The sequence below is a fragment of the Plantibacter flavus genome, from assembly GCF_051487245.1.
Taxonomy (GTDB): Bacteria; Actinomycetota; Actinomycetes; order Actinomycetales; family Microbacteriaceae; genus Plantibacter; species Plantibacter flavus_B.
The window spans coordinates 285,094-340,428 of the sequence record NZ_JAHVDH010000004.1; the positions used below are offsets into that span (position 1 = coordinate 285,094).

Consider the following 55,335-nt stretch of genomic DNA (forward strand, 5'->3'; position numbering starts at 1 on the left):
TCAGCCGAACGACCGACCGTGCGCTCGGCCGTGCTCTCCGCAGACGACCACGAACCCAGGCCGATGAGGTAGTTCGGGCCGCCGGCCTTCGTGCCGGCACCGACGGCCGACTTCTTCCAACCGCCGAAGGGCTGACGCTGCACGATCGCACCGGTGATGCCACGGTTCACGTACAGGTTGCCGGCCTGGATGGTGTCGAGCCACACGTCGAGCTCAGCCGGGTTCAGCGAGTGGAGGCCGGCGGTGAGGCCGTAGTCGATCTCGTTCTGGATCGCGATCGCCTCCTCGAGGGTCTCGGCGGTCATGATGCCGAGGATCGGACCGAAGTACTCCGTGAGGTGGTACTCGGAGCCGCGGGCGACTCCGGCGCGCACGCCGGGACTCCACAGCTTGCCGGTCTCATCGAGCTGCTTCGGCTCCACGAGCCACGACTCACCAGCGGCGAGCGTCGTGAGCCCACCGAGGAGCTTGCCCTTCGCGGGCTCGATGATCGGCCCCATCTGCGTGGTCGGGTCGACGGGGTAGCCGACCTTCAGCGAGGTCACCGCGTCGACGAGCTGGTGCCGGAAGCGGCGTGAGGACGCGACCGAGCCGACGAGGATCACGAGCGACGCCGCGGAGCACTTCTGCCCGGCGTGACCGAACGCTGAGGCGACGACGTCCTTGACGGCGAGGTCGAGGTCGGCGCTCGGAGTCACGATGATGGCGTTCTTGCCCGAGGTCTCGGCCAGCAGCGACAGTTCGGGGCGGAAGGAGCGGAACAGCTCGGCCGTCTCGTAGCCACCGGTGAGGATGACGCGCTCCACCGCCGGGTGCGAGATGAGGCGCTCACCGAGCGAGTTGTCCGCCAACTGCACGAAGCGGAGGGCGTCGCGGGGCACCCCGGCCTCCCACAGAGCCTCGATCATGACGGCGCCGCTGCGGCGAGCCTGTCGGGCGGGTTTGATGATGACCGGTGAACCTGCGGCGAGCGCCGCGAGGGTGGAACCGGCGGGGATGGCGACCGGGAAGTTCCAGGGCGGGGTGACGACGGTCAGCTTCACGGGGCTGAAGGTGGCGCCGTCCATGGTGTCGAGTTCGCGGGCGCGCTCGGCGTAGAAGTGGGCGAAGTCGATCGCTTCGGACACTTCGGGGTCGGACTGGTCGAGCGTCTTGCCGGTCTCGGAGGCCATGACCTCCATGAGCTTCGCGCGGTGCTCCTCGAGCACGTCGCCGGCGCGGTGCAGGATGACCGCACGCTCGGCGCCGCTGAGCGAGCCCCAGGAGGATCCGGCTGCCGTCGCACCGTCGATGACCGCGTCGAGCGCTTCGGTGCTGTCGACGACGGAGGCGGCGACCGTGTCGTCGCCGAGCGTGGAGGCCTCGACGCGAGTGAGGATGTCGCGACCCCAGACCCGGTTGGCCGGCAGCGACGGGTCGGTGTCCGGGGTGTTCGCGAAGGCGTCGATCGGGGACGCGGCAGCGGGCTTCGTGCGGTCCTGCTGGCGGTTGGCCGGCGGGACGTGGTCGTCGAGCTCGGCGAGGGAGGCGAGGAAGCGCTGCTGCTCGCGGGCGAACAGGGTCTCGTTCTCACTCAGCTCGAACACGGCGGACATGAAGTTGTCCTGGCTCGCGCCCTCCTCCAGGCGGCGGATGAGGTAGGCGATGGCGACGTCGAACTCCTGCGGGTGCACCACCGGCGTGTAGAGGAGCAGCTCGCCGACGTCGCGCTTCACGGCTTCGGCCTGACCCTGCGCCATGCCGAGCAGCATCTCGAACTCGACCCCGCGCTCGACGCCGCGCTGCTTCGCGAGCAGCCAGGCGAAGGCGATGTCGAAGAGGTTGTGACCGGCGACACCGATGCGCACGTTGTCGATGCGGTCGGGGTGCAGGGCGTACTCCACGACGCGCTTGTAGTTGGTGTCGGATTCCTGCTTGGTGGACCAGGTGGCGAGCGGCCAGTCGTGGAGCGACGCTTCGACCTGCTCCATCGGCAGGTTCGCGCCCTTGACGATGCGGACCTTGATGCCCGCGCCGCCCCTGGCACGGCGCCCGGCCGACCACTCCTGCAGGCGGATCATCGCGGAGAGCGCGTCGGGCAGGTACGCCTGGAGGACGATGCCGGCCTCGAGGTTCGTGAACTGCGGGAGGTCGAGGAGCTTCGTGAAGACCGCGATCGTGAGGTCGAGGTCCTTGTACTCCTCCATGTCGAGGTTGATGAACTTCGCCGGGCTGGCCTTCGCCGCACGTTCGAAGAGTGGCGTGAGGCTCGTGACGACGTGTTCGACGGCCTCGTCGAACGCCCAGACGGAGTGGGGGCTCACGGTGGAGGAGACCTTGATCGACACGTAGTCGACATCGGGGCGGGCCAGGAGCTTGTGCGTGCCCTCGAGGCGACGTGCGGCCTCGGAGGTGCCCAGCACGGCCTCGCCGAGGAGGTTGACGTTCAGCCGTGTGCCCGGCGTCTTGATCTTCGCGATGGCCGGGCCGAGCTTCTGGTCGGTCGCGTCGACGACGAGGTGCCCGACCATGTTGCGCAGGACCTTGCGGGAGATGGGGATGACGACGCCCGGGAGGATCGGGGCGAAGAACCCGCCGCAGCGGACGGCGGCCTTGAGGTACCACGGCAGGAAGGTGGGCACCTTGGGGGCGATGGTCTGGAGCGTGCGTGCGGCGACACGGAGGTCTTCCGGGCGCACGACACCGTCGACGAAGCCGACCGTGAACTCCAGCCCTGTCGGGTCCTTCAGCACACCGGCGAGCTGCTGGGCCGAGGCGTCGGCGGGGATGGTCGAGGCCGTGGTGAGCCAGCGGCGGACGAGGGCGATGGCCTCGGTGGCGAGGGCGTCGCGGTCGAGCTCCTGCGCCTGGTGGGTGGTGTCGGTCATGGTGACAGTATCCGTGGCGCAACGCATAAGATACAGCGAAGGTTTTCGATGAATATTCATCGGCTGGGCCGAATGATTGGAGCGCACCATGCTGGACGTTCGCCGCTTGCGTCTGCTGCGCGAACTGCGCATCCGCGGGACGATCGCCGAGGTCGCCGCCGCCCTCAACTTCAGTCCCTCTTCGGTGTCCCAACAGCTGTCGGTCTTGGAGCAGGAGACGGGCGTCGAACTGCTGCGGAAGGTGGGGCGCCGCGTCCAGCTCACCCCGCAGGCCGAGATCCTCGTCGGCCACACCGACGCGATCCTCGACACGCTGGAACGGGCAGAGGCGGACCTCGGCGCCTCACTCACGACCGTGTCCGGCACGATCCGTGTCGCGGTGTTCCAGTCCGCTGCGCTGGCCCTCATGCCCGCGGCCCTCAGCTCGATGCGCCGCGACCACCCCGACGTCCGCGTGGAGATGGTGCAGCACGAACCCGAGACGGCTCTCGCCGAGACCTGGGCGCGCGACTTCGACGTGGTCGTCGCCGAGCAGTACCCCGCCCATGCCGCTCCTCGGCACCCGGGCCTCGACCGCCGGCAGCTCGCGACGGACCCGATCAGGCTCGCCTGCCCACCCGTCGGGAACGAGATCCACCCCGTGCTGCGCATCGAGGACGCAGCCGACCTGCCCTGGGTGATGGAGCCGCACGGTGCCGCGTCACGGCACTTCGCGGAACAACTCTGTCGCCGCGCCGGCTTCGAGCCCGACGTCCGTTATCAGACCGCCGACCTGCAGGCGCAGATCCGCCTCATCGAGTCCGGTAACGCGGTCGCCCTCATCCCCGACCTCCAGTGGGCCGGGAAGGAGGCCAGCTGTCGCCTCGTCGAGTTGCCGGACTCCCCTCGCCGCACCATCTTCACCTCAGCCCGCGAAGCCGGCGTCGCCCGTCCCGCGATCGTCGCCTTCCGCGCCGCTCTCGAGGCTGCGGCCGCCTGACGCCTCACCCGAATTCGACCTGGTCGACACCGTGTCGCCGATTCGAGGCAGGTCGACGCGTGCGTGCTCCACAATGGACGCATGCCCCAGCCGCTGCGCGTCGTCGTCGCCTCGCTCCTGCTCGTGATCGCGGCGCTCGGACTCGCCGCGGTGTCCGGCCAGATCGCCCTGACGTACCTGCTGCCTCCCGGCGACTCGGGCATGGCCACGAAGCACGTCGCCGTGTTCGTTCCTGCCGTTGTCGGGACGATCGTCGCCGCTCTCGCCGCCGGCGCCCTCCTGGCGCACCTGGTCGCCGTGATCCGCCGGCGGACGGCTCCCTGGTCGTGGATCGCCGCAGCGATCTGCACGGTCGTCGCGGTGGGAACGCCCGTCGTCGTCGCGATGCTGGACCGGCCGACCTTCTAGACCCCGGAACACGCACCGGGAGGGAAGCGCTCGATCGTGTGATCCGAACGGATTCGTGTCAGTCCAGGTCGAGCATCGGCTCCGGACGCATGAGGGGCACCACGAGCGGTGTGCCGGAGACCGGGTCGGTGATGATGTGGCAGGGCAGGTCGAAGACCGCCTCGATGACCTCCGTGGTCACCACCTCGGCCGGTGAGCCCTGGGCGACGATGTTGCCGTCACGCATCGCGACGATCCGGTCGGCATACCTGGCCGCCTGGTTGAGGTCGTGCAGGACGGCGACGATCGTGCGACCCTGTCGCCGGTTGATGGCGCGAAACAGGTCGAGGATCTCCAGCTGATGCGAGATGTCGAGGTAGGTCGTCGGTTCGTCGAGCAGCAGGGTACGCGTGTCCTGCGCGAGCGCGAGGGCGACCCACACGCGTTGACGCTGGCCTCCGGACAACTCGTCGACGATGCGGTCGGCGAGGTCGGTGACATCGGTCGCCGCCATGGCGCGCCGCACAACGGCCTCGTCGGTTGTGGACCAGGCGGTGAACGGGCGGCGATGCGGATACCGCCCACGCGCCACCAGCTCACCGACTCGCATGCCCTCCGGCACCACGGCCGTCTGCGCGAGCAGGCCGATCTCGCGCGCCAGTTCCTTCGAGCCGCGACTCGCGATGTCGCGTCCGTCGAGGAGCACCTGACCGTCGCGCGGTTCGATGAGGCGGGCGATGGCGCGGAGGAGTGTCGACTTGCCGCACGCGTTCGGCCCGACGATCGCGACGAACGATCCCGCCTCGATGTCGAGGTCCAGGTCGGCGCTGATCGCGGAGCGCGCGTCGTATCCGAGGGTGAGCGATCGCGCCTGGATCCCCAGCTCGCCGACCGCGCCGGTGTGGTTTGCGATGGTCACAGTCCGTTCCTCTCGAGCAGTTCTTCAGCGCGGTCGCGCTGCACCTCCGGATCGTCCGCGCTGGCGTAGATGCCCTCGAACCGCTCTCGGAAGGCCGCGCCACGGCTGTCGAATCGTTCGCGCCAGCTCGCCGAGTCACGGCGCCAGTACGCCATCGTCGTCCATTGGGTGGGAGGGCGGCCCAGCTCGCGCCGCACGTGACGACGCACGGCCCTCATGTCTGCGGCTTCACCCGAGAACCACAGGTACCCGGGCTCGTCACGCGCCGCGACCGTCCGGGCTGCCGCGACCAGATCGTCTCCGGGTCGGAGCCATTCGACGGTGTCTCCCGGCTGGAGGGGAAGCCGCAGACGGTCGCTGTCGCTCTCCACGAGCAGCACCACGTGCGCAGGTGGAGCGCCCGCTTCCCGCTCCTCGAGGACACGGGCGACGGCTGGCAACGCGGTCGCGTCACCGACGAGTCCGATCCACTGGGCGTCGGAGCGCGGTGCGAAATGCCCGCGCGGGAGATCGAAGCAGACGATCGCTCCTGGCTGCGCGGTGGCCGCCCAGTTCGACGCAGGGCCGTGTCCGTGGAGGACGAAGTCGATGTCGAGCTCGCCCGCCTCGTCGCGCCAGGCTCGGATCGAGTAGTAGCGCACGACAGGCGACTCATCCGTCGTCGGAGCGGGGATGTGCAACGAGACGAACTCGTCAGCATGGCCCGTGCTCGTGAAGGCCGGACTGACTGATCCGAAGGTGAGACGGATCAGGTGCGGCGAGAGCTCGGTCCGCGAACGCAGCGTCGCGGTGTGGCGCGGCGCGTCGGCGTCCGCGTCGGCGTCGGTCGTGTCCTCGACGGTCATGTCGATCGTCCTCTCCGGGCGAGCGCCCAGACCAGGTAGAGGCCACCGAGACAGATGGTGACGATGCCGGTCGGCAGGATGGTGGGGGCGATGATGCGTTGGGCGATGAGGTCGCTGGCCATGAGCAGAACCGAACCGGTGGCCGCGGACGCCGCCAGCGGGACCGGTCCCGTGGCCCAGAGCCGCCGGGCGATCTGCGGCGCAGCGAGCGCGACGAAGGCGATCGGTCCGGCGACGGCGGTGGCGAGCGCGATGAGGACGACACCGATGACGATGGCGGTCATGCGGAGCCGAACGGAACGCACTCCCAGAGCGGCACTGACGTCGTCACCCAGTTGGTAGAGCGTGAGGGCGGGTCGGATCCACGCGACGACCAGCGCGCAGAGCAACACGACCAGGATCGAGGGCACGATCCACAACGACTCCACACCGTTGAGTGATCCGGCACCCCAGATGGCGGCGCTCAACGCCTGTCGCTCGTCGGCGCCCGTGATCATGACCGTGTTCACGGCGTTGATCAGCGCGGTCACGCCGATGCCCGCGACGATGAGCCGGAAGCCCGCGGAGCTGCGTCTGATGACCAGGAACCAGATGACCGCCGCGGTCGCCAGCCCCCCGAGCAGTGCTCCCACGGACGTCGCGAAGTAGCCGGGGATGCCACCGAGCATCACGATGAGGACCCCGGTGAACGCCCCGGTGGAGAAACCGAGGACGTCCGGGCTGCCGAGCGGGTTGCGGGTGATGATCTGGAAGAGCGCTCCGCTCAGGCCGAGGGCGGCGCCGAGGAGGGCGCCCATCAGCAAGCGCGGCAGTCGCCACTCGAGAACGACGACGGCGGTGCCGCGGTCTCCCCCACCGAACAGGGTCGACAGGACCTGCATGGGACTGACGGCCAGCTCGCCGACGCTGAGACCGACGATGAGGAGGGCGGCGACGGCGCAGGCGGCGCCGAGCCACAACGCCGCTCGACGTCGGGCGACGTCGCGGGGTGGTGCCAGAAGCGAGGCGCCGCCGTCCGAGCGGGCCGAGGGCAGGCGTACGCGGGTCACGACACCCTCCGGCTGAAGACGACGAGAGCGATGAGCAGCGGCGCGCCGAGGAACGCCGTGACGACGCCGATCGGCACCTCGTGTGGGCGGATGACCGATCGGGCGATGAGGTCAGCGGTCAGGAGCAGGATCGGCCCGGCAAGGACGCTGGCGGCGGTCGCCTTGAGCTGGTCGACACCGACGAGCACCCGCACAGCGTGCGGCACCATGAGCCCGACGAACGCGACCGGGCCGACGGCCGCCGTTGCCGCACCGCAGAGCAGGATGATGACGGCGAGACTCCAGCCGCGGATGGTGCGGACCCGGGAGCCGAGTGAACGTGCTGCGTCCTCACCGAGCACGAGGACGTTGAGGCCGGGGGTGAGGCACAGGGCGGCGACCACTCCGACCGCCACGAGTGCGAGTGTCACCCCCGCGATGCCGAGGTCTCGCCCTGCGAGCGAGCCGGCCTCCCAGAGGCGCATCGAGGCGTATGCCTTCGGGTTGGCCATGCTGAGCGCTGCGGTCCCTCCCGCGAGCACGGCGCCGATGGCGACCCCACCGAGGACCAGACGTGCCGACGATTGCGGCCCTCGCGCCGACGCTCCGAGGGCGGCCACCGCGATACTCGCCGCAGTCGCACCGGCGAACGCGAGCCAGAGCGTGGCCGCGTATGTGCCGATCCCGAACACGGTGAGTCCGAGGGCCACGGCGAACGACGCTCCCGCGTTGACGCCCAGGATTCCCGGGTCCGCGAGCGGGTTGCGGGTGACGGCCTGCATGAGGACACCGGCGACTGCCAAGGCCGCACCCGCCGCGACGGCGAGGAGCATCCGCGGCAGGCGGACACCGGTGATGACGAGGTCGACCTCGCTGTCCGTCGGTGACACGAACGCCGAGACGATCTGTGTCGGGGAGAAGACCGTCGAGCCGAACGACAGGCTGCACCAGGCGAGCACGAGGACCAGACCGACCCCGCCAGGGACCAGCACCAGGCCGGGGATCGCTCGACCGCGTGACACACGCGTCGCCGAGACGCCGACCTCAGAGGACAGAGAGCACCTGCTGCTCGAGTTCGTCCACCCATGCCTCTGCAGTCTGGTAGTCGGTCACGCTCGTCACCAGGCGGAACACCCGGTCGTTCTGAGCGACCGCGAGCCGTGTGAACAGCTCGTTCTCCTCGATCGCCTGAATCGTCTCGTTGGGACTGCCGTCGGCGTTCGCGAAGGTGAGCGCGACGGTCACGCCGTCGAAGATCGGTCCGAGCTGCTCGAGGGGGTACGAACCGTAGCCGTTGTCGGCATAGTCGGTGGGCACGCCGGGGCCGTACTGCAGTCCGAGTTCGTTGACGACGAGGTTGCCGGTCGCGCCGGTCGGCTGCTGCACGGAGAACTGACTCGCGTCGTCACCGAGAGAGAAGTGAATCCAGCGATTGTCGGCGATCACGTCTGCGTATTCGGTCTTGATCCGGTCACGGGTGGCTTCGAACGACGCCTTCTGCTCGGCCCACAGCTCGGTTCTGCCCACTGCCGCCGCCGTGTCCTCGGTGATGTCGGCCCAGTCTCCGCGCGTCTCACCACCGACGACGACGGTCGGCGCGATGTCCGACAAGCGTTTGAACGCGGCCTCGTCGACCTCGCCCGCCTCGCCGATGATCAGGTCGGGGTCGGTCGCTGCGATCGCCTCGTAGTTGATCTCGCCGTAGGTGCCGATGGTGGGGACGCCGTCGACGAAGTCCTGCTGCGCTTGGCTGAAGCTCTCGATCCAGCGACCGTAGTCCTGTGCGGCGACGGGCGTCACGTCCAACGACATGAGCTGCCACGGGGTGTCGTACGACACGGCGGCGACCCGCTCAGGCTTGTCGGGGACGGTGACCTCGCCGTACACGGAGTCGACGCTCCGCGTGGCGCCGTCCTCCGTACCGGCAGCAGGACTGCACGCGGAGAGGGCCAGGATCGACACCGTTCCGAGAACGGCGGCCGAGAGACGGACGGCCAAACGTGGCCGGACCGGATTGAGCACGGGAACTCCTCGGGGTAAGTAAGGCAGACCTAATTTATACACAGCCGGACCGCCCCTCGGAGAGGGATCTCCATCCGGTATCGGCCAACTCGTCTGCAGAACCGGCCACTCCCAGCGACCGGCGCACCCGTGGTCGTCTCGACGGCCGACGCACCGGTGTTCTGACCGTCTGCCGACGCACGCCGGCACCGGCGGCAGCCCCTTTCGGAGGCCGTCGGCGCGGCGTACAGTCAGCGCCATGAGCGACGTCATCAGCACCAGCGGACTCGTGAAACGGTACGGGCGCGTCCACGCCCTCGACGGCCTCGACCTGCGCGTCGACGCCGGCGAGGTACACGGCTTCCTCGGTCCGAACGGGGCGGGCAAGTCCACGACGATCCGCGTGCTGCTCGGCCTCGCGCGAGCGACGGCCGGCGAGGTCTCGGTGTTCGGCCAGGATCCCTGGCGCGACGCCGTCCCCCTGCACCGGCGTATCGCGGCCGTTCCCGGCGATGTCAGCATCTGGCCGAACCTCACCGGCGGCGAGGCGATCGACGTGCTGAGCAGGCTCCGAGGCGTGAGCAAGCACGACCCCGATTACCGGGACCGCCGTCAGCGACTCATCGAGGCGTTCCAGTTCGACCCGCGCACCCGGGGACGGGCGTACTCGAAGGGCAACCGGCAGAAGGTCGCCCTGATCGCGGCGTTCGCGGTGCCCGCCGAGCTGTACATCCTGGACGAGCCGACGAGCGGCCTCGATCCGCTCATGGAGGTCGTGTTCCGCCAGGAGGTCGCGCGGGTGCGTGAAGCCGGGGCGACCGTGCTGCTCTCCAGCCACATCCTCTCCGAGGTCGAACTGCTGTGCGACCGGGTGAGCATCGTCCGATCCGGCCGGATCGCCGACAGCGGCACGCTCGCCGAGCTCAGACACCTGACCCGCACGGCAGTGTCCTTCCAAGCGACCGGGGCGGCAGCCGCCGAGGGCATCCCCGGTGCACACGAGGTGGCGTTCGCCGAGGGCCGCGCACGGTTCACGATCGACAGCGATCGCGTCGCCGAGGTCCTGCCAGAGCTCGCCCGGCGGGCCGTCACCGGCTTGCGCATCGAGCCACCCTCTCTCGAAGAGCTGTTCCTCCGGCACTACGGCGACGACATCGGCCGGCCGTCGCCCGCGACCCCTGGCGTCTCCGAGTCGGCGTCGAGCCCGGCGTCATCGTGAGTGGGTTCGGAGTCCTGCTGCGTCAACGTGCGCGTCGGGACCGCTGGCAGGTGCCGCTCTGGGTGGTCGGCACCGCGCTGCTCGCGAGCTCGACCATCGTCGGCGTCAGCGACTCCTACGGCACCGAGCAGGACCGGGTCGCCCTGTTGGCCACGGCCAGCGCGAACCCCGTCATCATGCTGTTCCGCGGACTGCCCTCGGGTGCCGGCGAGGGCGCGTTCGCCCTGTTCCTGATCTTCCCGTTCCTCGCGATGCTCGCCGCCTTCATGAGCACCTTCCTCGCCGTGCGCCACACGCGTGCTGAGGAGGAGTCCGGGCGAGCGGAGCTCGTCGGTGCGACCACCGCAGGCCGCGTCGTCCCGCTGCTCGCGACGCTCGTGCACGGGTTCCTGGCGAACCTCGCGCTCGGGGTGCTGACCGCGCTCGCGCTGATGGCGTCGGGGTTGCCGACCACCGGCTCGCTCGTCGCCGGTCTGGGTGCCGGTGCCGTCGGGGTGTCCTACCTCGGCGTCGGGCTGCTCGCGGGTCAGCTCATGCGCACGGCTCGCGGCGCGAACTCCCTCGCTGTGTGGCTCCTGCTGCTCGGCTACCTGGTGGCCGGCATCGGCAACGCCCTTGGAACGCCGAGCACCGACCTGCAGCGCATCACGAGTTCGTGGCTGACGTGGACATCACCGTTCGGCTGGGGCGAGAACTCGCGGCCGTTCGCCGACGACGCCGTCTGGCCGTTGCTGCTCTGCCTCGTGTTCGGGCTGGGCCTCGCCGGGGTGTCCGCCGCGGTACAGGCCTCGCGCGACCTCGGCGAGAGCCTCGTCCCAGGACGGCGCGGATCCGCGACCGCCGGCTCCTGGGCGGGTGGCCCGACCGCCCTCGTCTGGCGGCTCACCCGCGGGTCGATCCTCGGCTGGTGTCTCGGCGGCCTCCTCTCGGGCGTGCTGGCCACGTCGCTGGCCGGGGTGCTCGCGGGCGCGGCATCTCAGCTGCCGTCCGTCCAGGCGATCCTCGATGCGATCACCTCGGAGGGCAGCATCGCGCAGGGCGCGGTCGCGATCTTCTTCCTCATGGTCGGCGTCCTCGCCTCCTGCTGCGCCGTCCAGACGATCTGCCATGCCCGCCATGACGAGTCGAGCGGGACGGCCGAGGCGGTCCTCTCCACCGCTGTGGGGCGTGTGCGCTGGCTCGCAGCGCACACCGTGGTCGGATTCGCGGGCGTCGTGGCGGTGGTGGTGTCAGCGGTCGCGGGTGCCGCGCTCGGCCTGGCGCTCTCCGGTGGCGACTGGTCGCTGATGGGCGACGTGCTGGTGAGCGGGGCCGGGCAGGTCGCTGCGGCATCGGTCTTCCTCGTGCTGACCGCGCTCGTGTTCGTGCTCGCTCCGCGACTGACGGTCGCGCTCGGCTGGACGCTCGTGCTCCTCGGCACCGTGCTCGGGCTCTTCGGGCCGCTGTTCGGCTTCCCCCGCTGGCTGGTCGACCTCGCGCCGATCTCCCTGGCCCCGTCCGTGGGCGCTGGCGGCGCCGAAGTCAACGGACTGTGGTGGCTCGTGCTCGTCGTCGCCGCGGGTGGTGTGGCGTCGCTGTCCCTGATGCGGCGGCGCGAACTCGTTCCGGCCGGCTAGGAGCGCGGAGGAGTCCGCGCACGCTCGGGTCAGCGCAGCCGCTTCGAGAGCTCGTGCGCCTGCTCGAGGAGCAGCTCGCCGAGGAATGCCTGACGCTCTGGCCGGAAACGCGACTCGATGCCGGTGAGGCTCAGCGCCCAGGCAGGGTTGCCGGCGCCGTCGAACACGGCCGCACCCATCCCCCAGCTGCCCTCGAGGATGAGGGCCGGGTTCACGGCATATCCGCGCTCGCGAGTCTCCCGGATCCGTTCGCGCACCGGTTCCGGAGCATGCGCTGCACCCCAGCGCTCCACGAGATCCGTCCGCGCGAGGTAGTCGTCCACCTCGTCGTCACTCGAGAACGCGAGGATCACGAGGCCCGCGGAAGCGACCCCCAGCGGGAAGCGCACGCCCTCCGTCAGCACGAACGACCGCACCGGGAAGCTGCCCTCCTCGCGCAGCAGACACACCGTCTCGAAGCCGCGCCGCACGGACAGGAAGGCGCTCTCACCACTCTCATGGGCGAGGATCCGCACACTCTCCCTGGCGAGTTCGGCGACGTCGTAGCGTTCCGCCGCGAGCGACCCCAGCAGGAACAGCTCGGGGCCGAGATGCCAACGGGCCTGCTTCGCGTCGTGGTCCAGGAACCCCTCGGCCGCGAGTGCCGCGAGGAGACGGTGCGCGGTGGGCCGGGTCAGACCGGTGGCGGACGCGACAGCCGACGACGATGCGCCGCCCGGATGCTCCGACACGATCCGGAGGATGCTGCCGACGCGCGACACCAGTTGGGCTCCCCGCACCGGCTCAGCCACGCTCGCCACCCCAGTTGTCCATATCGTGAGCATACGCGCCACCCGCGCCCACGTCATGAGTCGCTGGCTGCTGCCTGTCACCGCACCCTTTGACGCTCGCGCGTGCCTGTGACTAACTGGACGAAGGCGCACCCATGACTCACGATGTGAACATGCGAGCGTTGCCGCCATCCACGAAGGAGTGACATGTCGAAACGTTGGTCGAGCGCAGCCGAGGCGTTGCACGAGGTCGTGCAGGACGGAGCCACCATCGCCGTCGGCGGTTTCGGTCTCAGCGGCAACCCGACGGACCTCATCGAGGCCCTGCGCGACACTGGGGCGACCGACCTCACGATCGTCTCCAACAACATGGGCGTCGACGGCAAAGGCCTCGGCATCCTGCTCGAGAACCGCCAGGTGCGGAAGGTCGTCGCCTCATACGTCGGCGAGAACAAGCTGTTCGCGCAGCAGTTCCTCGACGGCGAACTGGAGGTCGAGTTCACCCCGCAGGGCACGCTCGCCGAACGATTGCGGGCTGGCGGGGCTGGCATCGCGGGCTTCTACACGAAGACCGGCGTCGGCACCCCGGTCGCTGAAGGAAAACCGACTGCGGTCTTCGACGGCGAGACCTATGTGCTCGAACGCGGCATCGTGGCAGACGTCGCCCTGGTGCACGCGTTCCGCGCCGACCGGGAAGGCAACCTCGTCTACCGGCACACCGCGCGCAACTTCAACCCGATCGTCGCGACCGCCGGTCGACTCACGATCGCCGAGGCGGAGCAGGTACTCGAGGACGGCTACCTCGACCCGAACACGATCGTCACCCCCGGCATCTACATCCAGCGTCTCATCACCTCGACACTGCGGGTGAAGGACATCGAACAGCGCACGGTCCGCCCGGCGGCCGCGCCCGCACAGGCAGGGGTCTGATCATGGTGTGGACGAGAGACGAGATGGCGGCGATCGCCGCCTCCGAACTGCGCGACGGCGAGTACGTGAACCTCGGCATCGGGATCCCGACGCTGGTCGCGAACCATCTGCCGAGCGGCGTGCACGTCACCCTGCAGAGCGAGAACGGCCTCCTCGGCATGGGCCCGTTCCCCGTGGAAGGCGAGGAGGACGCCGACCTCATCAACGCCGGCAAGCAGACCGTCACCCTCCTCGAAGGTGGCTCCTACTTCGACTCCGCGACCTCGTTCGCGATGATCCGCGGCGGTCACGTGCAGGTGGCGATCCTCGGAGCCCTCCAGGTGTCGGGTGCCGGCGACCTCGCGAACTGGACCATCCCGGGCAAGCTCGTGAAGGGGATGGGCGGCGCGATGGACCTCGTCGCTGGAACGCCGCGCGTCATCGTCGTCACCGAGCACGTCGCGAAGGACGGCAGTCCGAAGATCGTCGCCGAGTGCGACCTTCCGCTCACGGGCATCGGCGTCGTCCACCGGATCATCAGCGACCGGGCCGTGTTCGATATCGTCGAGGGAGCGCTCGTACTGCGGGCGTTCGCCCCGGACACCAGTGTCGACGAATTGCGCACGATGACGGGGGCGGAGTTCGCCGTCGATCTCGATCCGACCACCACCGGCGGGGTGCCGAGCGCCCCGACCACGCCTCAGGAGGCACGAGCATGAGCACCGTCATCGTCGGGTACGCCCGCACCCCGTTCGTGAAGTTCAACGGACAGTTCGCCTCAGTCCCTGCCACCGAGCTCGGCGCCCACGCGATCCGCGCTGCGCTCTCCCGCGCCGGCGTCGACGCTGCGGACGTGCAGCAGGTCGTCGGCGGCCAGGTACTCCAGGGCGCGGCTGGTCAGAACCCAGCTCGGCAGTCGGCGGTCGGCGCGGGCATCCCCTTCACCGTGCCCGCCATCACGGTCAACGCCGTGTGCCTGTCCGGCATGGAGGCGATCGTCACCGGCACCCGCCTCATCGACGCCGGTGAGGTGGATGTCGTCGTCGCCCTCGGCCAGGAGTCGATGAGCCTCGCCCCGCACGCCTGGTCGGGTTCGCGCGCCGGCAAGCGGTACGGCGCGATCGAGCTCATCGACACCCTCGACCACGACGGCCTCACCGATGCCTTCGAGCACCGGTCGATGGGCTCGTCGACGGAGGAGCGCAACGGTGCGCTCGGCATCGCGCGCCCGGAGCAGGACGCGTGGGCGGCCGGTTCCCACCAGCGCCTCGCGGCGGCAGCCGCGATCCAGGCGGAGGAGATCGAACCGTTCTCGGTCCCCGGTCGGAAGGGAGCGACCCTCGTCAGCACGGATGACGGGCTGCGCGCCGACACGACCGCAGCGTCGCTCGCCGGGCTGCGGCCCGCGTTCGGCGGCGAAGGGACCATCACGGCGGGCAACTCCTCGCAGATCACCGACGGAGCGGCAGCGGTCGTCCTCATGAGCGAGGAGGCTGCGGCTGCGCACGGCATCACCCCGCTCGCCCGCGTCGTCGCCCACGCGCTCGTCGCAGGCCCCGACGTGAGCTTGCACGCGCAACCGTCGAACGCGATCACCGCCGCCCTCGCGAAGACCTCCCACAGCGCCGCCGACCTCGCGGCCGTCGAGATCAACGAGGCCTTCGCGGCCGTCTCGGTCCACTCCACGAACGAGCTCGGTGTCGACCCGGCGATCGTGAACGCCAACGGTGGAGCCATCGCCCTCGGCCACCCGATCGGCGCCTCGGGCACGCGGATCGTCGGGCATCTCGCCCGTCGCCTCGCCGCGGCAGGCCCGGGCTCGATCGGTGCCGCCGGCATCTGCGGTGGTGGCGGTCAGGGTTCTGCGATCGTCCTCGAAGCCCTCTGATCCTCGCTGATCCGCCCTGAATCGTCGCTCACGAGCCGCACAGACGACGATTCGGGGCGAACGAGCGCGCCAACGATCACACCGGGATGTCGGTGACGGCGTAGCGGAGGTGGACGACACCGCTCGCGAAGCGATGGTCGTCGAGCAGCTCGAGCCGTCGACGCAGGTTCGCGGGCAGCGCCGCCAGACCGCCGCCGACGATGACGGGCGTGATGAACAGGTGCACCTCGTCGACAAGGCCCGCCGCGATGGCCTCGGCCGCGAGGTTGGCGCCTCCGACACTGAGGTCCTGGTCCGACTCGAACTTCCACTGCCGCACAGCCTCAGGGTCGAACGAACGCTCGAGCGTGGTGCGTGCCGTCGACACGGCGTCGAGCGTCGTCGAGTACACGACCTTGTCGCTCGCCTGCCACAGGCGCGTGAACTCCCTGATCTCCGGCGGTGCGTCCTGCAGCTCGTCGGCGGTCTCCCAGAAGCTCATCACCTCGTACATGCGCCGCCCGAAGAGCTGGGTCCCGACGGTGCTCGCGAGATCGTTCACGAAGGCGTGCACCTCCGCGTCCGGCATGCTCCAGTCGAAGGAGCCGTCCTCATCAGCGATGTAGCCGTCGAGCGAGGTGATCGCCGTGTAGATGAGCTTGCCCATGAGTCCTCCGTCGCCGATGCCGGTACAGGCGAGAGACTAGCAACAGGAGATGTCGCCGTGTCGAGCGCGTGTGCAGCCGGTGGCGGGGATATCCCGCTACCGAGCGTCGGCTCCTCGCTCTAAGCTCGGGACATGGTCGACTCCCCCACAATCCGCGCTTCCCAGCCCGGGGCTGACATCCCTGACGCACGCGGGCGGACGGGGCTGCACCGCACGGGGCTCGACCTCCGCGGCAACCCGAAGGTGGAAGTGCGAGAGGTCGAACTCATCGCCTCCCCGTGGCATGTGTTGCGACGCACCACCTTGAACGTGCAGGACCGCGACGGCTCATGGTCCACGCAGCAGCGCGAGACCTACGACCGCGGCAACGGCGCCACCATCCTGCTGCACCACCCCGAATCGCGGCGGGTGCTGCTCACGAGGCAGTTCCGCTATCCCGCATATGTGAACGGCCACCCCACAGGTGACCTCATCGAGACGGCCGCCGGCCTCCTCGACGACGACGATCCCGAGACCGCCGTCGCGCGCGAGGCCCTCGAGGAGACCGGTTACGCGGTCGAGGCGCTCGAGCACGTGTTCGACGTCTACATGAGCCCCGGCTCCGTCACCGAACGACTCCATTTCTACGCCGCCGTGTACGACCCGGCCACCCGCCAGGGAGACTGGGCCGGACTCGCCGAAGAGGGTGAGGAGATCGAACTCCTCGAACTCGACATCGACGAGGCCATCGCGCGCATCGGCGACGACATCATCGATGCGAAGACCATCATGCTGCTGCAATGGGCCAAGCTGTCCGGTCCGTTCGCAGCAGATCGCTAGACCCTTCGAGACTCCCAGACCCCGAGCTCGCCAGCACCACCGCACCACCCGATCCCGGGTGGTCGATCGGCGAACCCGAACACCGATCGGTCACCCGGTACCCGGACGATCACGACGACGTGACCCTTGTCCCTGGGCGGCGTCCGGTTCCCTGAACGGTGACCCCGTCCCTGAGCTTGTCGAGGGGCGCGCCTCTTCAAGCTCGGCGAGCGGGCCTCTGCGCCGGCCCCGGCGTCACGCCGAGCGGATGATGTCCGTGAGCACCGCGCAACCGAAGTCGAGGGCGTCGAGCGGGACACGCTCATCGACCCCGTGGAACATGCCCGGGAAGTCGAAGTCGGCGGGGAGGCGCAACGGGATGAAGCCGTAACCGGTGATCCCCAGCCGCGACAGTGCCTTCGCGTCCGTCCCTCCCGGGATGAGGTGTGGCAGCACGGTCGCGCCGGGATCGTGTCGCTCGATCGCCGCGCCGATGACCGACACGAGCTCGCCGTCGTTCGGTGACTCCATCGCGATGAGCTCGAGCTGCACCTCGACGTCGACGTCGGGGCCGGCCGCCTCCCGGATCCGCTCGATGACCTCGTCGCGCTGCCCCGGAAGGAACCTCGCGTCGACCGTCGCCGTCGCCGACTCCGGGATGACGTTCTCCTTGTACCCGCCGGAGATCATCGTCACGTTCGCGACGTTCTGCAGCCCGGCACGCAGGCGGGAGGCACTCGGTCCGACGAGGGCGGCGAGTTCGAACGGCGACAGCTCGGGCGAAGCCCCGGTGAGCTCGCGCAAGCGCTCGAACAGGTGGGTCGTCGTCTCGGTGAACGACACCGGCCAGTCGAGCGCGCCGATGCGACCGACGGCGGCTGAGAGCTTCACGATCGCCGAATCGGTGCTCGCGAGCGAAGCGTGTCCGGCAGCTCCGTGCGCGGTCAACCGGAGCCAGAGCACACCCTTCTCCCCCGTGTTCAGCAGGTAGGCGCGGGCGTCGGGCTGAGCGCCGAGCGCGACACTGTAGCCGCCGCCCTCACTGATCGCGTCGCGGACGCCCGCGAACTGCTCCGGGTGGTGCTCGACCATCCACTGCGACCCGAGGACGCAACCGGCCTCCTCGTCGGCGAAGAAGGCGAGGACGACGTCGCGCTCCGGCTGCTCGCCGGCGGTGATGAGGCGGCGCACCGAAGCGACGATCATCGCGACCATGTTCTTCATGTCGACAGCGCCTCGGCCCCACAGCAGACCGTCCGCGATCTCACCGCCGAACGGGTCGACGCTCCACGCGGCCGCGTCCACCGGAACCACGTCGAGGTGGCCGTGCAGCAGCAGTCCCGGGAGGGTGCGGTCGCGGCCGGGCCAGCGAGCGACGAGGTTGGTGCGCCCGGGCTCGGCCTCGAACCGCTCGCAGACGATCCCGACCTCGCCGAGCAACCGTTCGACCAGGTCGGCCGCGCGCGACTCGCCCACCGCTCGACCGCCGCCGAAGTTGGAGGTGTCGATGCGGATGAGGTCACGCGTGATCGTGACGACCTCGGAGAGCCCGACCGGGTCGCTCACGGGGTCGTCCGAACGGGTGCGGAAGCGGGCGCGTCGAGCGGTACGACGCCGAAGCGACGGTTCGCGAGCGAGGGCACGCGGGCACGGACGGCTTCGATTCGTGCGCCCTCGAGGTCGGCGAACACCAGCCCGGGTGCCTCACCGGCTGCGGCGACGACGACACCGGCCGGGTCGACGACGATCGAGTTGCCGGTGGCGAGCGGGCCGGTCTGGTTCGCACTCACGACGTAGGCGGTGTTCTCGATGGCGCGGGCGCGCACGAGCGTCGTCCAGGCGTCCTCCTTACCGGGACCCGTGATCCACATGGCGGGCAGCAGGATGACGTTCGCGCCGGCGTCGATGAGCCGCCGGGCGCTCTCCGGGAACCGCAGGTCGTAGCAGGTCATGGCCCCGAGGCGCAGGTCGCCGAGGTCGAGCACGAACGGTTCGGTGATCTCGCCTGCCGTGATGCCGTCGCTCTCCGCATAGCCGAACGCGTCATACAGGTGCACCTTGCGGTAGGTGGCGACGATCTCGCCCTCCGCGCTGATGGCGACGAGCGTGTTGAACGGCAGTCCGTCGGGGTTCTCCTCGATCGTGCCGACGACGACCGCCACCGAGCGCGCGGCGGCCGCCGCTGCGACACCGGCGATGAACGGCCCGTCGAGCGGCTGAGCGGCTGCGGCGAGCGCGCTGGGCGGCGCCGACGTCGCGTAGCCGCTCATCTCCGGGAGCACGAGCAGTTCGGCACCACCGGCAGCAGCCTCGCCGAGGAGGGCGACGACGCGTTCGAGGTTCGCCTCGACGTCGGTCCCTGCGGAGAACTGCCCGGATGCGATGCGCATGTGAACCCTCGTCCCGTGGTCTGGACGGCGCCCGGTGGCAGGCGCCCGTCCGCCCACCCTAGACCGAGACGGGACGCGCACGCCGCTTCAGCCGGAGCTTGCCCTGGCTCACGAGGATGCCGAGCACGACGATGACTCCGCCGAGTGGTTCGTTCCAGTGCAGCACCTCACCGAGCACGAGGATGCCGAGCACGACGCCGACGAGTGGGGTGAGATAGGTGACGGTGGACGCCGCGGTCGGGCCCCAGGTGTCGACGATGGTGGTCATCCAGATGTAGGCGACTCCCGTGCCGAGCGCTCCGAGCGCGAGCATGCTGAGCACGACGGTGACGTCGAGTGAGACGGGCTGCATCGCGATGAACGGCGACAGGATGAGCATGATCACCGCGGCGAGGGAGATCTCGACGGCGGAGATGACCACGGCGTCGTAGCCGTGGGTGCCGAGCACGAACTTCCGCAGGTACACGAACGCGATGCCGTAGCAGAGGGTCGCGCCGAGGCACGCGAGCTGGGCGGGGACCGAGGAGAGGATGGCCGGGTCGCCGAGGATGCGCCACGGCCCGACGACGATCGCGACCCCGAGTGCGCCGACGAAGATGCCGAACACCTGGAGACCGTTGAGGCGTTCCTTCGGGAGCAGGATCGCGCCGACGGCGAGCGTCATGATCGGGGTGGTGGCGTTGAGGATGCTCGACAACCCGGAGGGCAGGAACTGGCCGGCCCACGAGAACAGCAGGAACGGTGCGACGCAGAGGAAGACGGAGACGACGGCGAGGTGCGCCCAGAGCCGACGTTCGCGGGGCCAGCGTCGGCGTGTGACGAGCATGATGATGCAGAGCGTGAGGGCGCCGAGCACGAGGCGGGACAGCGCGACCTGCGCCGGCGAGAGCCCGGAGAGGCCCGTCTTCATGAAGAGGAAGCTCGCACCCCAGATGAGTGCGGCGCCGAGGTAGGCGAACAGCACCCGCTTGGACGGACGGACCAGCGCTGACGTGCTCGGTGGTGCGACGCTCATCCTGCTCCTCGGTGTCGAAGGTCCCAGCATGGCACCACCCGCCGACACCCCGTGCCCGTGCCCCATGTCCCTAACTCAGGAACGGGTCGGCGTGTCGACGCCGGTGGCCGGTCCGGCCACGCGACACGCCGAGCCCTTCCTGAGTTAGGGCAGAGCGGCGACGGGCTCCAGGCGGTGGATGGCGTCGACGAGTGGGGCGAGCTCCGGAAGCTGTTCAGCGGCACCGAGCGAGTCCTCCAGTGCGCGGTCGTGGACCGGCCGCGCCTCCTCCAGGAGCGCTTTGCCGGCGGCCGTCAGCTCGGTGTAGATGCCGCGGCGGTCGTCCGCGCAGAGGACGCGGGTGAGCAATGCGCGGTCTTCCAGACGGTTGACGAGTCGCGTCGTCGCGCTCGGCGACAGTGCCGTCGCGCGGGCGAGCTGCTGCATGCGCATGTGCCAGCCGTCCTGGCGGCTGAGTGCGTCGAGCACGGTGTACTCGACGACGGAGAGGCGCGCCTCGGCCTGGAGTGCCCGTTCGAGGTCGGACTCGATCGCACCGTAGAGGGCGGCGAGTGTTCGCCAGCCCTGCGCTCGTACCTCGACGGCGTCGTCAGCGATGCCCATCGTTCCTCCTCGGTCGGGTTGGTTCGGTTCATTTCATTGCAGACGCGTTATATCTGCTTGCGCAATTACCAAGCGTGTGCAACCATATTTATCACGCGCTTGCAACTAACAGCGTACGCGCATGGCCCGCTGAACTCCAGCACTCACCCCCAACTCCCGGAATCGCAGGAATCTCACATGCCCATCGGTCTCATCGCCCTCGCCCTCGGCGGCTTCGGCATCGGTCTCACCGAGTTCGTCATCATGGGGCTGCTCCCCGAGGTGGCCGCAGACTTCGGCGTCTCGGAAGCCGCGGCCGGCTGGCTCATCTCCGGCTACGCGCTCGCGGTCGTCATCGGCGCCCTCGCGCTCACCGCAGCAGTGACCCGCCTCCCCAAGAAGCCCGTCCTCCTCGCGCTCATGGTCCTCTTCATCGCCGGCAACCTCGTCTCCGCCCTCGCAGGCGACTACGAGGTGATGCTCGCCGGTCGTATCATCGCCGCCCTCAGCCACGGTGCGTTCTTCGGCATCGGCTCCGTCCTCGCAGCGTCGATGGTGCCCAAGCACAAGCAAGCCGGCGCCATCGCGATCATGTTCACCGGCCTCACCGCCGCGAACGTGCTCGGCGTCCCGTTCGGCACCCTGCTCGGCCAGCAGTTCGGCTGGCGCTCGACGTTCTGGGCGATCACCGTCATCGGCGTCGTCGCGTTCATCGCCATCCTCGCACTCGTCCCGAAGCCAGAACACGACGAAGCGCCAGGCTCACTGCGCGCCGAGTTGCGCGCCTTCCGCTCCGGCCAGGTGTGGATGTCGATCGCCGTCACCGTCCTCGGCTACGGAGGCATGTTCGGTGCCTTCACCTACATCGCGTACACACTCACCGAGGTCAGCGGTTTCGCATCGACGACCGTTCCGTGGTTGCTCATCCTCTTCGGTGTCGGGCTCCTCGTCGGCAACATCGTCGGCGGCAAGGCGGCGGACCGCAACCTCGACCGCACGCTCATCGTCGTCATCGCCGCTCTCACCGTCATCCTCATCGGTTTCGCAGCGACCGCCCAGTCGCCCATCGCGACGATCTTCGCCCTGGTCCTCATGGGCGGCTTCGGCTTCGCGACGGTCCCCGGCCTGCAGATGCGGGTGATGCGCTACGCGTCGGACGCCCCGACGCTCGCCTCCGGTGCGAACATCGCGGCGTTCAACCTCGGCAACGCCCTCGGCGCGTGGCTCGGAGGGGTCACGATCACCGCGGGTCTCGGGTACACCTCACCGATCTGGGCGGGTGCCGCGATCACCCTGCTCGGCCTCGGCGTGATCGTCATCGCCGCTGCAGCAGCCAGACGTACCCGCCGCCGGGTCGCGGTGGAGGGGCCGACCGACGATGCTCGCGCCACGATGACGCAGGACGCCTGACCAGGTTCCAGCCACCCACGGACACGACCCGTCCCCGGCTGGGAAGCCTCACGGGACCCGACTGCTCGCCCCGATGCCGCCGGGGCGAGCATCGCGTTTCGCGGCTCGGAGACTGAGCACCCACGTCCCTGAACCCGGTCTCGGGTACCGTTGCCGGATGAGCGAGCGACACCGACCGAGCGACACCATGATGGCGGTGGCCGAGCACTGGGCTGCTGAGCGGCCCGCCATGCAACCGGGCACGCCGACCATCACCCTGCTCGGCCACGGCACCGCGAACGAGGTGGCCGCCGTGGAGCTCGACGGCGGTGAGCGCGTCATCGTCAAGCTCGCCCCGGCCTCGCCCGACGGCCTCACCTACGAGCGTGAACTCATGCCGACCGAGGCGCTCGCGATCCGCATCCTCGGGCGTGCAGACGTCCCGCAGCCGAACATCGTCCTCGAGACGACGCTCGACGACCGCGACGCCCTCGTGATGACGGAGCTCACCGGTCGCCCCGGCAGCAGCACCGAGATCGTGCCGCTCGGCCGCGACGTGCTCGGCCGGACGCTCGCCCGGCTGCACGAGGCCGGTCGCACTCCGTTCGCCGGACCACACGACGATGCGCCCGCAGGCGACGACGACGGGTCCGATCCGCTGACACTCCCGAACGGTCTCCACAGCGGCAACGCCTTCGGCTATCCCTTCCGGCCCGAGCTGCAGGCCCCGACCGCTGCGGCAGGCTATCGACTGGCGGTCGAGGCCGTCCTCGCCGATGCGACGCGTTTCGAGGTCGAGCTTCCGGTCGACGCCGAGGCCATCCGGCGCGTCGTCGAGTCGTCGCTGCACGCCTTCGAGTCCGTCGATGGGGCCGTCCTCGTCCACTTCGACCTGTGGTCCGGCAACCTGCTCGTCATGCCGGAGCACGGTGCGGACGAAGCGCAGCTCACGGGTGTCATCGATCATGAACGTGCGCACTGGGCCGACCCGACGGCGGACCTCGTGTCGCTCGCCCTGTTCACCGACGTCGCCGAGGCGATCGCCACGGACACCGAACTGCTGCGCGCCTACCGGGAGGAGTCCGGCCGCGACCTCCTGCCCGACGACGACGCCCGCCGACGCGCCCGCCTCTGGTCGCTCTACCTGGCGCTCATCATGGTGGTCGAGGGGGTCCCGCGCGGGTATCACGGCGAGTGGTTCATCGAGCATGACGCCACGGTGCGCGCCTGGATCGTCGACATCGTCGGCTCGCTCGACTGAGGCCCCTCGACACGCTCGGGGACAGGACCCAGGCTCGGGAACGAGAGCCAGGTGCAGGCACCGGAGCAGGCGCACCTCGACCGACTGCGCGTAGCGGGCTAGACTGGTCGGCTCGCCAGGCGGTGGGCGGCCCCTCGCAACGCATCGGGGCCCGTTCGGGAGCGGGAAGCTCCCTGGGGAGTGCACACCATGGGCTACATCGACGTCAGCGATCTCACGTACACGCTGAGCGACGGCCGGACGCTGTTGGACGAGGTCTCGTTCCGGGTCGGCGAGGGCGCGATCGCAGCGCTCATCGGCGCGAACGGTGCCGGGAAGACGACGCTGCTGCGGCTCATCCGCGGCGAACTGCAGCCCGATTCCGGCGTCGTCGCGATCGACGGCGGGCTCGGCGTGATGGATCAGTTCGTCGGCCGCGGCGGCGACGAACGCACCGTGCGCGACCTCCTGGTGCAGGTGGCGCCGCCACGGGTGCGCGCAGCCGCGGAGGCTGTCGACCGAGCCGAACTCGCCCTCATGGAAGACGACGTCGAGGCGACGCAGATGGCGTATGCGACGACCCTCGCGGAGTACGCGGACGCCGGCGGCTACGACCAGGAGGTGCTCTGGGACAGCTGCTGCGAGGCAGCACTCGGCGTCCCCTACGACCGCGCGCAGTGGCGCACACTCGGCACCCTCTCGGGCGGCGAGCAGAAGCGGCTCGTCCTCGAGGCGCTGTTCCGCGGTCCCGAACAGGTGCTCCTGCTCGACGAGCCGGACAACTCGCTCGACGTGCCGACCAAACGCTGGCTGGAAGGCAGACTCGCCGAGACGAAGAAGACGGTGCTCCTCGTCTCCCACGACCGCGAGCTGCCGGCCGAGGCGGCGACCAGGATCATCACCCTCGAGGTCGGCGCGGCAGGGAGCACGACCTGGACCCACGGCGCGAGTTTCCGGAACTATCACGAGGCCCGCGACGCCAGACTCGACCGCCTCGACGAACTGCGCCGACGCTGGGACGAGGACCGTGTGAAGCTCCGTGCACTCGTGCTGCGGCTGCGCGAGCAGTCGAAGTTCAACGACTCGATGGCCTCCCGCTACCGCGCCGCCCAGACACGGCTCGCGAAGTTCGAGGAGGTCGGTCCACCCGAGGAGCGCCCGAAGGACCAGAACGTCACCATGCGACTTCGCGGTGCGCGCACCGGGCGTCGGGCCGTCGTGTGCACCGGGCTGGAACTGACCGGCCTCATGCAGCCGTTCGACGCGGAGATCTGGTTCGGCGAACGCATCGGTGTGCTCGGCTCCAACGGCTCGGGCAAGTCGCACTTCCTCCGACTGCTGGCCGGTGGAGGCACGGATCCCGACCCCGGAGCGGGGCACCTGGCTGCGGCCGGTGTCGCGCTCGAGCCGGTGCTCCACGAGGGCGTCGCCACGCTCGGTGCGCGCGTGCAGCCCGGCTGGTTCGCGCAGTCCCACCAGCATCCGGAGCTCGTCGGCCGGACGTTGCTCGACATCCTGCACCGGGGCGACGACCACCGTTCGGGCCTCCCGCGCGAAGCGGCGAGCCGGGTGCTCGACCGCTACGGGCTGGCCGGGGCGGCGGAGCAGCGCTTCGAGTCGCTCTCCGGTGGGCAACAGGCCCGGTTGCAGATCCTGCTCCTCGAACTGTCCGGCGCGACCCTGCTGCTCCTCGACGAACCCACCGACAACCTCGACCTCGTCTCAGCCGAGGCACTGGAACAGGGCCTCGCGGGCTTCGAGGGCACCGTCATCGCCGTCACGCACGACCGCTGGTTCGCGCGCGGGTTCGACCGGTTCCTCGTGTTCGGCTCGGACGGTCGGGTCCAGACCGCCGACGAACCCGTCTGGGAGGAGACCCGCGTCGAGCGGCGGCGCTGAGCACCCCGCACGGCTCGCGCCGATCGTCAACCCTCCGCGAGGGTTCCGGCTGGTTCCTTACCCTGGTGGGAGCGAACGGACGGAGAGCCGATGGCACGACAGCGCATCATCACGATCGGTCGGGGAACGTACCTGCTCGATCCGGTTGCTGACGTCCGATCACTCAAGGACGCGGTGGAACGGGCCGTGCAGGACGGCGGGGCGTTCGTGTCCATCCCGCTCGCGCTCGGGGCTGCGCTGGACGTGCTGATCACGCCGGGTCTCCTGGTGAGCATCGAATCGTCGACGACGGTCGAGCTCAGGCCGTACCCGGAGGCGAACCAGAGGGTGTCTTCCGCGTTGGAGGACTTCTCGGAGTACTGAGCGCCCGATGCCCCGCTAGGAGCCGAGCGTCGTGCTGGGGTACTCGCCGAAGCGACTCGTGTACGAGGCGGAGAAGCGGCCGAGGTGAGCGAACCCCCAGCGGCCGGCGATCGCCGCGACGGTCGTCGTGGAGGCGTCCCCGAGGCGCAGCTCCTCCTGCACGCGGTCGAGCCTGATCCGGCGCAGGTAGTCGAGGGGAGTGATGTCGTACTCCCGGCGGAACGCGCTCTGCAGCGAGCGCAGACTCATCCCGGCAGCCTCTGCCACCTGCTCCGTGCGGATCGGCAGGTGCGCGTTCGCGATCATGAACTCGACGGCGGCGCGCGTCTTGCCGCTCGCGGAGATCCCGACGTCGACAGGCGCGTGCAGGGCCGTGTGGGGAAACGTCTCCAGCAGCGCGATCGCCGCGGTGCGGTTCGCCTCGGAGCGCAGCAGCGGCGAGCTGTCGTCGTCGTAGATCACGCGAGCGACGCCCGTCACGGATGCCGCCCAGCGCCTGAGCGCTTCGCCAGTGGGGCGAGCGGTCGTGTCGAACAGGATGGGACCGCTGGAGCCCTCGACGTCGGCCGCCACACGTTCGAGGAAGGCACCGTCGAAGTGCATGAGGTTCTGGCGGTAGTCGGTGAAGTCGAACTGCGAGAGCTGGTCGTTCACGAACATCGCCGGCTGACCGTGCGCCAACCGGACGGGCTTTCCGGCGAGGTCGGTCGCCCCCTCCCCTGCCGTGAGCCAGGACACCACGTACTCGCCCTGCGTGAGGACGGTCCCCGTGACATGCCCGGCGAACTGCGAACCGCGCAGCGTCAGCTCGTCATCACCGATCGAGGTGTACCGGTAGGTGAACTGCGCCTCGGTGGGTTCGATGATCATCTCGCCGGCGTTGTAGGCGCCTCCGAACACCTCGTGCGCTTGGGCGATCTCATCGCCGGCGACCTCGAACCGTTCGGCTCGACTCGTTTCCTCACTCATCGTTCATACATTCTCATGTCGACCTCGAAGTGCGGATATCCCGTAGACGTGCGTGCGTTAATCGGATAATGGCCGCTTCGGCCAGGACGAACTCAGCCAGCCTCAGGCAGCGGGTCACCTTCGAAGCCGAACGCCTCGGCCATCGCCGAACGCGCTGCGGAGGTGAACTGCCGCAGGATCACCGTGCGGTGGGGCGCCGCCGTGCGGTGTGACCACACCACGAGGGAGGTCGACCCACCGCCGCTTTCCATCATCCAGCCGAGGAGGTCGGCGGAGGTCACGTGGACCGTGTCAGGGGAGGCGCCGAGCACGACCGCCTCGCGCGTGACCACCAGGCCTCCCGGACCGGCGCTGTTCACATGCGAGCTCTCGAACAGCACGGTGGACGACGGGAAGAAGCGAGTGGAGGCTCGCGGCGCTCCGAGCGCCGAGAAGTCGGGAAGCCGCGCCTCGTCTGACCGAACGGCCATGATCGCCCCCAACTCTGTTGAGCATCATCCCGACCGCCCCGTCGTCGAGGGATGATGCGTGCGCGTTCAGGCGCGCTCTGATGCTGCGGTCAGGCGACGGCATCCATCCGCGCGATACTGCCCGCGGCCAACACCGGTTCGGGCACCACACGCAATCCCTTGGCGCTGTTCGCCTGCTCGAGGAGGACCGCCAGCCACTCTCGGTTCATCTCCGGCGCACGGCTGCCGGAGAAGGCGAACTGCAACGGGATGGTCGGGTTCAGCCACAGGGACTGACGCCCCGTCCCCCGGCCGGGAACGGCCTCGAGGTGGAAGGCGAAGCTCTCGTTGCGGCGGAACTTGCTGAAGATGACCACCTGCAGGTGGGCGAGGAGTCGATCCTCGATCTCGTGGAGCGTGGGCGGCGTCCCGTAGAGCAGATTTCCCATGAGTGCGTCCCGTCCATCCTCCACCCCGGCATCCGCCAGGCGATGCCGCCACCGTACCCGCCCCGGGCGACCATGAGCCCGCCACTATCCGTATTGCGTCGCGCGAGCCGGCACCGGATCGAAACCCCGTGCGACGGCGAGCTCGCGTTCATCAGTGCCACCCTGAGCGGGTTCGCCCGTCTGGAGCCGTCGTCACGTCGGGCCCGGTCAGCTGCCGAAGGCCCACGCCTCCCGATCGCCGCGAAGCCTGGCGGCGAGCGCCGTCGCCTGCTCGTCGGTGAGGGACGCGACGTAGTCGAGGATGCCGCGGGCGCGGCCGAGCCTGCCGAGCGCACGAGCGTCGGTCAGGGGGCGGTGGCGGCCCTTCGACTCCGGGTCGACCGGCAGCCAGTCGGGGTTGTCTGCGCGGAGGCGGAAGTAGCCGTCGGTGGCGAGTTCGACGAAGTCGAGGAGTTTCTGCGGTGCGCGCGCGCCGTCGCGCGGGTCGTCCAGCCAGCTGTCGAGTTCGGTGACGAGCACGTTCAGCACGCGAGACTGGCCGCGCTGGTAGGTGGCGAAGTCGGGCCGGTCGATGACGAATCGGGTGTGGACGAACTTCAGCACGGTGACGTCGTGCCACGCCTCGGGCAGCAGCGACACGTGTCCTGAGCGGACGTTCGGTTCCTCGACCACGAGCACGGAACGCTGCAGTCGTCCGATCCACGAGGACACGAACGACTCGATGGCGCGTTCGGTGCGGCTCGATCCGTCGAACGGCACGGCGAGCAGACCTTCGACGAGTTCCGTCGCAACCCGCTGCACGGACGCCCGGAAGTGCTCGTCGCTCGCGATCCAGGGGTCGCGCGACACGATGCGGCGGCGCAGCAGTTCGAGCGAGTGCCCCGGCGTGCGGTTCCACAGTTCCTCGGTGTCGAGGGCCGCGAGCGCCACCTGATCGCGCAGGAACGTGCGGAACTCGACGGCGACGGCCGCCTGCTGGAGCACCCCCGCGCGGTAGAAGTCGTCGAGGTCGTGGAGGGAGTAGGCGATGTCGTCGGCGACGTCCATCACCGAGCATTCGACGGTCTGCTGCCAGGGCGCGATCGCGGTGAAGGCGCTGCGGGCGTCGAGCATGTCGTCGAGGTCGAGCGTGTACGCGGAGAACTTCGGCGGCGCGGTCTCCCAGCGGCTCGCCGTGGATCCCCGCGGGAGGCGGGTCGGATCCTCGGAGTCGATCTCCGGGCGACTCATCGTGCGTCCCCACGGGTACTTGAGGACGGCGGCGCGCGAGGCCGCCGTGAGGTTGAGGCCTTCCTTCACCGTCTCGCACACGTCGAGAGCGGAGAGGATGCGGAACGACTGAGCGTTGCCTTCGAACCCCTCCGCGAGGCCGAGGCGTTCGCGCGCGAGGCGGTCGAGGACCTGCTCGCCGAGGTGTCCGAACGGCGGGTGCCCGAGGTCGTGGGCACTGGCCGCAGCCTGGACGACGACGGGGTCGCAGCCGCCCAGTCGCTCGACGATGGCGGTCTGCGCAGGATCGGTCGTCGTCAGCTGCATCGCGATGGCGCGGGCCACAGCGGTGACCTTGATCGAGTGCGTGAGGCGGTTGTGGACGACCTGGCCGACACCGGACGGCGACACCACCTGCGTCACCGCCGACAGTCGCGCGAAGTAGGGCGAGAACCGGATGCGTTCGAGGTCGACCCGGTACTCCGGGTACTCCTCGCCCGTGGCGAACCGGTCCACGGGCTCGGGGATCAGCCGGCGTCGGCGTTGTGCGTCGTCCATGCCCTCACCCTATTGCGCCGATACGATGGAGGGCCTCGGCAGGCGCAGCGGCACCCTTCATGGTCGGCGCGCGGCCGCTCCACGGAGTACGGATGATCACCTATCGGCATGATGACTGGGACGCGAGCCCGCTGCATCCGTCGACCGTCGTCGCGCCGTATCTGATGGGGACCGGGGTCGTCACCGGAGAAGCCTCCGGCACACGCCTGCTGTCACCTCCGCACAGCCATGCGGATGCCATGCTCGCCTGGTGCTACCGCGGCACCGTGTCGGTGCACTTGCAGGATGCGGTGTGGCGTCTGGCCCCCGGGCAAGGCGTCTGGATCCCCGCGCACATCCGCCACACCACGCACCACGAACGGGATGCGACCGGCTGCTACACCTACCTCCCGGACTCGTCTCTCATCGCCCCGATCGAGGCGGTCACCCGGGTGCTCGTCCCCCGCGCGGTGCAGGAGATGCTCCTCCACCTCGGCATCAACGACATGGACACGAACCTGCGCGTGCGAATCCAATCGGTGCTCATCGAGATGCTGCAGCAGTCCGTGCCGGAGGCGACTGGCGATTGGGCTGAGGTGCCGATTCCGGCCGACGAACGAGTGGCCCCACTCGTGCGGGCGGTGCTCGCCGACCCCGGCGATCCGGCCACGGCCCAGGATCTGTTCCTCGCGCACGGACTGCACGAGCGCACCGTGCTCCGCCTCTTCCAGAACGACGTCGGGATGAGCTTCGGGCGGTGGCGCACCGGCATCCGGATGACCTTCGCGGCCCGCCTGATCGTCGACGGCGTCCCGATCGGGGCGGCGGCGCACCGCTCCGGATACGCCACGACGAGCGCGTTCTCCGCGAGTTTCAAGGAACGGTTCGGTCTGACGCCGCGGCAGTACGTGGCGCGCGTCCGCGCCGACGACGCCCACCAGCCGTATTGGCGATGACCGGCTTCGAACCGATCGAACGTCGTCGATTCTGCGATAGAAGTTGTCCGTTCTTCGACACTTTCGGCTCGACCCGGGCTCTAGCATGGCTCTGTTAGGGAATGCTTACCTAACTTCTTGCCGCTCGATGCGGCGCCCACCCCACGTCTCCGAAGGAGAAACATGCCGCTCGCTTTCGCGCGCCCGAAGACCCGCCGAGGCCTCGCCTTCGTCGCTGCAACCGCCGCCCTCGTCCTGGCCCTCACCGGATGCTCGGCGTCCGCCGACGAAGCGGCAGCGCCCGCAGCCACCGACGGCGTGGTCATCGAACACGCCCACGGCGAGACCGTGATCCCGGAGAAGCCTCAGCGCGTCGTCGCCCTCGGCTGGATGACGCCGGACATCGTCGCCGCCCTCGGAACGAACCCGGTCGGCATCGAGGAGGTCTGGGGAGCGGACGAGAGCGGCTACCAGCCGTGGTTCGAGGACTTCGTCACCGAGGAGTACGGCGAGACCCCCGAGATCATCCCCTACATCGAGGACGGCCCGAACTACGAGGCCATCAAGGCCCTCAAGCCCGACCTCATCCTGAGCCTCTACTCCGGCGTGACCGACATCGAGTACGAACGGCTCACCGAGATCGCCCCGACGGTGCCCTACATCGAGGGCCCCTGGAACCCGGGCACCTGGGAAGGCATGACCCGCACCGTCGGCAAGGCGCTGTCGGAGGACGCGAAGGCCGAAGAGCTGATCACCGAGACCGAGGAACTGATCACCGGCCTCGCCGACGAGCACCCGGAGTTCGACGGGAAGACGTTCGTCTGGGGCCTGACCCTCAACGAGGGCGGCACCGACCTCGGCGTGTACCTCGAGTACGACCCGCGCGTCCGCATCACCGAAGCCCTCGGCTTCACGTCGACCTCCGCCATGGACAGCTTCCTCGCCACCGCCGAGGGCGACAACTGGTACACCGGCGTCAGCCTCGAGAAGCTCTACGACGTGCAGGCCGACCTCTTCGCGGCATGGGGCAGCAGCGCGGCTGAGGGGACGTACACCGTCGAGAACAAGGTCGTCTCGCGTTGGGAACCGATCGCAGCGGGTTCCTACGTGATCTACGCCGACGACGCCGCGGCGTCCGCGATCAGCGCGCCCACCGTGCTCTCCCTGAAGTACATCCTCCCGACGTACGTCGACGACCTCGCAGCAGCGCTGCAGGGCGAGCCGACCATCGACGGGGAATGACCTCGGAGATGTCCCGGCCGCCAGCTCCCCCGGCCCCGCCGGTGGCGGAGGACGGCACGGACGTCTCGAACCCGGATGCGGGGAGTCGTGCAGGCGACTCCCCGCACCGCACCGGGACGCTCGTCGCGGGACTGATCGTCTCGGCGCTCGTCCTGGTGGTCGTCACCATCGCCTCGCTCGCCGTCGGCAACCGCGCGATCGATCCCGCCACCGTGCTCCACGCGGTGTTCGCGTACGACGATGAGAACCCGCTGCACCTGATGGTGATGGAGCTGCGGGTGCCTCGCACGCTGCTCGGCGTCATCGTGGGAGCGGCCCTGGCCGTGTGCGGTGGTCTCATCCAGGCGTTCACCCGCAATCCGCTGGCCGACCCGGGCATCCTCGGCGTGAACGCCGGGGCGTCCTTCGCGGTCACCTTCGCCGTCGGCGTGCTCGGCCTCAGCACCCCCAGCGCATACGTGCCCTTCGCCCTCGCGGGAGCGTTCGCCCTCACGATGCTCGTGTACACCCTCGGCTCCTTCGGACCATCGGGGGCCACGCCCATGAAGCTCACCCTCGCCGGGGTGGCCCTCGGCGCAGCGTTCACCGGCTTCACCACAGCGATCGTGCTCCGCGACACCAGCACGCTCCAGGTCATGCGGTTCTGGGGTGTCGGTTCGATCGGTGGACGCACCCTCGACCAGCTCACCTGGGCGGCACCGCTCATCGCCGTCGGTCTCCTGATCGGTCTCCTGTGCGCCCGTTCCCTGAACGCACTGGCACTAGGCGACGACCTCGCCCAGGCCCTCGGCGCCCGCGTGCGCGTGACCCGCGTGATGGTGATCGTCGCGGTCACCATGCTTGCCGGAACGAGCGTCGCCGCCGCAGGACCCATCGCCTTCGTCGGGCTGATGATCCCGCACATCGTGCGCTGGTTCACGGGCCCGGATCAGCGCTGGGTGCTGACCTACTCGATGATCATCGGCCCCTCGTTCCTGTTGCTCGCCGACATCCTCGGCCGCATCGCGCTCCCGAACAGCGAGCTTCGCGTGGGGATCGTCACGGCCCTCCTCGGCGCACCCATCCTCATCGCCCTGGTGCGCCGGAAGCGGGTGAGTGGACTGTGACCGTCGACCGACGCCCCACCACACCGCCACGGAACGACACCGTCGAGGCGGAGTTCACTCCGGTCGACCACGGCCGCCGCCAGCTCAGGATCGAGACCTCCCGAATCGCCACCCTGATCCCGGTGCGAGCGGTGGTGGTGAGCCTCGCCCTCGTCCTCGTGATCATCGGAGCGGGTCTCGCCTCGATGACGCTCGGCGCCTACGAGGTGGACTTCGGTTCCGTGGTCCACGCCATCGTGGACCCCGCCTCGGACCCCGACATCCGCCAGGTGGTCTTCGAGTGGCGGCTGCCCCGGGTGCTGTTCGCCGTGCTCTGCGGCGCCGCCCTCGCACTCGCCGGCGGGGTCTTCCAGTCGCTCACGCGGAATCCGCTCGGCTCGCCGGACATCATCGGTTTCGGCGTCGGGTCGCAGTTCGGCGTGACGGTCGTCATGGTCGTCCTGGAGCTGAACACCTACATGTTCAAGGCCGCCGGGGCCCTCATCGGCGGCCTGCTGACCGCGCTGCTCGTATACGTGCTCGCGAGCAAGCACACGATGTCGTCCTTCCGCCTGATCATCGTCGGCATCGGCGTCTCCGCCGGGCTCGGCTCGCTCACCTCGTGGATCCTGATCTCGGTCAGTGTGGAGAAAGCCATGATGGCGGCGACCTGGGGTGCAGGATCACTCGCCTCCCTCGGCTTCGAGCAGCTGATCCCCGCCGCCGTGGTCTTCACCGTGGTCGCCGCCCTGTCCCTTCCCCTCGGACGGACGCTGCCCGTGCTCGAGATGGGCGACGACGCCGCCACCGCGCTCGGCATCAGCCCTGGACGCACGCGGCTGCGGGCGATGGTGCTCGGTGTGGCCCTCGTGGCGCTGGTCACGGCCGCCGCCGGCCCCATCTCGTTCATCGCCCTCGCAGCTCCCCAGATCGCGCAGCGACTCACGCGCTCGAACACCCCGATGGGCACGGCTCCCGTGATGCTGACCGGCGCGGCGCTTGTCGTGGTGTCCGACGCCGTCGGCCAGCTGGTCGCCGTGCCGGTCGGTGTCGTGACGGTCTCGGTCGGTGGCATCTACCTCGCCTGGCTGCTGGCCGCCCAGTACGCGCGTCGCACCTGAGACCCGCTGCCCGCCCGAAAGGAACACTCATGACCGCTTCGCTGCTGGCCCGCGACATCACGCTGGGCTATGGGGAGACCCCCATCATCTCCGAGCTCTCGCTCCAGGTGCCGGACGACTCGTTCACGATCATCATCGGCCCGAACGCGTGCGGCAAGTCGACCCTGCTGCGCGGGTTCGCGCGGCTGCTCAAACCCACCACCGGCGCGGTGCTCTTGGACGGCGCCGAGCTGCGCTCCTACAAACCCAAGGAGGCCGCCCGCAGGCTCGGGCTCCTCCCTCAGTCGTCGATCGCGCCCGACGGCATCACGGTCGCCGACCTCGTCGGTCGTGGTCGGTTCCCGCACCAGAGCGCGATGAGGACGTGGAGCAGCGCGGACGAACGCGCCGTGTCCGAGGCAATGGCGGCCACCGGTGTCACCGAGCTGTCGCGGCGCCTCGTCGACGAGCTGTCCGGTGGTCAGCGGCAGCGCGTGTGGGTGGCGATGGCGCTCGCCCAGCAGACGAAGCACCTGCTGCTCGACGAACCGACCACCTTCCTCGACATCGCGCACCAGATCGACCTGATGGAGCTGTTCGCCGACCTGCATCGCGGCGGTACGACGCTGGTCGCGGTCCTGCACGATCTGAACCATGCCGCACGCTACGCGACGCACCTGGTGGCGATGCGCGACGGAGCCATCGTGGCGCAGGGCGACCCGCGCGAGATCATCACCGCCGAACTCGTCGAAACCGTGTACGACCTCCCCTGCAAGGTCATCACCGACCCCGTTTCCGGAACGCCACTGGTGCTTCCGCTCGGTCGGCGGAGGCGGTGACGACGACGGTGCGGGTGGCGGCGCGGGTGGCGGCATCCGGCCGGCACGGTAGCGTGGCGTGATGCTCAGCCTCACCGATGTCTGGCCCCTGTTCGGTCTCGAGATCCGCACGCCCCGGCTCGTCCTCCGCCCCGTGCGCGACGACGACCTGCCCGGGCTCATCGAGTCCGCTCTCGCAGGCATCCACGACCCGGAGGTCATGCCGTTCAGCATGCCCTGGACGGACCAGCCGCGCGAGCAGCTCATGCGCGAGACTGCGCGGTTCCTGTGGCAGCAGCGCGCGGGCGTTCGGCCGGAGGCGTGGGCGGTCAACCTCGCCGTGCTGCACGAGGGCACGCCGATCGGGTTGCAGGACGTGGGCGCGACGGACTTCGCGGTGACCCGCACGATTACGAGCGGTTCGTGGCTCACGCGCGCTCGGCAGGGTGTCGGCCTCGGCAAGGAGATGCGCGCCGGCATGCTCCAGTTCGTGTTCGACCACCTGGGCGCCGAGGTCGCAGCGTCTGATGCCGCGGTCTGGAACGAGGCCTCGCTCGGCGTCTCCCGCTCGCTCGGCTATCGCGACAATGGCAGGAACCGCATCGTCGGTCGCCCCGGCCAGCTCACCGAGTCGCAGCAGCTCCGCCTCGAACGAGACGACTTCCGCCGCCCCGACTGGACCATCGCCGTCAGCGGCGTCGCCGAGACGAAGGCGTTCCTCCTCGGTTGAGCTGCTCTGCTCGCGCAACCGCGCGCGCAGAAATGGCGCTATTCGCGCGTTGTGAGAGCGAGCATCGCAACAAGGCCCGCCGCGCTGCCGAGGGCAGCCAGGACGAGCCAGCTGACGATTGAGGGTGCGGTTGTGCCGACCGCCCAGCTGAACGCAAGAGCCGTTACAGCTGCGACGCTCACCGCTACCAACGGTTGCGCTGCCCGAATGGCGGCCTGAGAACCCACAGCGAGCCGCACGATGAGCGTCGCTGTTGCAATCAGTAGCGCACCCAGGGCTCCGATCATTGCGGCGACGATCATGGCAAACACGCCCAGCCCCGAAGCAAGGTTCACTGGGGACGGAAAGATATTCAGGCCGGCTGCAAGCAGGAGGCCCGTTATCGCGAAGGCCGCACCGGTGGGTGCTGCGCACAGCAGCAGCACCCACCACGCCACCCGATACTGGATCGGAGAAGTCATCGATAGCTACTGTAGTTTCGCGCGCAAGTTGGATGCGAATTCATGCCATTTCGCGCTCGCAAGGGCCGTGTTCGCTGCGTTGCCGGGGCCAAGATCGTTCTTCACGTTGGCCATGACCTGTAGCACGAGCGATCCGCTCTGATTCTGTGTGAACGTGAATTGGACGAACGACCCCTCACCGTCAAAGTGACCGGCCAGCGCATCGAAACCGAAACCTGCGACAGTTCCAGCGTTGTACTTGTTGGCGACACGGACGGGCGCAGGCACAGCGACCCAGCTGATCGGGCTCGCGTTGAGGCCGATCATCGAGCCGACGTTCGGGAATACCGCAGGCGCGCCCCCGACGGGGAAGGAGCAGTTGAAGCACCGGCTCAGCTCGTTGAACGCTTGACCGCCGGTTCGTTGAATTCCTGCGGAGATGTACAGCTCGTAACCCCAGTCAGGGTCCGCCAGGACCGGGTACTGGGTTGCATCGTCGGTTTCAACGATCTGAGTCAGAACGCCTGACGCCCAATCGAAGTGGGTGGGCAAGGATCTGCCTGCGGCGTCGAGGGCCCACGGGGCGCGAATGGCGCCATACGCCTGAACAACGTCTTCTGAATCGCTGTCGACCGGAAGGAAGACCATGGTGCCGTCGAGCAACTGATCGACTCGAACGTCGCCCGGAAAGTCCATCTCGTAGGAAACCGACGCCATCGTTGCATCACTGTCAATCGCGGAAAGGAATCGTACGCCGCCGTCATGCGGTTGGATGTAGTTGTTGATGCCGGGATCTTCGCTCGCGAGAACAACGATGTCGCTAGACGAGAGCACCGAGGTCGCGCCGACGGGTCTGATTCTCACTACGTCGCCGCCTCCAAACGAGCTGATGGGAATAGCTACCGAAAGTTCCTCGTCCGTCGGCCGAACCAATCCCTGATCAACATTGCGCGATGTCGGCTCGGCCCATGCTGGAACCGTCTCGTCGAGCAAGGTAGGAGCAATTCGCTCGATCAATGCAGCTGCGTCGTCGATCCCTCCAGACGAAGCAGTTGCAGGTGCGACAACACCTGCGAGACAGCCGACGATGACGGTAGCACTGCTACATAGTGCAAGAAAACGCCGCCTTGTATCCATAATTTATTTCTCATCTCTTTCCGAGCCCTACAGACTGACCAGCAGAAGTTTCAGACTGTAACATGTTCTACACGGGCAATGGGCGTCCATAGCAGCTTGACGAATACCGCGCGGAAGTTGTCCACAGAGCGTCGAGCGGATCCCGCGAACGGCGTTCATGACGCACAGACCGTTGACTTCGTCAGCGACGGGACTCTCGAACACTGCACATCGGCCCTCATTGCGCGGATTCAATCTCCCGAGCAGGTGCTTCTTCGGCGCCCCAGCGCGCGACGAGCTCGAGCGCGTCGAGGTGCCCGCCATGTACATGGCGATCTGCGGCATCCATCTCGGGTCGATGACCCGGACGGCGATCGCCGCATCGGCACTGAGATGCTTGACTCTGACACGGTGTGAGGGGGGAGAACAGAACCATGTTGTCCATCGGAGCGTTCGCGCAGATCGGCCAAGTGACCCACCGGATGCTCCGGCACTGGGACACCGCAGGTCTGCTCGTGCCCGCCCACGTGGATGAGTACAGCGGCTACCGCTCCTACGATCCCTCGCAGCTGGCAAGGCTGCACAGGATCGTGGCGCTTCGGCAGCTCGGTTTCGGTCTCGAAGACATCGCACTGATTCTCGACCAAGGGGTGGATGCGGCACGCATCGCCCGGTTGTTGCAGGTGCGTCGAGCAGAGGTCGAACGTGAGCATCGGATCGCGGCCGCACGACTCATCGATGTGGAACGGCGGCTCCACCTCATCGAAAGAGAGCATCACATGTCAGAGATCGAGATCATCGAGAAGCCCCTGCCCGCCGTCCGCCTGGCCGCCCGCCGTGGCGTCGTCCCCTCCCAACCGGAGATCGCGGACTTCGTCGGACCCTCGTTCGACGAAGTCGCCTCCGTCATCGGCGGCGAGAAGGGTTCGCTGTCCACGCCGATCGCGCAGTACAGCGCTGGCGAGGACGGCACGGAGGTGGTCGTCGGCTACGCCTACAACGGGCCGGTCCGTGACGGGTTCGAGATCGTCGAGTTGCCCGCCGTGAACCTGGCGATCTGCGGCATCCATCTCGGACCGATGGAACGCATCGCCGAGAGCTGGCAGTCCATCCACGCCGAGATCATCGCCCGTGGTTTCGTGCCCGCAGGCCCGTGTCGCGAACTGTATGTGCGAGCGGTGTCAGAGGATCAGTCCGACTGGGTCACCGAACTTCAGCAGCCGATCGCCACCGCCTGATCACTGGGCGCCGACGTCTCGGATTGGATCGTTGCTGGCCGAGACGCCTTGCTGGGCGACTCGCTCTGACGATCCACAGCCGGGCGTCGGACGCCCGGGGCAGCTCGTCGGAATCCTGCTGGTGCTTTTCGTGCGCGGTCGCGTCCTCGACAAAGACGCTGCGCCGACGTTGGGTACAGGCGTTGCACCGGAAACGTCCCACGGAAAGCCCCGTTGCGACGAACAGTCACCGCTCACGGCTGCCCCTGCGGTACCTCCAGCGCCCACGCGGTGAGCGTGACCGACGACCCCTCGATGACATCCATCTCCACGGGCCACGAGCCTCTCGTCTCGCCGGGGAACATGGCTGCGAACAGCTCGGTCGCGACGAGTTCGTCCACGGTCGGATTCGCGTTCCAACCGATGTAGGCGATGGCGGTTCCGCCGGCCGGGACCTCGACGCGCTGCGCACCCGGGTCCGTCGCCATGAAGGAACTGCCGCGATCGACTTGCACGTCGAGCAGATTGCCGTTCTGGTCGGCGAAGGCGATGTCGGGATACCCGTTGACGACACAGGTGCCCTCGGAGAAGTTCATCAAACGGATCGAGGTCACACGGTGCCCGGTCGCAGCGTCGTGGTCTCCGTACAACACCATCGCCTGCTCCGGCGTGCACCAGTCCGCCTCAGGCGCCACCCCATCCGCAGCCACGGTCGGCACCGGGGTACTGCCGGCAAAGGGGTCCGGGAGCGCTCCATCATCCTCACTGAACCCGGAGTCGATCGCCTCCTGCTGCGCAGCCACCGTGACGGCCGCCCGCTGACCTCCCACACCGATCGGGACCAGCGCGATGAGAGCGACCGCAACGCCACCGACCGCGATCCAACGCGAACGCGACATTCCTCCGCCAGCGGACGACTCGGCCACACCGGTCGCGCGAGCGCGCCGCAGCCCGAACGCGACGACGAGTGCGGGGATCCACCCCTGGACGAGCCCCCAATACGCGCCGACGGCGGCCGACGTTCCGAGTCCGTCGAGCAACCACGCGAGTCGCTGCGGCGGGAACGCCACGATGATGCCCGCGATGTCCGCGGCCACACCGACCAACCCGCCGGCGAGGACCGCCGCGAACCACGTGATGAGCACCGCAGTCCTGCGACGCGAGTCCGCAGCGAGCACCGAGGTCACTGCGCGATGCACGAGCGCTATGGCGATCACTCCGACGAGGACCGAGGCCACGGCCCACACGCCCGGCCGCGCCCACACCGCAGACGGGACCGTCTCCGGCAGCACGCCAGCCCTGCCTCCACCTGGGACGGAGTACCAACCCAGCAGAGCATTCAGCGCACCGCTGACCACCCACAGCACTCCGGCGAGCGCCGCCCCGATCCACAGCATCCGCGCGCGGCGTCGTCCATCCCCCATGTCGCCCTCCCCAGACTGATGAGACTCCCATTCTAGGAAGATAGGTCGGAGACCGAGCTGAGCGGAGCTGCAGGCTCGCCAATCAGCGGATGGCGGGCGCTGGGACTGCGTCTGCTGCCACCGCGCCTCCGGCTGCCTCCCGCACGGACGGCCGACGGTCGAGATGGATGCCGGCGATCATGCAGCGGACCGATCCGCCAGCGAGTTCGATCGTCGGCACGTCGAGCGGCAGGATCCGACAGCTGCGCTCGATGACCGCCAGCTGCTCCGGCCGCAGACTCTGCACGGCACGACTGGAGATCGCGAGGAACCGTTCTCCCCCAGCGCCGCGCAGCTCGATGGCGTTCCCGGCGAAGTCGCACACCTGCTCGTAGCTGAGGTCGATGATCGTGCGGCCGTGCGCGGTGAGACGCTCGACGACCTGCTCGCGACGAGCGGGCGAGGCGATGAGGTCGAGCCCGACCAGCGCGAAGTCCGTCGCCACGCCCATCATGACGTTCGTGTGGTAGATCGGGACGCCGTGTGGATCCATCGCGTCGAACACGAGCGGTTCGTACCCGAAGTTCGTGCAGAACCGCTCGAGCGCGATCGGATCCGCCCGGTGCGAGCGCGCGACGAACGCGACCCGTGCCGCGTGGTCGAGCACCATCGCACCGGTGCCCTCGAGGAACACGTCGTCGAGTTCGAGGCCCGAGTAGTCGATGACGTCCTGCACGCGGTACTCACGCTTGAGCATCTCGACGATGTCCCACCGACGCTCACGACGCCGATTCACCGCATACATCGGGTAGACGGCGATGTGCCCGCCGGCGTGCGTCGACAGCCAGTTGTTCGGGAAGACGCTGTCGGGTCGGTCCGGGTCCTCGTCGTCGAACAGGTGCACACGCACGCCGGCGGCGTCGAGGGCGTGCGCCGCCTCCGTGACCTCGTCGAACGCCGCGCTCGCGACCCCGATGGCCGATGAACGGGGCACGCCCTCCGCCACCTGGAACACGTTGTCCGCAGCAGTGAGCGGGTTGGGCGTGAACCGGTGGGGCCGGATCATGACGACGGCAGACGGTGCCTGCACGGACATGGCAGGCTCAGCCGACCGGGGAGAGCGCACCGACGAGGCCGAAGAGGTCCTTCGGGTCGTCGGGAGCGGCCACGAGGTCGATCTCCTCGAAGTACTCGCTGCCGTCGACGGAGTCGCGCACGAAGCGGAGGGCCGTGAAGTCCTCGATGGCGAAGCCGACCGAGTCGAACAGGGTGATCTGCTCGGGCGAGGTGCGGCCGGGGACGTCGCCGGTGAGCACCTGCCAGAACTCGATGACCGGGAAGTCGGCGGGCTTCTGCTGGATCTCGCCTTCGATGCGGGTCTGCGGCGGGAACTCGACGAAGACGTCAGCGCGATCGAGGATCGATGCCTCGAGCTCGGTCTTGCCGGGACAGTCGCCGCCGATCGCATTGAGGTGCACGCCAGGCTGAACGAGCTCGTCCGTGAGCACCGTGGCGTTCGCCTTGTCCGCCGTGCAGGTGGTGATGATGTCGGCTCCGGCGACAGCGTCGGCAGCACTCGTCCCCTTCACGATCTCGAATCCGAGCGGCTCGAGGTTGCGGGCGAACTTGTCCATCGCGAGCTCGTCGACGTCCCAGATGCGGACGCGGTGGATGCCGAGCGCTGCACGCATGCCGAGCGCCTGGAACTCGGCCTGACTGCCGGCGCCGATCATGGCGTGCACCGTAGCGTCGGTGCACGCCAGGTGCTTCGCGACCATCGCCGATGTCGCGGCGGTGCGGAGCGCGGTGAGCAGCGTCATCTCCGCGAGGAACGTCGGGTAGCCGTTGTGGACGTCGGCGAGGACACCGAACGCCGTGACCGTCTGGTAGCCACGGGCAGGGTTCGAGGGGTGGCCGTTCACGTACTTGAAGGCGTACGTCTCGTGGTCACTCGTGGGCATGAGCTCGATCACGCCGAAGGGCGTGTGGCTCGCGACGCGCGGGCTCTTGTCGAAACTCTGCCAGCGACGGAAGTCGGCTTCGAGGTAGCCGATCATGCCGGCGATGATCTGCTCCGGACCGCGATCGGCAGCCCAACGGACCATGTTGCGGACATCGACGAAACGGGTCATGAGTGCGCCTTCCAGACGAGGTGATCGAGCCGACAGTGATGCTCAGCGCTTCAAGCCTAGATTTCGTCGTTCTGCACTCTCCATTCCAATACTGCGCGTTTTATGCACAGGTTATGCACAATGTGAGTAACTCGGATGTACATTGTGTTCATGCCCGCGCTCGACGATCTGGACCGCCGCCTGCTCGCGGCCCTCCGAGCGGACGGTCGGGCGTCGGTCGCGAGCCTCGCCAGATCACTCGACGTCGCCCGTGCCACGGTGAACAGCCGCCTCGAACGGCTCGTCTCCTCCGGAACGGTCATCGGCTTCTCGGTGCGGGTGCGCGACACCATCGATCCCGGCACGGTCCGCGCGATCGCGTTCATCGAGGTCGAAGGGCGCTCGACCGACAACGTCATCCGTCAGTTGCGCGGCTTCCCCGAGATCAGCGCCCTGCACACGACGAACGGCGGCTGGGACCTCGTCGCCGAGCTCGTGACGGAGAACCTCACGGAGTTCGACCGCGTCCTCGGCGGCATCCGTCGGATCGACGGCGTCGTCAACAGCGAGACGAGCCTCCTCCTCAGTTCGGTGCTCCGCTAGGAGTTGCCCACAGGCGCCTGGGGCCTCTGTTCGCCGCGCGTCGTCTCTGGCAGAGTGTTCCGCACCAGCGGGGCGACGACGCAGAGGAGCGGGCATGACCACATACGACGAAGCAGACCTCCAGCAGAAGGCCAAAGACCACCTCTGGATGCATTTCGCCAGGCAGTCCGTCATGGAGGACGGCCCCGGCGTCCCGATCATCGTCAAGGGCGACGGCCATCACATCTGGGACTCCACCGGCAAGAAGTACTTCGACGGTCTCTCCGGCCTGTTCGTCGTCAACGCCGGGCACGGGCGCAGGCGGCTCGCCGAGGCGGCGGCCAGACAGGCCTCCGAGCTCGCCTTCTTCCCCATCTGGTCCTACGCGCACCCGAGCGCGATCGAACTCGCCGACCGGCTGGCCGGGCACGCCCCGGGCGACCTCAACCGCGTGTTCTTCTCCACGGGCGGCGGCGAGGCCGTCGAGACGGCGTTCAAGCTCGCGAAGTACTTCTGGAAACTGCAGGGGAAGCCGACCAAGCACAAGGTCATCTCGCGTGCGGTGGCGTATCACGGCACGCCGCAGGGGGCCCTCGCCATCACCGGCATCCCGGCGATGAAGGCGATGTTCGAGCCGCTCACGCCCGGCGGCTTCCGCGTTCCGAACACCAACATCTACCGCGCGACGGAGCACGGAGACGACCCCGAGGCGTTCGGGCTCTGGGGGGCCGACCGCATCGAGGAGATGATCCTCTTCGAGGGCGCTGACACCGTCGCCGCGGTGTTCCTCGAGCCGGTGCAGAACTCCGGCGGGTGCTTCACCGCACCGCCCGGCTACTTCAAGCGGGTCCGCGAGATCTGCGACCGCCACGACGTCCTGCTCGTCGCCGACGAGGTCATCACCGGATTCGGACGCATCGGCGACATGTTCGCCTCGACCACCTACGACATCCGCCCCGACATGATCACGTGCGCGAAGGGCATGACGAGCGGGTACTCCCCCATCGGCGCGACCATCGTGAGCGAACGCCTCTACGAACCGTTCAAGCACGGCGAGGCGTCGTTCTCCCACGGGTACACCTTCGGCGGGCACCCGGTGTCCGCTGCGGTCGCCCTCGAGAACCTGGACATCTTCGCCGAGGAACGCCTCGTCGAGAACGTGAAGACGAATTCGCCCGTGTTCCGTTCAACCCTCGAGCAGCTGCTCGACCTCCCGATCGTCGGCGACGTCCGGGGCGACGGCTACTTCTTCGGCATCGAGCTGGTGAAGGACAAGGCCACGAAGGAGACCTTCAACGACGAGGAGTCCGAGCGCCTCCTGCGCGGGTTCCTCTCGAAGGCGCTCTTCGACGCCGGCCTCTACTGCCGTGCCGACGACCGCGGCGACCCGGTCATCCAGCTCGCACCGCCGCTCACCATCGGTCCGGCCGAGTTCACGGAGATCGAGGGCATCCTCCGTGGGGTCCTGACGGAGGCCTGGTCGCGCCTGTAGTCCCGCGCTCAGTTGCCCGGAACTGCACGGTTCTCCGCGAATTCCGTGCAGTTTCGGGCGAGTCAGCCGCCGAACAGCTTCCCGAAGAACCCCTTGCGGGGCTTCCAACCGGCGGCCGTGAGCGTGTCGATGACGGGTTGCTTCACCTCGTCGGTCGTGAACCGGTACCCGTAGGTGTTGCCGGTCTCAGTGCCGTGGCGGTCGGTGGTCTCGGCCGCGATCGCAGCACCGAGGTTGAAGGAGAAGCTCTTCTGCGGACCCTTGTTCCAGGTGCGCTTCGTCGACAGCTCTCCGGGGCCGAGCGAGGCCTCCGCCGCCGAGGACTCCTCGTGGAACCGCCACTCGCCGGCGGCAGGATCGAGCTCGACCCGCAACGAGTACTCGGCCGTCAATGCACCGGCGCCCGCGATCATCAGCCAACGCTGATCGGCGTACTTCCAGCGAGCGATGACACCGTCCGGAGTCGGTTCGTAAAGGAACGGCAGGTCGTCGCTGTTCAGGGCGAGCAACCGGGCTTGAGCATCGCGCACATCGAAGGTCATCGCCCGAGTCTATGCAGCGGCGCCCCGGGAGGACATGGGGACGACTCCCCTACGCTGGCCGAGTGAGCGAATCCATCCTGACCAAGCACGTCGTGACGACCATGAGCTACAACATCCGGACAGCGGTCCCGCAGCCCGGCCACGAGTGGGTCGACCGCGCACCGCTCGTCTCCGAGGTGATCGCACGGAACGCACCCGACCTCCTCGGGTTGCAGGAGGTGCAGGAGCACCAACTGCAGGACCTGCTTCCGGGGCTCGCCGAATACGACTGGTACGGACAGGGACGCGACGGCGGAGAGCTCGGCGAGTACGGCCCGGTGTGCTTCCGTCGCGCTCGGTTCGAGCAGCTCGATGCCGGCACGTTCTGGCTCTCGGACACCCCCGACGAGGTCGGCTCGAACACCTGGCCTTCGCTCTACCCGCGGTTCGTGACCTGGGTGCGTCTGCGTGAACGCTCCACCGGCGACGAACTCGTCTTCGCCAACACCCACCTCGACCACGATCCCTCGCGATACGGCGACACCGTTCGTGCACGCAGCGCGGCGCTCATCGCAGAACGGTTCGCAGACGTCGACGTCCCGATCCTGCTCACGGGCGACTTCAACACCGTGCGCGGCTCCGAAGCGCACCACACCTTCGAGCAAGCCGGCTTCGCCGACCTGTCGCCGTCGGCTGACGACAGCGTCGGGACCTTCCACGACTACGGCCGACAGCTCGGGGCGATAGCGCGGATCGACTGGATCCTCGCCCGTTCGGGACCGGCACCGCGACACGCGCATTTCCAGTCGATCGAAGCCGTCGTCGACGACCTCGCGCCGGCGGCAGAAGCCTCCGACCACTTCCCGGTGACGGTGCACGCGCAGTTCGCCGACTGACGAAGCCTGGCCGTTTCGTCCGATCCGCCGGCTTCGGAATCCGCATACCGTTGGACCATGACACTCTCACTCGGCTTCATCGGCATCGTGACGACGGACCTCGCGGCATCGCTCGCGTTCTACCGGGCCCTCGGGGTGTCGATCCCTGACGGCCAGGACGATGCGCCGCACGTGGACGCCCGCCTGGCCGACGGCACGACGCTCGCCTGGGACACGGTCGACACGATCCGCGGCTTCGATCCCGCGTACGTGTCACCGGTCGGCGGGCACCGCATCGCGCTCGCCTTCGACAAGGGCACGCCGGCCGAGGTCGACGCTGCATACGCAGCACTCGTCGCGGCTGGCTACCGCGGTCATGTCGCACCCTGGGATGCCGTCTGGGGTCAGCGCTATGCGACCCTGCTCGACCCCGACGGCAATTCGATCGACCTCTACGCCGCGCTCGACGCGAACTGACCCGGCGTCATGCCGACCAGGTGCACGAAGTCCCGTGACAGGTGCGGCTGGTCGGCGTAGCCGGCGGCGGCCGACACGTCAGCCAGCGGGAGCCCCTGGGCGATCAACGCATGATCGCAAGGACGCCCGACAGTCGTTGCGCCCGTGGCGGAAACCGGGACACGGTCCGGGCCGGTCGGGCACCATGGATCGGGGTCGGATCCGGCCCCCAGAGCAGAGGAGCGCCGATGTCCGTCGTGCAGTTGATCCGGTCCGAACAGTTGTCAGACGCTGCCGAGTACGCCTATGCCTCGAGCGTTCCGGCGAGCGCGCGGCTTCTGTTCCTCGCCGGATCGTGCCCGCTGAACCTCGACGGCTCGACGGCAGCGGTCGGCGATGTCGCAGGTCAGGCGGCGAAGTGCGTCGAGAACCTCATCATCGCGTTGGAGGCTTCCGGAGCGACGCTCGCAGACGTCGCGAGCACGCGGGTCCTCGTCGCCTCGACGGAACAGGCGGACCTCGTCACCGCATGGGAGGTCGTGCGCGCCGCATTCGGCGACCATGACGTGCCGAGCACCCTCCTCGGCGTCACCGTGCTCGGCTACGACGACCAACTCGTCGAACTCGAGGCCACTGCAGCCCTCGCCTGAACCAGACGAGGGTCACCGTCCGTTGCGGTGGACGGTGATGCGCACCTCTTCTGCGGGTGGAGCTGCGGCGAGGATCGCGAGGCCCGCAACCGACGGCAGCAGCGGGAGTGCGGCACCCAACGCAGGGTCGACCCCGGTGAGCAGCGAGCCGGCGAACGCACCGGCGACGAGCATGAGGATCGCGGCCGCCCTCATGACGCGGTGGTCTCGCACGCCGTCCGCGAGGCTCTGCATCAGGCTCGTCAGCGTGCCGGTGACGAACGTCGTCGTGACGCCGGAACGGTTCTCGATACGCCGCGCGACCACGGTCTGGCCGCCCATCGCGAGCGCCGACAGGGAGATCAGCACGCACAATGCGAAGGCTCCGGGCGCCTCGGGGAGGAGCAACCAGACGGTGACGACCAGCACCTGGGCGAGGACGGCGCCGGCCAGCACCGCGACCAGTCTCCGCGGTGGGGCCGCCACGGGTCGCTCGGCAGAGGTGCTCACGAGTCGCGTGAAGCGGAAGGCGAGATAGGTGCCGACCGAGAACAGCGCCACCGCGACCGCCGCCCCGAGGAGGACCTCGGCGAAGTCCGGGCGACTCGTGAGCCCCGCCAGCACGAAGTTCCCGGTCATGTTCGCCGTGAACACACCGCCGAGCTGCAGGAACGCGAACGCATCGGTCGCACCCGCCGCGAACGACAGCACGAGCGCCATGGCGGCGATCATCCCCGCCCGGGTCACCCGAGATCCGGTGGTGTGCGACCGGGCGGCACGCATCAGCCGAAGAGGTCGGCGAGCGCCGTGAGCTGGAGCGCCTGCTGCACGGGGCCTCCGCCCTCGTGGCCGTTGTACGGGTACACCGCCATGTCCTTCTGCACGCCCGCATAGTGGTTGAACGCCGCATAGACCGTGGACGGCGGACAGACCGCATCGCACAGTGCAACCGAGAAGAGCGCGGGCGCGGTCGCGCGAGCGGCGAAGTTCATGGCGTCGAAGTACGACAGGGTACGGAAGACCTCTTCCTCGGAACCACGCCGGGAGATCAGGTACGTCTTGAGCTCGGCGAACGGGCTGGCGTCGGTGATCTGGAGCGCCCGGCGGTAGTGGGAGAGGAACGGCACGTCGACGAGGGCGCCGGAGAGGCCTTCGCTCAGCCCTGCCGCGGCGATCGCGATGCCGCCACCCTGGCTCACGCCTGAGACCACGACGCGCGAGGCGTCCACCTCGGGGAAACTGCGGGCGGTGTCGACCGCGAGCACGGCGTCGGTGAACACGCGGCGGTAGTAGTAGGTGTCCGGGCTGTCGAGGCCGGCGCTCATCTTGCCGGCGACCTGCGGGCCGCTGCCAGCAGGGTCCGCGGTGGCGCCGGGCAGGCCGGCGTTGCCCTGGCCTCGCGTGTCCATGACGAACAGCGCGTATCCGGCGGAGGGGTAGAGCGTCCACTGGTGGGCGAGCCCGCGTCCGCCGCTGTATCCGATGTAGTGGACGATGCACGGCAGCGGCTCGGTCGCCCCGGCCGGGCGCAGGAACCAGCCCTTCACCGGGTCGCCGCCGAAACCGGAGAACGTGACGTCCTCGACGATCAGACCCGTGAGTTCGGGGTTCGTCCGCTCGCGCTCGGCAGGCTGAGCGAGCGCCCGCGACGATGCGAGGGTGTCGGCCCAGAAGGTGTCGAAGTCTGGCGCCTCCTCGCGCTCGGGCAGGTACTGCTGGAGCTGGGAGAGCGGGAGGTCGAACTGGGCCACTGGTCACCTTCGATTCGTGTGGATGGGTTGGTCTGGTGGTTGTGCGGTGCGACGGTCAGGACGGGACGGCCGAGATGAGCCCGAGACCGACGCTGATCCGGTCGGCGACCTCGATGAGGTCTTCGGTGAGCACCGCGAGGTCGCGGTCGCGCACGAGGCTGAGGCGACCAGAGATCGAGATCGCGGCAACAACGTTCGCATTCGCGTCGCGGATGGGAGCGGCGATGCCGAGCCGACCGAGCGCGAGTTCCTGGTTCTCGGTGCACACGCCCGTTTCGCGGGCGGTGGCGAGCTCTGCGGTGAGGGCCGCGTGCTCGGTGATCGTGTTCGCGGTGTAGCGCGGGAGAGGTTCGTCGCCGATGAGCGCACGGCGGCCGGCCTCGTCGAGGTCGAGCAGGAGGCACTTGCCGAGGGCGGAGGCGTGCAGTGGCTGACGCAGACCGATCATCGAGTGCGATTTGGGGGCGAGGGAACCCTCGAAGTGGCAGAGGTAGATGAGGCTCGAGCCGTCGAGGACGCCGACGTTCACACTCAGTCCGATGCGCTGCGCGAGTTCCTGCGCGGGCGCGCGCGACTCGCGGTGCACGGGGTTCTGGTTGAGGCCTTCGCTCGCCAAGGCGAGGATCGTCGCGCCGATCGCGTACGACGGGCTGTCGGCCGCCTTGGTCACATAGCCGAGCTCTTCGAGCGTGCCGAGCAGCCGCGCAGTCGTCGACGTGCCGAGGCCCGTGGCACGGGCGATGTCGGAGGCACGGAGCGGACCGGTCGTCGATGCCCCGAGGGCCGCCAGCACCGATGCTGCGCGCCCGATGCCCTGCTGGATCTCGGCTGCCACGGGTCCTCCACCGTTCCACTGCTCGTTCGGGTGTCTGCCCTGTCGGTTCGGGCCGTCTTCAGCGTAGCGGGCGTGCTCGGCGGGGTCTTGTGGTGCGGCCGCTCGGCTGCTCATAGACCTTGATGCTGGAGACGGTGACGTACGGCGAGCCGTTGGTCGCGGTGGCGACGAGACGCAGGGCGTCGAGGTCGACGGCGTCGAGATCGTGGATGCGGTGACGGTGGCGGTTGCCGGCGACCTCCGCGAGGACCGTCCAGACGCCGTCGATCGACCCCTCGAGCCGGTAGTCGGCGACGAGGTCGGGCACGGCTTCGAAGTCGGTCCGGTGATGGTGGAGGTTGATGAGGTCGACGTCGACGTCGTCGTTGAGCACGATCCGGACCGAGCCGACCGTGACGGGTGACTCCCAGCGCAGTTCCAGGTGCTCGGGCTCGGCAGCTAGGGATCGTGAAGCATCGACCCGCTCCGACGACCACAGGTGTGGACCGCCGTAGGGACGCTGGTAGCCGTCGACGATCCGTTCCGGAGCATAGGCCGTCGACGATGCGCCGAGCTCGAGCGCGAAGCTCCTCCCTCGCAGCTTTCGGGCGTTCCAATCGAGGATCGTCTGGTCCTGCTCGTCGGGGATGTGGTCGTCGAAGACCTCGTCGGAGGTGTGCTTGGCGGTGAGCGCCAGCAAGCCGTAGGGGTGACCGTCGGTGAGCACGAGCTCGACGTCCGGGTTCGCACGGACGATGAGCACCGCGTTCTGTTCACGATCCGGCGTCCAGTCGAACCGTACGGTCACGCGCACGTCGGTTCCGCCGGTGATCTCGGTGGAGGCGTCCTTCAGGTGCTCCACCGGAACGGCGTTCTGCCGTTTGCCGGAGCCCCACAGCTCGACACGAAGGGTGGTGTCGGCGCGGGCGTCGAGGAGGAACGTGACCTCGTCGAGCGTCGGCGCGACGGGCATGAGGACCGCGACGTCGCGGTCGAGCGAGAAGCGTTCGCCGGCGCCCAGGTCGTCGAGCGTCGAGACGCCCCGGAGGGCGCTGGACGCGGTGACGGTCGCTGTGGCGGCAAGGTCGTCGGGGTCTTCCGCAGTGATGCCGATGACGGGAGCATCCTCCTGGAGCAGCGTGCGCTGCAGGAGCGGGAGCGCTTCGCCGGCCAGCTGGCGCGGCGTGAACCCGTGGCGCGAGGCGAGGGATGCCGCGGTTCCGACGGCCTGCCCCTGCGTGGAGCACGTCGCCATCACACGGGTGGAACCGAACGCGATGTGTGAGGCCGAGATGTTGCGTCCGGCGAACAGCAGGTTGTCGACGTCGCGTGAGTAGAGACTGCGGAACGGGATGCCGTAGGTGCCGTTGCTGAACCGTTGGTGCGCCCCGGCCGTCTCCGCGTACACGCCCTCGACCGGGTGCAGGTCGATGGACCAGCCGCCGAACGCGACCGCGTCGTCGAAGTCGACCTGGTCGAGGAGGTCCGCCTGGGTGAGCGTGTGGTCCCCGACGAACCGCCGGTACTCGCGCTTGCCTGGGATGGATCCGACCCACTCGAGCGTGAGGTTGTCGGCGTCGAACTCGCCGGAGTTCTTGATGTAGTCCCAGATGCCGTAGACGACGCTCCACAGCTCGTCGCGGATCTGCTCGTTCTCTGCGACCGTGTCGAGCTCGCCACCCCATTCGATCCACCAGTAGTTGCAGCCGTTGTCGCCGGTGCGGATGATGCGGTTGGTGAGGATGGGCGTGTCGCGGATGTCTCGGGCGATGTCGGGGGCGACGAAGCGTTCGGGCCGGCCGGCGTCCTTCGTGTAGAAGAAGATCGAGCTGCCGAGGAGTTCGTCGTCCGGCAGTTCCGGCGCCCAGGGCTCGCCGTGCTCGGCACGACCCTCGCGGCCGATGCGCGACTCGGCACCGGCGAGATGACCGACGAGGCCGTCGCCCGTGCAGTCGATGAAGACCGGGGCGGTGAACTGGGTCTCGATCTCGCTGCCCATCGTCCAGCCGGCGACGGAGGCGATGCGGCGCGTGCCGACGGCATCGCTCGACTCGTCCATCGTCACGATGCGCACATCGGTGTTGAGGTGCAGCTGCAGGTTCGGTTCGGCGCGCACGAGGTCCAGGATCGTCTGGTCCCAGTAGAAGGGGTTGCCCTCGGGGTTGCGATACTGGTTCTCGAGGAACAGTTCGCCCATGATGCCCGTCTCGCGCGCGAACCGCTGGTGTCCGTGAGCAGTGGCGCCGACGACCCAGACGCGTACCTCGCTCGACGAGTTGCCGCCGAGAACCGGTCGGTTGGTGACGAGCGACACCCGGGAGCCGAGACGAGCTGCGGCAACCGCGGCCGAGACGCCGGCGAGCCCACCGCCGATGACGACGACGTCGGCGTTCTGGGTGCGGTGTTGCATGACACTCCTTCGTGGTGAGCCGTCCTGAGATGGTCATCGATGGGAACTCCCGCAGGACTTCCTCCAAGCTACCACTCTGCGGCACGACATTCCCACTCAGCGGGTTTATCTTGTCATCAGGTGGCATCATGGCGCCGACTCGATGCGGCTCCTCACGTCGGACATCCGACGTAGACTGCGGGCATGCCACGCATCAAGAGGTTCGACCATGTCGGCGTCACCGTGCAGGACCTCGACCTCGTCACGGCGTTCTTCGTCTCCCTCGGCCTGGAGGTCGAGGGGCGGACCTTCGTCGAGGGCGACTTCATCGACACGGTGACCGGCATTCCCGACTCGCGCTCGGAGATCGTGATGCTGAACGCTCCCGATGGCGGGACGAGCGTCGAACTGTCGAGCTTCGTCCGCCCCGATGCCGTCCCGGGCTCACCGGACGCGATGGCGAACGAACTGGGTCTCCGCAGCCTCGCGTTCGAAGTCGAGGACCTGACGGACTCCGTCGAGCAGCTCGCCGCCCAGGGCTACGGCCTCGTCGGCGGCGTCGGCAGCTACGAGAACGTGTGGCGCATGGCGTACGTGCGCGGACCAGAGGGAATCATCGTCGCCCTCGCCGAACGTATCGGCTGAGGTCACTCCCGACGACGAGGCCCTTCGACAAGCTCAGGGACCGAGGTGTTCCGGGGCTGGGCGAGCCCGCCACACGGCCGCCGTCTGGGGACGGTTCGTCAGGCCGCGAGGTGGAAGGTGTCCGCGAAGCGGTCGAGGAGTGCGTCGGGACCTCGCAGCACCTCGACGACACCGGATTGGATCGCGCGTTCCGGCGCGAGTTCACCGGAGATCAGCCGACGGATGTCCGGCCCGGCTGCGAAGGCGAGATCTGCAGGACCGTCGCCGCGCCGCACATCGAGTGACGAACCGTCGACGCGGATCAGGAGTTCGGCCGCGCCGACGCGTGCAGCGTACGAGGTCGCGGGGAGCGCAGCTGCGACCGGTGCGCGGAATGCCGCTCGCAGATCGATCGTCATCGCGTCGGGCGTGATGACCTGTTCCTCCCGCGGGTCGCCGAGGGCTTTGAACCCCCAGGCGCCGAGGGCGAGCACCACCGGCTCGAGCTCGCGCCCGTAGGGCGTGAGCTCGTAGAGGATCACGCGGGAACGAGGCGCCCGGCGGATGACGCCGGCCGCCTGCAACTCCTTGAGCCGCGTCGCGAGGATGTTGCTCGGGATCCGCTGCAGACCGGCAGCGAGCTCCCCGTAGCGACGCGGCCCGACGAGCAGATCGCGGATGATCAGCAGGGCCCAGCGCTCACCGATGAGCTCCAGGGCCTGCGTCACACCGCCGTACTGCCCGTAGTCGCGTGAAGCCATGAGACCTCAGGCCTGCTCGCTCTGGAACGCCTCGGGGCCCTGGGCTGCAGCCACCGGGTCCATGTAACCGAACTCGATGATGTTGCCGTCGGGGTCGGTGAGCTGGCGCTGGTACATGAAGCCGTAGTCCGAAGCCGGCTGCGCCTCCGTGCCACCCGACGCGATGCCCGCGGCGACGTTGGCGTCGACCTGCTCACGGCTGTCGACGAAGATCGCGGTCGAGACGGACACGTTCTCTGCCGGGTTGCCGATGGGACGCTCGCTGAAGGTCTGGAAGTAGTCGCGGACGAGCAGCATGAACGCGCTGTGGTCCTCCTCGACGACGACACAGGCTGCGTTGTGGTCGGTGAACTGCGGGTTCACCGTGAAGCCGATCGCCGTGTAGAACGCCTTCGCGCGCTCGAGGTCGGTCACCGGCAGGTTGACGAACATCATCTTCATCGTGCACTCCTTGTCGTGGGTCCGCACCGCGGACACCTAGATACTTGCAAAAAACAAGTGCGCGGTCAAGGGGTGATTCAGTCGCCCGTGCGCGGGAGCTCCACGCGGTACTTGAACCCGCGGTGGGATCCGACGAAACCGAGGCGCTCGTAGAAGCGGTGGGCGTCGATCCGCGCCTCGTCGGAGGTGAGCTGGACGAGCGACGAGCGCGTGGCCGGAGCTGCGACGTCGGTGACCCATCGCATCATCGCGGAGCCGATGCCCCCGGACCGGAGTTCGCTCGCGACACGCACCGCCTCGACGAGCAGCCTCGTCGACCCGCGACGAGCCATCCCTGGGATGCGCGTGAGCTGCATCGTGGCGAGCGGCCGGTCGACATCGTCCACGACGAGCAGGACGTCGTTGGAAGGATCGTCGATGATTTCGGCGAGCGCCGTGCGGTAGGCCGGGAGGTCCGCCGGGTCCGCCTGGTCACCTCGCGATGCGCTCACCGCATCGTCCGACAGCAAGCGGATGAGCGCGCCGAGGTCGTCGAGCCTTGCCCGGCGGAGGACGACCGACCGGCCTCGAGCGGTCAATGCGACGGGAAGCTGCAGTGCGGCGATCATCCCTCCAGCCTCCCATGCGGAGGGCCTGGCACGACGGCCCTACTGGGTGGGAGGCGGGGCGTCCTCATCGGGCGTCGCCGGCGGCCGGGGTGCCTCGGGCTGGGCCTGCTGCTGCGGGGGCACGGGCTGCTGCGGCCAGGTGGGCTGCGACGCGTACTGCTGCGGAGGCTGGGGGGCGTACTGCTGCGGGTTGTACGGCTGCTGCGGGGGCGCGGGCTGCCACTGCTGCGGTTGGCCGAACTGCTGGGACTGACCCGGCTGCTGCGGCCACTGACCCGGCTGCTGCTGCGGCTGACCGGGCTGGGCGGGTGCGTTCCCCTGCCAGGCGGGCGCGGCAGCGGGCTGTACGGGGTACCCGGAGGGCGGCGCCTGCAGTTGCTGCCCCTGCGGGTACTGACCCGGTGCCGGGTAGCGCGGCGTCTGGTACGGGGCCGTCGAGAACCCCGGACCAGCGGCGCCCGGGTACTGGGCAGCGGGGGTCTCGGGCTTGGGTTCGAACGCGCGGACGACGACCGGGATGATCGCGGAGATCGCAGCGGCGAGGGACGTCGCGCCGGCGATCCGCCACCACCAGTCCGGCCAGGCCGGCTCTGGGAACGCCATCGGGACGACGAGCACGATGACCGTGACCGCGAGCAGCACGACGGTCGCGACGGCGGTCCCGCGGATGACGGCGGTGGTGCCACGGGTGACGAAGTGGAGGATGTACAGCTGGATGATGAAGAGCCCGAGGCGCACCAGGAACACGATGCCGAGGAACAGGGCGATCTGCTGCGACCACACGTAGGCACTCGCGGTGTTGGCGGGCTGCAGCCAACCGTTCCAGAGCTTGAGCAGGCCGATGATGACCAACAGGATGTTGACGACCGTCGACGCCGCGAGGTACCAGCGGTTCGGGCCGTGCCCGGCGGCGGCGTCGAGCGACACGGCTCCGACGAAGGCGGCGAGCAGGAAGAGCGTCAACCAGACCCGACCGGCGATGCCTGCTTGATCGCCGACGATGATGAAGTACCCGCCCACGACGGCGGCCACGATGAGCGTGCCGATCGTCAGGGACATCGCGAACACGGCGGACCGTGACCGACGCGGCTTCGTCTGTTCCATCAGGAGTCTCCTGCCTCTTGGTGAACCTTCAGCGTAACGGGGTGCCGCCCGGGCACCAGGGGGCAGTCCCTCTGCTGTGGAGAAGGTCGACGTCCGTGTGCCTGTGGAGGGATGCGGACCGGCCGTCACCGCGCCGCATGCTCGGACCGTGCCGCCTCCAGTGCGCGAGCCAGGTGCGCTCGGGTCCCCGCGTACGACTCCGCGAGCACCGCCTCGACGCCCGGATACTCGGCGTGGCCTGCTGGCAGTACCTGCAGCTCCAGTTCGTCGATGGCGTTCGCGACGGCGAACTGCCCTGGGGGCGGCACGAACCCGTCCCAGAGCGCGCACTCGACGCGGACCGGCAGTTCGAGGAATCCTGCCGCCGTCGACGCATCGAAACACCGCAGGACCTCTCGCGCCTCAGGATGCTCGGCGACATACCCGCGGACGCGTTCGCCACTGCCCTCGCACTGCAGCTGCAGACGGATGTCGTACTGGCCGAAGCTCGGCACGACGAGCGTCGCCCCGACGAACCGCTCGTCCCACGGCAGTGCGAGGGCACCGATCCCGCCGCCGAAGCTCTCGCCGATGTAATACAGCGGCAGCTCACCCGCCACCTCCACGAGCGCCGACGCCGCATGCCACAGGTCGACCGCACAGCGCCCGAGCGAGTACGTGTCGACCGATTCGATGCCGAAGAGCACGTGCCCGTCATCCGGCGTCGGCGCACCGAGTCCTGCGTTGAA

At 68.8% G+C, this 55,335-nt stretch carries 57 protein-coding genes (2 of these 57 cut by a window edge); 25 read left to right on the forward strand and 32 right to left on the reverse strand.

The features are described 5' to 3' along the window. On the reverse strand, window positions 1–2,867 hold the 5' portion of the coding sequence (locus tag KXS11_RS11605) for a bifunctional proline dehydrogenase/L-glutamate gamma-semialdehyde dehydrogenase (RefSeq protein ID WP_437385743.1). 607 nt of this gene lie to the left of the window's left edge; 2,867 of the gene's 3,474 nt are visible here — the first part of the coding sequence; it begins with the start codon at window positions 2,865–2,867; its stop codon lies beyond the left edge, outside the window. An 88-nt stretch (window positions 2,868–2,955) separates the two neighbouring features. On the opposite strand from KXS11_RS11605, the gene KXS11_RS11610 reads away from it, so the two are divergent. After that, window positions 2,956–3,846, forward strand: coding sequence for a LysR family transcriptional regulator (locus tag KXS11_RS11610; RefSeq protein WP_437385744.1), 891 nt, complete (start codon window positions 2,956–2,958; stop codon window positions 3,844–3,846). A gap of 81 nt (window positions 3,847–3,927) precedes the next feature. Further along, window positions 3,928–4,254, forward strand: coding sequence for a hypothetical protein (locus tag KXS11_RS11615; protein WP_437385745.1), 327 nt, complete (start codon window positions 3,928–3,930; stop codon window positions 4,252–4,254). A gap of 58 nt (window positions 4,255–4,312) precedes the next feature. Here KXS11_RS11615 and KXS11_RS11620 read toward each other — a convergent pair whose 3' ends face one another. Genes KXS11_RS11620 through KXS11_RS11640 form a run of 5 tightly spaced genes read right to left on the reverse strand, consistent with a single transcriptional unit; the run spans window position 4,313 to window position 9,047 of the window. Then, window positions 4,313–5,152, reverse strand: coding sequence for an ABC transporter ATP-binding protein (locus KXS11_RS11620; protein ID WP_437385746.1), 840 nt, complete (start codon window positions 5,150–5,152; stop codon window positions 4,313–4,315). Continuing rightward, window positions 5,149–5,997, reverse strand: coding sequence for a siderophore-interacting protein (locus tag KXS11_RS11625; protein ID WP_437385747.1), 849 nt, complete (start codon window positions 5,995–5,997; stop codon window positions 5,149–5,151). Before KXS11_RS11625 ends, KXS11_RS11620 begins: the two co-directional genes overlap by 4 nt. Beyond that, window positions 5,994–7,046 (reverse strand): FecCD family ABC transporter permease, encoded by a 1,053-nt coding sequence (locus KXS11_RS11630; RefSeq protein ID WP_437385748.1) that lies wholly within the window; start codon window positions 7,044–7,046, stop codon window positions 5,994–5,996. Before KXS11_RS11630 ends, KXS11_RS11625 begins: the two co-directional genes overlap by 4 nt. Beyond that, window positions 7,043–8,047 carry a FecCD family ABC transporter permease gene (locus KXS11_RS11635; protein ID WP_437385749.1) on the reverse strand — a complete coding sequence of 335 codons (1,005 nt, stop codon included), beginning with the start codon at window positions 8,045–8,047 and terminating at the stop codon, window positions 7,043–7,045. The genes KXS11_RS11630 and KXS11_RS11635 overlap by 4 nt, the downstream gene beginning before the upstream one ends. 22 nt (window positions 8,048–8,069) lie before the next feature. Continuing rightward, on the reverse strand, window positions 8,070–9,047 hold the full coding sequence (locus tag KXS11_RS11640; protein WP_437385750.1) for an ABC transporter substrate-binding protein: 978 nt from the start codon (window positions 9,045–9,047) through the stop codon (window positions 8,070–8,072). A gap of 238 nt (window positions 9,048–9,285) precedes the next feature. On the opposite strand from KXS11_RS11640, the gene KXS11_RS11645 reads away from it, so the two are divergent. Together KXS11_RS11645 and KXS11_RS11650 are read left to right on the forward strand one after the other, a co-directional pair. Further along, window positions 9,286–10,245 carry an ABC transporter ATP-binding protein gene (locus tag KXS11_RS11645; protein WP_437385751.1) on the forward strand — a complete coding sequence of 320 codons (960 nt, stop codon included), beginning with the start codon at window positions 9,286–9,288 and terminating at the stop codon, window positions 10,243–10,245. Next, entirely contained in the window at window positions 10,242–11,861 is a 1,620-nt protein-coding gene (locus tag KXS11_RS11650; protein WP_437385752.1) for an ABC transporter permease, read from the forward strand. Before KXS11_RS11645 ends, KXS11_RS11650 begins: the two co-directional genes overlap by 4 nt. A gap of 29 nt (window positions 11,862–11,890) precedes the next feature. Here KXS11_RS11650 and KXS11_RS11655 read toward each other — a convergent pair whose 3' ends face one another. Next, on the reverse strand, window positions 11,891–12,685 hold the full coding sequence (locus KXS11_RS11655; protein ID WP_437385753.1) for an IclR family transcriptional regulator: 795 nt from the start codon (window positions 12,683–12,685) through the stop codon (window positions 11,891–11,893). Between the two features lie 153 nt (window positions 12,686–12,838). On the opposite strand from KXS11_RS11655, the gene KXS11_RS11660 reads away from it, so the two are divergent. From KXS11_RS11660 to KXS11_RS11670, 3 genes are read left to right on the forward strand one after another with little or no spacing between them, the layout of a single operon-like run. Next, complete coding sequence (locus KXS11_RS11660) at window positions 12,839–13,561, forward strand: CoA transferase subunit A (protein ID WP_437385754.1); 723 nt, start codon at window positions 12,839–12,841, stop codon at window positions 13,559–13,561. 2 nt (window positions 13,562–13,563) lie between these two features. Beyond that, entirely contained in the window at window positions 13,564–14,259 is a 696-nt protein-coding gene (locus KXS11_RS11665) for a CoA transferase subunit B (RefSeq protein WP_437385755.1), read from the forward strand. Continuing rightward, entirely contained in the window at window positions 14,256–15,428 is a 1,173-nt protein-coding gene (locus KXS11_RS11670; protein ID WP_437385756.1) for an acetyl-CoA C-acyltransferase, read from the forward strand. The genes KXS11_RS11665 and KXS11_RS11670 overlap by 4 nt, the downstream gene beginning before the upstream one ends. A gap of 76 nt (window positions 15,429–15,504) precedes the next feature. Here KXS11_RS11670 and KXS11_RS11675 read toward each other — a convergent pair whose 3' ends face one another. Further along, window positions 15,505–16,074 carry a dihydrofolate reductase family protein gene (locus KXS11_RS11675; RefSeq protein WP_437385757.1) on the reverse strand — a complete coding sequence of 190 codons (570 nt, stop codon included), beginning with the start codon at window positions 16,072–16,074 and terminating at the stop codon, window positions 15,505–15,507. A 132-nt stretch (window positions 16,075–16,206) separates the two neighbouring features. Between KXS11_RS11675 and KXS11_RS11680 the strand changes: the two genes are divergently transcribed. Then, window positions 16,207–16,893: an NUDIX domain-containing protein gene (locus tag KXS11_RS11680; RefSeq protein WP_437385758.1), complete on the forward strand. Its 687-nt coding sequence runs from the start codon at window positions 16,207–16,209 to the stop codon at window positions 16,891–16,893. Between the two features lie 234 nt (window positions 16,894–17,127). Here KXS11_RS11680 and KXS11_RS11685 read toward each other — a convergent pair whose 3' ends face one another. The 4 genes from KXS11_RS11685 to KXS11_RS11700 form a co-directional block, all read right to left on the reverse strand. Continuing rightward, complete coding sequence (locus KXS11_RS11685) at window positions 17,128–18,438, reverse strand: M20/M25/M40 family metallo-hydrolase (protein WP_437385759.1); 1,311 nt, start codon at window positions 18,436–18,438, stop codon at window positions 17,128–17,130. Continuing rightward, entirely contained in the window at window positions 18,435–19,262 is an 828-nt protein-coding gene (locus KXS11_RS11690; protein ID WP_437385760.1) for a carbon-nitrogen hydrolase family protein, read from the reverse strand. Before KXS11_RS11690 ends, KXS11_RS11685 begins: the two co-directional genes overlap by 4 nt. Window positions 19,263–19,320: 58 nt before the next feature. Beyond that, entirely contained in the window at window positions 19,321–20,277 is a 957-nt protein-coding gene (locus KXS11_RS11695; RefSeq protein ID WP_437385761.1) for a DMT family transporter, read from the reverse strand. Window positions 20,278–20,421: 144 nt separating this feature from the next. Beyond that, window positions 20,422–20,880 (reverse strand): MarR family winged helix-turn-helix transcriptional regulator, encoded by a 459-nt coding sequence (locus KXS11_RS11700; RefSeq protein ID WP_437385762.1) that lies wholly within the window; start codon window positions 20,878–20,880, stop codon window positions 20,422–20,424. A 177-nt stretch (window positions 20,881–21,057) separates the two neighbouring features. Between KXS11_RS11700 and KXS11_RS11705 the strand changes: the two genes are divergently transcribed. From KXS11_RS11705 to KXS11_RS11720, 4 genes are all read left to right on the forward strand, one after another. Further along, complete coding sequence (locus KXS11_RS11705) at window positions 21,058–22,269, forward strand: MFS transporter (protein WP_437385763.1); 1,212 nt, start codon at window positions 21,058–21,060, stop codon at window positions 22,267–22,269. 157 nt (window positions 22,270–22,426) lie between these two features. Then, complete coding sequence (locus KXS11_RS11710; protein ID WP_437385764.1) at window positions 22,427–23,509, forward strand: phosphotransferase family protein; 1,083 nt, start codon at window positions 22,427–22,429, stop codon at window positions 23,507–23,509. Window positions 23,510–23,698: 189 nt separating this feature from the next. Then, window positions 23,699–25,387, forward strand: a complete 1,689-nt coding sequence (locus tag KXS11_RS11715) for an ABC-F family ATP-binding cassette domain-containing protein (RefSeq protein WP_437385765.1) — start codon at window positions 23,699–23,701, stop codon at window positions 25,385–25,387. A gap of 90 nt (window positions 25,388–25,477) precedes the next feature. After that, on the forward strand, window positions 25,478–25,750 hold the full coding sequence (locus KXS11_RS11720) for a hypothetical protein (RefSeq protein ID WP_437385766.1): 273 nt from the start codon (window positions 25,478–25,480) through the stop codon (window positions 25,748–25,750). Window positions 25,751–25,765: 15 nt separating this feature from the next. Here KXS11_RS11720 and KXS11_RS11725 read toward each other — a convergent pair whose 3' ends face one another. From KXS11_RS11725 to KXS11_RS11740, 4 genes are all read right to left on the reverse strand, one after another. Beyond that, window positions 25,766–26,719 (reverse strand): helix-turn-helix transcriptional regulator, encoded by a 954-nt coding sequence (locus tag KXS11_RS11725; RefSeq protein ID WP_437385767.1) that lies wholly within the window; start codon window positions 26,717–26,719, stop codon window positions 25,766–25,768. Window positions 26,720–26,811: 92 nt separating this feature from the next. After that, window positions 26,812–27,189, reverse strand: a complete 378-nt coding sequence (locus tag KXS11_RS11730; RefSeq protein WP_437385768.1) for a hypothetical protein — start codon at window positions 27,187–27,189, stop codon at window positions 26,812–26,814. Between the two features lie 89 nt (window positions 27,190–27,278). Then, window positions 27,279–27,641: a DUF7882 family protein gene (locus KXS11_RS11735; protein WP_437385769.1), complete on the reverse strand. Its 363-nt coding sequence runs from the start codon at window positions 27,639–27,641 to the stop codon at window positions 27,279–27,281. 183 nt (window positions 27,642–27,824) lie between these two features. Next, window positions 27,825–29,384 (reverse strand): deoxyguanosinetriphosphate triphosphohydrolase family protein, encoded by a 1,560-nt coding sequence (locus KXS11_RS11740; RefSeq protein WP_437385770.1) that lies wholly within the window; start codon window positions 29,382–29,384, stop codon window positions 27,825–27,827. Between the two features lie 92 nt (window positions 29,385–29,476). Between KXS11_RS11740 and KXS11_RS11745 the strand changes: the two genes are divergently transcribed. From KXS11_RS11745 to KXS11_RS11770, 6 genes are all read left to right on the forward strand, one after another. Then, on the forward strand, window positions 29,477–30,319 hold the full coding sequence (locus tag KXS11_RS11745) for an AraC family transcriptional regulator (RefSeq protein ID WP_437385771.1): 843 nt from the start codon (window positions 29,477–29,479) through the stop codon (window positions 30,317–30,319). A 162-nt stretch (window positions 30,320–30,481) separates the two neighbouring features. Further along, complete coding sequence (locus KXS11_RS11750) at window positions 30,482–31,540, forward strand: ABC transporter substrate-binding protein (RefSeq protein ID WP_437385772.1); 1,059 nt, start codon at window positions 30,482–30,484, stop codon at window positions 31,538–31,540. 8 nt (window positions 31,541–31,548) lie between these two features. Next, window positions 31,549–32,646: a FecCD family ABC transporter permease gene (locus KXS11_RS11755; RefSeq protein ID WP_437385773.1), complete on the forward strand. Its 1,098-nt coding sequence runs from the start codon at window positions 31,549–31,551 to the stop codon at window positions 32,644–32,646. After that, window positions 32,643–33,746: a FecCD family ABC transporter permease gene (locus KXS11_RS11760; protein ID WP_437385774.1), complete on the forward strand. Its 1,104-nt coding sequence runs from the start codon at window positions 32,643–32,645 to the stop codon at window positions 33,744–33,746. Before KXS11_RS11755 ends, KXS11_RS11760 begins: the two co-directional genes overlap by 4 nt. A 29-nt stretch (window positions 33,747–33,775) precedes the next feature. Then, window positions 33,776–34,564, forward strand: coding sequence for an ABC transporter ATP-binding protein (locus KXS11_RS11765; RefSeq protein ID WP_437385775.1), 789 nt, complete (start codon window positions 33,776–33,778; stop codon window positions 34,562–34,564). Window positions 34,565–34,625: 61 nt separating this feature from the next. Next, the gene (locus KXS11_RS11770; RefSeq protein WP_437385776.1) at window positions 34,626–35,273 is read left to right on the forward strand and encodes a GNAT family N-acetyltransferase; all 648 of its coding nucleotides are present in this window, start codon (window positions 34,626–34,628) and stop codon (window positions 35,271–35,273) included. A gap of 38 nt (window positions 35,274–35,311) precedes the next feature. Here KXS11_RS11770 and KXS11_RS11775 read toward each other — a convergent pair whose 3' ends face one another. Then, a complete protein-coding gene (locus tag KXS11_RS11775) occupies window positions 35,312–35,734 on the reverse strand; it encodes a hypothetical protein (protein WP_437385777.1) in 423 nt (140 codons plus the stop codon). A gap of 6 nt (window positions 35,735–35,740) precedes the next feature. Beyond that, on the reverse strand, window positions 35,741–36,850 hold the full coding sequence (locus KXS11_RS11780) for a hypothetical protein (protein WP_437385778.1): 1,110 nt from the start codon (window positions 36,848–36,850) through the stop codon (window positions 35,741–35,743). Window positions 36,851–37,263: 413 nt separating this feature from the next. Here KXS11_RS11780 and KXS11_RS11785 point away from each other — a divergent pair, with 413 nt between their 5' ends. Further along, a complete protein-coding gene (locus KXS11_RS11785; protein ID WP_437385779.1) occupies window positions 37,264–38,067 on the forward strand; it encodes a MerR family transcriptional regulator in 804 nt (267 codons plus the stop codon). Window positions 38,068–38,300: 233 nt separating this feature from the next. On the opposite strand, the gene KXS11_RS11790 is transcribed toward KXS11_RS11785, so the two are convergent. The 3 genes from KXS11_RS11790 to KXS11_RS11800 form a co-directional block, all read right to left on the reverse strand. Beyond that, window positions 38,301–39,470 (reverse strand): DUF4232 domain-containing protein, encoded by a 1,170-nt coding sequence (locus tag KXS11_RS11790; protein WP_437385780.1) that lies wholly within the window; start codon window positions 39,468–39,470, stop codon window positions 38,301–38,303. 82 nt (window positions 39,471–39,552) lie between these two features. Then, window positions 39,553–40,545, reverse strand: coding sequence for a citrulline utilization hydrolase CtlX (gene ctlX / locus KXS11_RS11795; protein ID WP_437385781.1), 993 nt, complete (start codon window positions 40,543–40,545; stop codon window positions 39,553–39,555). A 7-nt stretch (window positions 40,546–40,552) separates the two neighbouring features. Beyond that, complete coding sequence (locus tag KXS11_RS11800; protein WP_437385782.1) at window positions 40,553–41,581, reverse strand: ornithine cyclodeaminase; 1,029 nt, start codon at window positions 41,579–41,581, stop codon at window positions 40,553–40,555. Between the two features lie 150 nt (window positions 41,582–41,731). Here KXS11_RS11800 and KXS11_RS11805 point away from each other — a divergent pair, with 150 nt between their 5' ends. Further along, entirely contained in the window at window positions 41,732–42,163 is a 432-nt protein-coding gene (locus tag KXS11_RS11805; protein WP_437385783.1) for an Lrp/AsnC family transcriptional regulator, read from the forward strand. Window positions 42,164–42,257: 94 nt separating this feature from the next. Then, entirely contained in the window at window positions 42,258–43,634 is a 1,377-nt protein-coding gene (locus KXS11_RS11810; protein ID WP_437385784.1) for an aspartate aminotransferase family protein, read from the forward strand. Between the two features lie 62 nt (window positions 43,635–43,696). On the opposite strand, the gene KXS11_RS11815 is transcribed toward KXS11_RS11810, so the two are convergent. Beyond that, window positions 43,697–44,176 (reverse strand): hypothetical protein, encoded by a 480-nt coding sequence (locus KXS11_RS11815; protein WP_437385785.1) that lies wholly within the window; start codon window positions 44,174–44,176, stop codon window positions 43,697–43,699. Window positions 44,177–44,238: 62 nt separating this feature from the next. Here KXS11_RS11815 and KXS11_RS11820 point away from each other — a divergent pair, with 62 nt between their 5' ends. Next, window positions 44,239–45,051 (forward strand): endonuclease/exonuclease/phosphatase family protein, encoded by an 813-nt coding sequence (locus KXS11_RS11820; RefSeq protein WP_437385786.1) that lies wholly within the window; start codon window positions 44,239–44,241, stop codon window positions 45,049–45,051. Window positions 45,052–45,108: 57 nt separating this feature from the next. After that, window positions 45,109–45,507, forward strand: a complete 399-nt coding sequence (locus KXS11_RS11825) for a VOC family protein (protein WP_437385787.1) — start codon at window positions 45,109–45,111, stop codon at window positions 45,505–45,507. Here KXS11_RS11825 and KXS11_RS11830 read toward each other — a convergent pair. Beyond that, window positions 45,483–45,614: a helix-turn-helix domain-containing protein gene (locus KXS11_RS11830; RefSeq protein ID WP_437385788.1), complete on the reverse strand. Its 132-nt coding sequence runs from the start codon at window positions 45,612–45,614 to the stop codon at window positions 45,483–45,485. The two genes, KXS11_RS11825 and KXS11_RS11830, sit on opposite strands and share 25 nt — an antisense overlap. Before the next feature lie 120 nt (window positions 45,615–45,734). Between KXS11_RS11830 and KXS11_RS11835 the strand changes: the two genes are divergently transcribed. Then, window positions 45,735–46,136 carry a RidA family protein gene (locus KXS11_RS11835; RefSeq protein ID WP_437385789.1) on the forward strand — a complete coding sequence of 134 codons (402 nt, stop codon included), beginning with the start codon at window positions 45,735–45,737 and terminating at the stop codon, window positions 46,134–46,136. Between the two features lie 12 nt (window positions 46,137–46,148). On the opposite strand, the gene KXS11_RS11840 is transcribed toward KXS11_RS11835, so the two are convergent. The 4 genes from KXS11_RS11840 to KXS11_RS11855 are packed head-to-tail and all read right to left on the reverse strand — an operon-like array spanning window position 46,149 to window position 51,090. Further along, the gene (locus KXS11_RS11840) at window positions 46,149–46,862 is read right to left on the reverse strand and encodes a YoaK family protein (protein WP_437385790.1); all 714 of its coding nucleotides are present in this window, start codon (window positions 46,860–46,862) and stop codon (window positions 46,149–46,151) included. Window positions 46,863–46,897: 35 nt separating this feature from the next. Continuing rightward, window positions 46,898–47,866: an acetylxylan esterase gene (locus tag KXS11_RS11845; protein WP_437385791.1), complete on the reverse strand. Its 969-nt coding sequence runs from the start codon at window positions 47,864–47,866 to the stop codon at window positions 46,898–46,900. Between the two features lie 55 nt (window positions 47,867–47,921). Next, window positions 47,922–48,815: an IclR family transcriptional regulator gene (locus tag KXS11_RS11850; protein WP_437385792.1), complete on the reverse strand. Its 894-nt coding sequence runs from the start codon at window positions 48,813–48,815 to the stop codon at window positions 47,922–47,924. Beyond that, window positions 48,760–51,090 (reverse strand): FAD-dependent oxidoreductase, encoded by a 2,331-nt coding sequence (locus tag KXS11_RS11855; protein ID WP_437385793.1) that lies wholly within the window; start codon window positions 51,088–51,090, stop codon window positions 48,760–48,762. Before KXS11_RS11855 ends, KXS11_RS11850 begins: the two co-directional genes overlap by 56 nt. A gap of 183 nt (window positions 51,091–51,273) precedes the next feature. On the opposite strand from KXS11_RS11855, the gene KXS11_RS11860 reads away from it, so the two are divergent. Continuing rightward, window positions 51,274–51,714: a VOC family protein gene (locus tag KXS11_RS11860; RefSeq protein WP_437385794.1), complete on the forward strand. Its 441-nt coding sequence runs from the start codon at window positions 51,274–51,276 to the stop codon at window positions 51,712–51,714. 98 nt (window positions 51,715–51,812) lie between these two features. Here the strand turns inward: KXS11_RS11860 and KXS11_RS11865 are convergent, their stop codons facing one another. From KXS11_RS11865 to KXS11_RS11885, 5 genes are all read right to left on the reverse strand, one after another. Then, on the reverse strand, window positions 51,813–52,454 hold the full coding sequence (locus KXS11_RS11865; RefSeq protein ID WP_437385795.1) for a winged helix-turn-helix transcriptional regulator: 642 nt from the start codon (window positions 52,452–52,454) through the stop codon (window positions 51,813–51,815). Between the two features lie 6 nt (window positions 52,455–52,460). Next, a complete protein-coding gene (locus tag KXS11_RS11870) occupies window positions 52,461–52,895 on the reverse strand; it encodes a VOC family protein (RefSeq protein WP_437385796.1) in 435 nt (144 codons plus the stop codon). A gap of 77 nt (window positions 52,896–52,972) precedes the next feature. Then, window positions 52,973–53,503 carry a GNAT family N-acetyltransferase gene (locus tag KXS11_RS11875; protein WP_437385797.1) on the reverse strand — a complete coding sequence of 177 codons (531 nt, stop codon included), beginning with the start codon at window positions 53,501–53,503 and terminating at the stop codon, window positions 52,973–52,975. A gap of 39 nt (window positions 53,504–53,542) precedes the next feature. Further along, the gene (locus KXS11_RS11880; RefSeq protein ID WP_437385798.1) at window positions 53,543–54,607 is read right to left on the reverse strand and encodes a hypothetical protein; all 1,065 of its coding nucleotides are present in this window, start codon (window positions 54,605–54,607) and stop codon (window positions 53,543–53,545) included. Between the two features lie 125 nt (window positions 54,608–54,732). Next, on the reverse strand, window positions 54,733–55,335 hold the 3' portion of the coding sequence (locus KXS11_RS11885) for an acetylxylan esterase (protein ID WP_437385799.1). Its footprint extends 393 nt past the window's final position; 603 of the gene's 996 nt are visible here — the last part of the coding sequence; its start codon lies off the right edge, out of view; the stop codon is at window positions 54,733–54,735.

Bases quoted from the DNA above. Each gene is read 5' to 3' on its own strand.
- KXS11_RS11805 (WP_437385783.1), top strand. From the start codon at position 41,732: ATGCCCGCGCTCGACGATCTGGACCGCCGCCTGCTCGCGGCCCTCCGA.
- KXS11_RS11785 (WP_437385779.1), top strand. From the start codon at position 37,264: ATGTTGTCCATCGGAGCGTTCGCGCAGATCGGCCAAGTGACCCACCGG.
- KXS11_RS11670 (WP_437385756.1), top strand. From the start codon at position 14,256: ATGAGCACCGTCATCGTCGGGTACGCCCGCACCCCGTTCGTGAAGTTC.
- KXS11_RS11790 (WP_437385780.1), bottom strand. From the start codon at position 39,470: ATGGGGGATGGACGACGCCGCGCGCGGATGCTGTGGATCGGGGCGGCG.
- KXS11_RS11725 (WP_437385767.1), bottom strand. From the start codon at position 26,719: ATGAGTGAGGAAACGAGTCGAGCCGAACGGTTCGAGGTCGCCGGCGAT.
- KXS11_RS11675 (WP_437385757.1), bottom strand. From the start codon at position 16,074: ATGGGCAAGCTCATCTACACGGCGATCACCTCGCTCGACGGCTACATC.
- KXS11_RS11800 (WP_437385782.1), bottom strand. From the start codon at position 41,581: ATGACCCGTTTCGTCGATGTCCGCAACATGGTCCGTTGGGCTGCCGAT.
- ctlX (WP_437385781.1), bottom strand. From the start codon at position 40,545: ATGTCCGTGCAGGCACCGTCTGCCGTCGTCATGATCCGGCCCCACCGG.
- KXS11_RS11835 (WP_437385789.1), top strand. From the start codon at position 45,735: ATGTCCGTCGTGCAGTTGATCCGGTCCGAACAGTTGTCAGACGCTGCC.
- KXS11_RS11645 (WP_437385751.1), top strand. From the start codon at position 9,286: ATGAGCGACGTCATCAGCACCAGCGGACTCGTGAAACGGTACGGGCGC.
- KXS11_RS11700 (WP_437385762.1), bottom strand. From the start codon at position 20,880: ATGGGCATCGCTGACGACGCCGTCGAGGTACGAGCGCAGGGCTGGCGA.
- KXS11_RS11615 (WP_437385745.1), top strand. From the start codon at position 3,928: ATGCCCCAGCCGCTGCGCGTCGTCGTCGCCTCGCTCCTGCTCGTGATC.
- KXS11_RS11610 (WP_437385744.1), top strand. From the start codon at position 2,956: ATGCTGGACGTTCGCCGCTTGCGTCTGCTGCGCGAACTGCGCATCCGC.
- KXS11_RS11625 (WP_437385747.1), bottom strand. From the start codon at position 5,997: ATGACCGTCGAGGACACGACCGACGCCGACGCGGACGCCGACGCGCCG.
- KXS11_RS11825 (WP_437385787.1), top strand. From the start codon at position 45,109: ATGACACTCTCACTCGGCTTCATCGGCATCGTGACGACGGACCTCGCG.
- KXS11_RS11875 (WP_437385797.1), bottom strand. From the start codon at position 53,503: ATGATCGCCGCACTGCAGCTTCCCGTCGCATTGACCGCTCGAGGCCGG.
- KXS11_RS11855 (WP_437385793.1), bottom strand. From the start codon at position 51,090: ATGCAACACCGCACCCAGAACGCCGACGTCGTCGTCATCGGCGGTGGG.
- KXS11_RS11860 (WP_437385794.1), top strand. From the start codon at position 51,274: ATGCCACGCATCAAGAGGTTCGACCATGTCGGCGTCACCGTGCAGGAC.
- KXS11_RS11715 (WP_437385765.1), top strand. From the start codon at position 23,699: ATGGGCTACATCGACGTCAGCGATCTCACGTACACGCTGAGCGACGGC.
- KXS11_RS11750 (WP_437385772.1), top strand. From the start codon at position 30,482: ATGCCGCTCGCTTTCGCGCGCCCGAAGACCCGCCGAGGCCTCGCCTTC.
- KXS11_RS11775 (WP_437385777.1), bottom strand. From the start codon at position 35,734: ATGACTTCTCCGATCCAGTATCGGGTGGCGTGGTGGGTGCTGCTGCTG.
- KXS11_RS11765 (WP_437385775.1), top strand. From the start codon at position 33,776: ATGACCGCTTCGCTGCTGGCCCGCGACATCACGCTGGGCTATGGGGAG.
- KXS11_RS11770 (WP_437385776.1), top strand. From the start codon at position 34,626: ATGCTCAGCCTCACCGATGTCTGGCCCCTGTTCGGTCTCGAGATCCGC.
- KXS11_RS11810 (WP_437385784.1), top strand. From the start codon at position 42,258: ATGACCACATACGACGAAGCAGACCTCCAGCAGAAGGCCAAAGACCAC.
- KXS11_RS11880 (WP_437385798.1), bottom strand. From the start codon at position 54,607: ATGGAACAGACGAAGCCGCGTCGGTCACGGTCCGCCGTGTTCGCGATG.
- KXS11_RS11655 (WP_437385753.1), bottom strand. From the start codon at position 12,685: ATGCTCACGATATGGACAACTGGGGTGGCGAGCGTGGCTGAGCCGGTG.
- KXS11_RS11665 (WP_437385755.1), top strand. From the start codon at position 13,564: ATGGTGTGGACGAGAGACGAGATGGCGGCGATCGCCGCCTCCGAACTG.
- KXS11_RS11815 (WP_437385785.1), bottom strand. From the start codon at position 44,176: ATGACCTTCGATGTGCGCGATGCTCAAGCCCGGTTGCTCGCCCTGAAC.
- KXS11_RS11745 (WP_437385771.1), top strand. From the start codon at position 29,477: ATGATCACCTATCGGCATGATGACTGGGACGCGAGCCCGCTGCATCCG.
- KXS11_RS11740 (WP_437385770.1), bottom strand. From the start codon at position 29,384: ATGGACGACGCACAACGCCGACGCCGGCTGATCCCCGAGCCCGTGGAC.
- KXS11_RS11870 (WP_437385796.1), bottom strand. From the start codon at position 52,895: ATGAAGATGATGTTCGTCAACCTGCCGGTGACCGACCTCGAGCGCGCG.
- KXS11_RS11780 (WP_437385778.1), bottom strand. From the start codon at position 36,850: ATGGATACAAGGCGGCGTTTTCTTGCACTATGTAGCAGTGCTACCGTC.
- KXS11_RS11695 (WP_437385761.1), bottom strand. From the start codon at position 20,277: ATGAGCGTCGCACCACCGAGCACGTCAGCGCTGGTCCGTCCGTCCAAG.
- KXS11_RS11710 (WP_437385764.1), top strand. From the start codon at position 22,427: ATGAGCGAGCGACACCGACCGAGCGACACCATGATGGCGGTGGCCGAG.
- KXS11_RS11720 (WP_437385766.1), top strand. From the start codon at position 25,478: ATGGCACGACAGCGCATCATCACGATCGGTCGGGGAACGTACCTGCTC.
- KXS11_RS11850 (WP_437385792.1), bottom strand. From the start codon at position 48,815: ATGAGCAGCCGAGCGGCCGCACCACAAGACCCCGCCGAGCACGCCCGC.
- KXS11_RS11730 (WP_437385768.1), bottom strand. From the start codon at position 27,189: ATGGCCGTTCGGTCAGACGAGGCGCGGCTTCCCGACTTCTCGGCGCTC.
- KXS11_RS11690 (WP_437385760.1), bottom strand. From the start codon at position 19,262: ATGCGCATCGCATCCGGGCAGTTCTCCGCAGGGACCGACGTCGAGGCG.
- KXS11_RS11755 (WP_437385773.1), top strand. From the start codon at position 31,549: ATGTCCCGGCCGCCAGCTCCCCCGGCCCCGCCGGTGGCGGAGGACGGC.
- KXS11_RS11680 (WP_437385758.1), top strand. From the start codon at position 16,207: ATGGTCGACTCCCCCACAATCCGCGCTTCCCAGCCCGGGGCTGACATC.
- KXS11_RS11705 (WP_437385763.1), top strand. From the start codon at position 21,058: ATGCCCATCGGTCTCATCGCCCTCGCCCTCGGCGGCTTCGGCATCGGT.
- KXS11_RS11660 (WP_437385754.1), top strand. From the start codon at position 12,839: ATGTCGAAACGTTGGTCGAGCGCAGCCGAGGCGTTGCACGAGGTCGTG.
- KXS11_RS11865 (WP_437385795.1), bottom strand. From the start codon at position 52,454: ATGGCTTCACGCGACTACGGGCAGTACGGCGGTGTGACGCAGGCCCTG.